Below are 55338 nucleotides of genomic sequence, written 5' to 3'. Positions count from 1 at the left end.
GTGAGCATAAAGTTACCGTTACCGCCGCAGGCAGCGGCGAATATGACTTCGTCAGCCGCTTTTTCTCCCCGGGAGAAGCGGTGTGGGAAGATCCGGTAACCGGTTCTGCGCATACCATGTTGATCCCCTACTGGCGTGCGAAGCTGGGCAAAACCCAGATGCTGGCGCGGCAGGTTTCCGCGCGCGGCGGTGATATTCGCTGCGAGCTAAAGGGCGAGCGGGTATTAATGAGCGGCCAGGCGGTAACCTATTTAAATGGCGTAATCACGCTACGTGAAATAACGTCAGGCGAGTACGCAAAATAAAAAGGGATCGGCAATAAACCTGCCGATCCCTTATCCATCCCCGCGTGTTGGGCAAACGTCTCCTGCGTACTCCACGAAAAACCAGAGCCACTATCGGGTCAGACCAGAACAGATTGAAGAGAAAACTACATCGGGAATATCACAATCGCGCCGACGCACAGTGCCAGAATCCGTATTAAGTACATCGGCACCGAGAATATCCAGAATTCCGGTAATTTATATTTCCCCATTCCCAGAATCATTGCCGGCATACCGTCAATCGGCATATAGCCACCGTTCCAGCCAGAAATGACCACCGCAATCGCGGCTGCGGTAGGGTTGAGGCCGAGGCTGGTACAGGCGGCGATCGCGATCGGCGCGAAGATATACACCGAGCCCATGTTCGACCCGGTAAAGGTTGAGCAGGTGCTGGTCAGTAGCGCAAAGATAAAAATAAACACGAAGGGCGATACGTTTGCGCCGAGCACGCCTGCCACCGCATCGCCGACCATTGCCGTGAAGCCCGTGCCTGCCAGCGCATCGGCGACGCCGATCACCCCGGCCATCATCAGGATAACCGGCGCGCCCATATGATCGCGAACCTCTTTGAAGTCGACAACGTTAATCATCATCACGAAGGCAGCGGCGAGACCCGGTACGACATAGGCGATGTTGCCTAACTGGTTCATCAGCATCATACCCACGACGCTGAACGCAAAGGCGCCAACGGTGCAATACTCTTTCCATGCGGGCAGCACCACGGCTTCCTCTTCGCGTACCGCCATCGCTTCCTCGGAGGCATCGGCGATCGGGTGATCGGGTAAAAAGCGATACGCAACCAGGCACCAGGCCAAAAAGGCCAGCGACATCACCAGATTGACCAGAGCAAATTTCACCATTGAAATCTCCTCGTTGAAACCGGCGGTTTGCAGTACCGTGGCGGTGACGCCAAACAGCAGCGCGACGTTAACCGGGAACAGAGGATGATTGGTGGCGAATCCCAGCGGCATCATCAGCTTTGAGGTCGGCAGCTTCTTGCTGTAGGGGATGGTCGAAACCAGTGACAGAATCAGCACGTAGTAGCCGGTTGAACCGGTACCCGCCAGGCTGGCGCCAATCATGACAATCACCAGTAGCAGCGCGTAGCTTTTATAGCTGCCTTTATTTACCAGATTAACCATCGCCGATTTTACGTTACCGATCAGCCGCGTTTTCTGCAGCGCCGCCATCACCACCATAAAGCCGGCGATCATAATGACGCTTGAGTTAACAAACCCGGCAAAGGCCTGCTGAACGTTGGAGAGCCCTGTCACAACCAATAGCAGACAGGCGAGCAGCGGCGGTGCGCCAAACGCCATTTTGTCTGACATAATAAGAACTATCATTAGCACCAGAATGCCCAGCGCCAGAATCATTTCCATTGTCATTGTTATTTCTCCTTCTTATTTACCCTTCCAGCATGTCGCTCGGCACTTTAAATACGGCTTTGCGTACCGTTGACGGCACGTCTACCGCGCACAGCGCCTGATGGGGTTCGCCGGGCAGAAATATCGCAAAATCACCGGGATACAGGGTGATGGATACCGGCAACGGGCTATCGCGGGCGATAAACAGATCCGGCTTGCGCTCTTCATCGCTATCCTGCGCGACGCAGAGCATTCCGGCGTTAATCACCTCGCAGCCCGCCAGCATCACCTGAATATCGGCCCACTGATGGTGATATTCGGTGTGCCGCTGGGCGGTCGGCTGGGTATGCGCTTCGCCGATATTGCAATACCAGCGACAGTTTTCCGGCTGCCAGCGGCCGTCCGGCCTGCCGCTCAGCGCCGCTAGCGAGGCTTGCGGAAGGGAGAGGATCTGCCGCAGCGCCGGGGGAAGCCCTGCCAGCGGCAGGGCGTTAAGGTTGCCGACGATCATCGTGCGGACTCCTTCACCCACTCGGGCGAAACGTGCACGTATTTAATCGCCTGGCGGAACCAGGTGTAGGCAATGTGCAGCGTGCCGTCCGCCCCTTGTTTGATACTCGGGTAGGAGAACTCGCGATTGCGCTTATCCAGCGAGTTATTGGTCATGCAGTAGCCGTCGCCTTCATCGAGGTTGCGCTGCCATGGCCAGGTTTTACCGCCGTCGGCGGAGATGGCTACGGTCATCGGCGCGCGCGGCGCTCCCCAGAAGGCCGAACGCCCGCTGGTCACTTCCGGCTCTTTACGGCTGTTATCGCCATCGTCGATTTCGTCGTAAAGCGATGCCCGGCGTTCCCGCGCGCCGGCGGCGCTCATGTGGTTAAAGACCAGCGCCAGTTCGCCGCTGGCGAGGGTAGTCACCTGAATAGATGAGTTGTTATTGGGCAGTTCAGTCGGTTCAGGCACTGACCAGCTTTCGCCGTTATCGACGGACTGACTGTAGTAGATATTGTCGGCCCAACGGCTGCGGAACAGCGCAACCAGCGTGCCGCCCGGCAGCGCGGTGATGTTCATATGTACGCAGCCCAGGCTTTGCGGGACTTCGACGTCGCGCCAGGTTTTGCCGCAATCGGAGGAGATTTTGACGGCGCTGATATCGTCGTTGCCAACCCATTTTTCACCCGGTTGAGTGCGGCAGTAGAAGACCGGCAGCAGCCAGTTGCCGTTGTCGAGGACGGTGATCGGCTGGCGAATAAAGGTGCCGGGCTTATCGAGCAGGGTGGCAATCTCGCCCCAGGTTTGACCCAGATCCGTTGACTGGCGATAGCGCACGATGGCGGTATCCTGGTTGCCGGAGATCTGCGCGGTCCACAGCAGCCATAGCACGTTATCCGGCGCCAGAAACAGCACCGGGTTTTGCTCGGAACGGCTGGCGTCATCAGACAATTTGACCGCATCGCTCCACTGGCGGCTCCCGGGCAGCAGACGCGATCCCCAAACGGAGATGTCGGCAACGCCTTCCTGGGTACCGCCGAACCAGACGCACATCAGGGAGCCGTCCGGCAGCGGCAGCAGGTTTGCCGCATGGTTTTGCGGGCAGGATGACGGTAACATCGCGGTTTCGACCCGCGCGTCCTGTTCATGCTGATTAATGATTCCGTCACGAATTGCGGTTACAGACATATTCATACTCCGTTATTTTCAGTAGGGTTCTATTTGTTTAGCTGTAATGAGTCGTAAGCTTCTGCGGGCTGCGAAGCCTTAATGATTTTTTTATTACGAATAATATTGAGCGTTTCCACCGCCAGCGAAAAGAAAATGGCAAAATAGAGATAACCTTTTGCAATGTGTATCTCCAGACTATCCGCGACCAGTAATATCCCCACCAGCAACAAAAAGGTTAAAGCGAGCATTTTCATCGTTGGTGTGTTATTGACAAAATCGCCAATGGTCTTTGCCGCGAACATCATAATGCCAACAGCAATAATGACTGCCGTAATCATAATGAAAATATGTTGCGACAAACCGACTGCGGTAATAACTGAATCCAGGCTAAAGACAATATCCAGCAGCATAATCTGGACAACCGCGCCCGCCAGCGAAAGCTGACGCAGTCCGCCGCCGTGCGACTCTTCTTCCAGCTGCAGTTCACCGCGTATCTCCTGCAGTGACTTGTAAATAAGGAAACAACCACCGACAAATAAAATGATAGTGCGCACCGATACGACAAAATGCGCAATAGTAAACAGCGGCACCGTTATATGCGCCAGCCAGGCAATAGATACCAGCAATAGCACGCGCATAACCATTGCGCCGCTTAATCCCAACTTACGCGCAACATTTTGTTGATGCGGTGGCAGTTTGGCCACTACCAGCGAGAGAAAGATAATATTATCGACCCCGAGAATAATCTCCAGAAAGGTGAGCGTTACCAGCGTCAACCATATTTCAGGGTCAAGCATCCATATAAACATTGAAACATCCCTTACGCTACGTAAGACGTTATATATAAAATATTAAATATTGCCGGCACTGATTTTTGCTTACACCAGTGCCGGAAATTTAATTAACTATTTCCGCTATCGTCAGGAAATATATTTGGCAATAATTTGATTAATTTCCGCGCACTGCGCCGAGGTGAAGCTCACCGCGTAGCGACTGTCGCCAACATCGTGGCCCATCAGCTGCAGCGCTTTTTTTACCGCCGCCGGCGAGAACGCAACTTTATAAAGATCGGTGCGCAGACCGGTGACGCTCTCCTGAGCCTGGCGGGAGCCCTCAACATTGCCCGCTTTAAAATTTGCCCAGATGGCGTTGATCTCTTTTGGCGCGACGTTTGCCAGCCCGGAAATACAGGCGGAGCAGCCATCAACAAAACCCTGGTGTATCAGCGAATCAGGGCCGTTCAGCACGTCAAAATCGGCGATATCCCGGACCGCATCGAGGAAACCCTTCAGGCTTTCGTAGCTGCCGGCGCTGTCTTTGACGCCGATAATGTTCGGATGCTGCGCCAGCGCGCGCGCGGTTTGCGGTTCAATGGTGTTGCCGGTGCGCGCCGGGATGTTGTAGAGAAATACCGGTACGCTCAGGGCGTCAGCAATGGCGGTATAGTGGGCGATCAGCTCATCCTGCTTTAGCGGCACAAACCAGGGGGTAATCACGGAGACCGCGTCAACGCCCAGTTGTTCGATCTGTTGACCCAGGCGGATCGTTTCGCGAGTTGACACTTCGCCAATATGCGCCACCACCGGCGCCCGACCGGCAACTTCATCCACGCAGGCTTTAGCGACGGCGATTTTTTCCGCTTCATTCAGCACAAAGAATTCGCCGTTGGTACCGCCGCAAAAAATAGCGTTGCCCGCGGCGAGCTGGCGCTGTACCTGCTGCCTTAGCGCCGGGATATTCACGGCTCCCTCTGCGGTAAAAGGCGTGACGATGGCGGTCAGAACGCCGGTAATTGAATTGCTCATTTCATCTCTTCCCTGGTGTTATTGTGCGGGGAACAGGGTGCGGTAAACCGCTTCAACCTGATCCTGGTTAACGCTGCATGGCGCATTATTCAGTAAACGCTTGACGTTCAGCGCCGCTTCGCTCAGTTCGCTGATGCTCTCTGGCGGTACGCCCAGCGCGGCAAGGTTATCGGGCAGTTGCAGGCGTTTCACCAGCGCGGCGAGCCAGGCGACCAGCGCATGGGATTTCTCTTCTTCGCTAAGCGTCAGGTCGGCTTCAGGGAGCAGATCCCAGACCTGGGCAAATTTCGCCACCGCGTGTGGGCGCACCACCTTCATACAAGGCGCCAGCAAAATGGCGTTAGCCACGCCGTGCGGCAGGTGATATTTGCCGCCTAACGGATAGGAAAGGGCATGAACCAGATGAGTGCCCGCATGGTTAATAGCCACACCGCCATAATAAGAGGCCCACAGCATCTCCAGCTTCGCCGCCAGATTGTGCGGCTCGCTCACCGATAGCTCGATGTTGCGCACCAGCTTGCGCAGGCCAATCAGCGCCGCGTTATCGCTAACCGGATTGGCAACGGTCGAAGTAAAGCACTCAATAAGATGACACAGCGCGTCAATGCCGGTAGAGGAGGCGATATGCGCGGGCATGCTGGTGGTTAATTCCGGCAGCAGGGCAACATAATCCGGCAGCAGAACCGGGGAGATAATTCCCACCTTCGTATTCTGTTCCGGGATCGCCAGGATCGCGTTCGGCGTGGCTTCGGAACCGGTGCCGGCAGTGGCGGGAATTAATAACGAGGTCACCTTTTGCTGCGGCTTTTCGCCGGCCAGCAGTGCCTCAAGCCCCGGCGAGTCGGGATGCAGCAGAACCGAGAGCAGCTTGGCCATATCCAGAACGCTACCGCCGCCAATCCCGACAATTAGCTCCGGCTGGTTAGCGCTGACGAGGCGCAGAATTTGCGTCATATCATGCTGGCTTGGCTCTGCGGGTACGGAATCAACGATCTGAACCTGACGCCCTTCGTCTTCCAGAAGCGTACGGATCTGCCGTGCGGCATCGAGTTTGCCAACGTTGGCATCGGTGACCAGCAAAATGCGCTGTTTGCCGGTCAGCAGCGGTAGCAGGGCGGTAAACGCGCCCGCGCCGCTAATCAGGGTGCTGTTAATGGTTGCCACTTCTTTCTCCTGTCTTATGGATGATTAAACTTAATCATCTATTGTTCGGGTCACTCACATTGTGGGATGAAGTTATAATTTATAGCGAGATTTAATAACTTGAGCTTGCTCACATTTAATCAATTGTGATTGAATATAATCATTATCAATTTCGAACAGCTTGAAAAGGGAACATGATGGGCAGCGGCGATAACAAGGTGCTGGTTCTGGCGGATGACTTTACCGGCGCAAATGACGCGGGAGTCAGCCTGGCGGAGACGGGGATGCGGGCGGAAGTGGCGTTTAGCGCCAGCTACCAGGGAGAGGCGCAGGCGCTAATCCTCAATAGCGACAGCCGCGCGCAGCCCGCCGCAGAGGCGGCACGGCGCATCACGCATCTTTTACAGGCGGTGTTGCCGCGTTTTCAGCCGCGCTGGACGGTGAAAAAAATCGACTCCACGCTGCGCGGCAATCTCGGCGCCGAGCTGGAAGCAACGATGCACGCGCTGAACTGCGCCGTAGCGGTTCTGGCGCCGGCTTTTCCGGCGGCTGGCCGGGTGACGCGCCGGGGGCTGTGCTATGTGCACGGCTCGCCGGTGAATGAAACCGAGTTCGCGACCGACCCGAAAACGCCGGTCAGCAGCGCGGATATCGCCGCCGTGGTCGCCCAACAAAGCGATTTGCTGTGCCGTAGGACAACGGTCCCCGGGCTGGCGGCAGAGCTGGAACAAGCGGTTGAGACGCCGCGGGTGCTGATCGTCGATGCCGAAGAAAACCAGCAGCTGGACGCCATTATCGCCACGGTCGCTCTGTGCGAGCAGCGGGTGCTGCTGGTGGGGTCTGCGGGGCTATGCGACGCCCTGGCGCGTCGGCTGGCGACTATGCCGCACGGCCCGCTGCTGGCGGTGGTCGGTTCAATGAGCGAAATCGCGCAACAGCAGGTTGCCCGTCTTAATGAGCATCCGCGCGTCCGGCGGGTCGACATTGATGTGGCTATGGCCTTTGACGGCGATGCCGCCCTTGATGCCCGGCGTATCGTGGCGGTATTGAGCGAAAATAATCATTGCGTTATCACCACCCGACCCGATAGCGAGGCGCGAAAGGCGGTTGAAGCCTTGTGTCGTCGGCATGGGGTCGATCGCACCGCCCTTGGCGAGCGCATCTGCGCATACCTGGCGCGGGTCAGCGCGCTGGCCATCGCGCAGAGCCAGCCGGGAGCGCTCTATTTATCCGGCGGCGACGTGGCGATCGCCGTAGCGCAGGCGCTGGACGCCAGCGGATTTCATATTACAGGCCGGGTGGCGCAATGCGTGCCGTTCGGCAATTTTCTGGGTAGTAGCTGGCAGCGGCCGGTAATGACCAAGGCAGGCGGATTCGGAACGGAAACCACCCTGCTGGAGGTTGTGAATTTTATTGAGGAGAAAATGAGTGACTAACATCATTGCGGTAACGATGGGAGACCCGGCAGGCATTGGCCCGGAAATTATTATCAAATCGCTGGTTGAGGGGAAACTCAACGGCGCGCCGGTCGTGGTGGTGGGCTGCGCGCAGACGCTGCGGCGGATCCTGGCGATGGGGATAACCCCGCCCGCCGAGCTGCGTATCATTGATCGTCCGGAACAGGCGCAGTTCAGCGCGGGCACGATTAACGTTATCGACGAGCCGCTGGCCGATCCGCAAGGACTGCGCGCGGGGGAAGTGCAGGCGCAGGCGGGGGATTTAGCTTACCGCTGCATCAAGCGAGCGACCGCGCTGGCGATGGCGGGGGAAGTGTTTGCGATCGCTACCGCGCCGCTCAATAAAGAAGCGCTGCATCTGGCCGGGCACAACTTCCCGGGACATACCGAAATGCTCGCCCATCTGACGCAAACCAAAGATTTTGCGATGGTGTTATATACCGATAAGCTCAAAGTGATCCATATCTCTACCCACGTGGCGCTGCGAAAATTCCTTGATAATCTGAACCAGCCGCGAGTTGAAACGGTGATCGGCATCGCCGATAGCTTCCTGCGCCGGGTGGGTTTCACTAATCCGCGCATTGCCGTTGCCGGAGTGAACCCTCACGCCGGGGAAAACGGTCTGTTTGGCGATGAAGAGATTCGTATCGTAGGTCCGGCCGTTGAAGCGATGAAGGCCAGAGGGCTCAACGTGACCGGGCCATGCCCGCCGGACACGGTATTTATGCAGTGTCACGAAGGTCTGTTTGATATGGTGGTCGCGATGTATCACGATCAGGGGCATATTCCGCTAAAATTACTTGGATTTTATGATGGGGTAAATATTACCGCCGGACTGCCGTTTATCCGCACTTCCGCAGACCACGGCACGGCGTTTGATATTGCCTGGACAGGTAAAGCTAAGTCTGACAGCATGGCAACCTCTATTGAGCTCGCCATGCAAATCGCACAGGAATAACATGAAGGGATATAACCGGTTAGAGCAGATTATGGATTTTCTGAAGAGCCATAATCTGGTGACAGTGGACCAGCTGGTGGCGGCGACTCACGCCTCGCCGGCGACGATTCGCCGCGACCTGATTAAGCTCGATCAGGAAGGGGTCATCAGCCGTACCCACGGCGGCGTCACGCTCAACCGGTTTATTCCTTCACAGCCCACCACCCAGGAGAAGTCCCAGCGCAGTCTGCAGGAAAAATACGCCATCGCCAGCGCGGCGGCGGCGTTAGTCAAGGCCGGGGACGCCATCGTCCTCGATGCCGGAACCACGATGATCGAACTTGCCCGGCAGATAACCCACTTGCCGCTGCGGGTGATCACCAGCGATCTGCATATCGCCCTGTTTCTCTCGGAATTTAAGCAAATTGAAGTTACCATCATCGGCGGACGCATCGACGACAGCAGCCAGTCCTGCATCGGCGATCACGGACGCCGCCTGCTGCAAAATATCTGGCCCGATCTGGCCTTCGTCAGCTGCAACGGCTGGGATCTGGAGAAGGGCGTAACCTCGCCAACGGAAGAAAAAGCGGCGCTGAAGCGGGATTTAATCGCGAACGCCCGGCGGCGCATTCTGCTGGCGGACAGCTCAAAATACGGCGCCTGGTCGCTGTTTAACATCACCCATCTTGACTCGCTCACCGATATCATCACCGATAATCATCTGCCGGAAGAGACGCGTGAACTGCTGGGGCATATCCATCCCCGGCTGATCATTGCCGACTAGCCGGGAAAGCGGGTTACGGTAGGCGGGCGATATTGGCTTTAATCACTTCCACAGAGCGGCGGAACTTCTCTGCTTCATCATCGGCCAGCTGCAGCTCAATGATCTGCTGTACGCCGCTTTGGGTAAGCACCGCGGGTACGCCTGCCGCCGCGCCGGTGATGCCGTACTCGCCATCCAGAATGCACGATACCGCCAGCGCACGATGGCTGCCGGTGAAAATATGGCGGCAGATTTCGGCGATAGTCCCGGCGACGCCGTATTCGGTGCAGCCTTTACCGGCGTAAATTTCAAATCCCAGCCTGCGCACCTTTTCCGCAATCCGCTCCCGGTCGAGAATTTGACCAGTATGCTTTTGGTACACATCGCCGATGGCGGCGCCGTAAACCGCTGAGTGCGACCAGACCGGAAACTGGGTGTCGCCATGCTCGCCGAGAATAAAGGCGTCGATGCTCTGCGCGCCGATATCCAGCTCCTGAGCCAGCACTCTGCGCAGGCGCGTGGTATCCAGCCAGACGCCGGTACCCAGCACCTGGCTGCGCGGCAGACCTGAAAGCCGCCATACCTGCCAGGTGATGATGTCGCAGGGGTTGGTGGCAATCAAAAAAATACCGTTGAAACCGCCGCTCATCATTTGCGGAATGAGGCTTTTTACAATTGTCGCCGTGTTGGTCAGTTCGTCCAGTCGAGTCTGGCCCGGTTTGAGCGCGCCGCCGGAAACGGTGAGCACCGCAATATCAACATCGGCGCAGTCGCTGGCTTCCCGCGAGGAAATCGTCATCATCCCCGGCATGTAGGCCGCCGCATCGCTCAGGTCCTGGGCGTGCGCTTCGGCGCGGGCTTTATTCAGGTCCACGAGGATTAACTCCTCGCAAATATTCTGATTCAACAGGGCATAGGCCGCAGAGGCGCCGACGTTGCCTGCCCCGATAATCATGACCTTGCGCGCTTTGGTATTCATGGTTTGTTCCTGATAAATGTCGTCATGACGCAAAATTACTGCCACTTTAGGGGGAAGCGCAAGCGAGGTGTGAAGCGATAAGTTAATGCTATGGCCGCCTGCGAGACGCTCCGCGCTAAAGTATGGTCAAAAAGGAGCTTCTCTATGTACACAATCACCCCAACCCCGCAAAACCACCCGGATCTGATGGCCTTAATTGCCGAACTGGACGCGTATCAGCAGACGCTCTATCCGGCGGAGAGCAACCATTTGATCGACCTGAGCGCGCTACCGGCGGAGTCGGTTATTGCGCTTCTTATTCGCGATACGCAGCGCCAGGCCGTCGGCTGCGGGGCGATCGTGCTCGGCGAAGAGGGGGTTGGCGAGATGAAAAGGGTGTTTATTCACCCGGCCCATCGCGGGCAGCAACTGGGAGAACGACTGCTGGCCGCGCTGGAGGAAGAGGCGATAAATCGCGAATGCCATACCGTGCGCCTGGAAACGGGCATCCATCAGCACGCCGCCGTTGCGTTATATACGCGCAATGGTTACCAGACCCGCAGCGCCTTTGCGCCGTATCAGCCGGATCCGTTAAGCATCTTTATGGAGAAGATGCTGCTTGCCGATCTTCGTTCAGCAGCGCTATAAACGCGTCGAGCTGACGGGTTTTCGCCCCCCGCCGCCAGACCAGCCAGGTGGTCAGCCAGCGCCACTCTTCCGCCAGCGGCCAGGCGGAAACCTGCTGATGGCCCGGCATGCTCTCCAGCATACTGCGTGGGATCAGCGCCAGACCGGCGCCGGCAATGACGCAAGCCAGCATCCCGTGGTAGGACTCCATTTCATGGATGCGTCCCGGCGTGGCGCGATCGGCATGAAACCAGCTTTCAAAATGGCGGCGGTAGGAGCAGTTGGCGCGAAACGCATAGACGCTGGCGCCATTCACTTCACTGGCGCGCGCAATGGGCGGGTGGCCAAAGGGCGCGACGATCATCATCTCTTCGGGAAATACCGGTAACCCCTCAAGCCCCGGATGCACCAGCGGGCCGTCAACAAACGCCGCGCTCAGGTTTCCCTCCAGGACGCCGTCGATCATGGTGCCGGAAGGGCCGGTGGAGAGGGCCAGATGAATTTTGGGGTAACGTTGATTAAAGTGCGCCAGGGTTGGTGAAATGCGCACGGCGGCGGTACTTTCCAGCGAGCCGAGGGAAAACAGCCCCTGAGGTTCATCTCCGGCGACCACCATTCTCGCCTCATCTACCAGGGCGAGGATCTGCTGGCTATAGCGTAAAAAGCTATGCCCGGCAGGCGACAGGCGCAGACGCTGGTTTTCGCGAATAAACAGCTCTACGCCGAGATCCGCCTCCAGCTGGCGAATGCGCGTGGTCAGGTTCGACGGCACGCGATGCACCTTCTGCGCGGCCTGGGTAATACTGCCGGTGCTGGCGACGGCGTTAAACATTTCAAGCTGGGTCAGGTCCATGGCATTCTTCTTTTGTGAACAGGTTGCTTAATATTATTCATTTTTAATGAAGGGTAGGGTAAGCCAGAATAAGGTCACTTCGCAATCAACACAGAGAGATTAACGATGAATGTATCTGCCACTCATGCGGTTTCCGTGAACCCGACCACAGGTGAAACCATATCGTCTCTGCCCTGGGCGAGCGAACAAGAAGTTGATTCGGCCGTTGCCCTTGCGGAACAAGCTTATCGTCAGTGGCGCAACGTTAGCGTTGCGGAACGCGCGGTAGCGCTGCGTCATGTCGGTAACGCGATGCGCGCGCGCGGCGAAGCGCTGGCGCAAATGATTAGCCTGGAGATGGGAAAACCGATCGCTCAGGCGCGCGGGGAAGTCGCGAAATCGGCAAATCTCTGCGACTGGTATGCCGAGCACGGACCAGCGATGCTCAAAACCGAAGCGACGCTGGTTGAAGATAATAAAGCGGTCATTGAGTACCGGCCGATGGGCGCTATCCTCGCCATCATGCCCTGGAATTTCCCGGTGTGGCAGGTGCTTCGCGGCGCGGTACCGATTCTGCTGGCGGGCAACAGCTATCTGCTTAAGCATGCGCCAAACGTACTGGGAAGCGCGGCGATGATCGGTGAAATCTTTGCCGCAGCCGGCGTTCCGGCCGGGGTGTTTGGCTGGGTGAATGCCACCAACGATAGCGTTTCGCAGATGATCAACGATTCGCGTATCGCCGCCGTGACCGTTACCGGCAGCGTGCGGGCCGGGAAGGCGATTGGCGCGCAGGCCGGCGCGGCGTTGAAAAAATGCGTCCTGGAGCTGGGCGGTTCGGATCCGTTTATCGTGCTCAACGATGCCGACCTCGACGAGGCGGTGAAAGCGGCGGTGATCGGCCGCTACCAGAACACCGGGCAGGTCTGCGCCGCGGCGAAGCGTTTTATCGTCGAGGCGGGCATTGCCGAGGCCTTTACGCAGAAATTTGTCGCCGCCGTCGCCGCGCTCAAAATGGGCGATCCGCGCGATGAACAGAACTACATCGGGCCGATGGCGCGTTTCGATCTGCGCGATGAGCTGCATGAGCAGGTGCGCGCGACCTTAAAAGAAGGAGCGACCCTGCTGCTGGGCGCGGAAAAAATCGCCGGCGCGGGCAACTACTATGCGCCGACGGTGCTGGGCAACGTCACCGCTGAGATGACCGGCTTCCGCCAGGAGCTGTTTGGCCCGGTGGCGACAATTACCGAAGCTCGCGATGCCGACCACGCGCTGGCGCTGGCGAACGATAGCGAGTTTGGCCTTTCTGCAACGGTATATACCACCAGCGAAGCACAGGCCCAACGCTTTGCCGATGAGCTGGAGTGCGGCGGCGTGTTTATTAACGGCTACTGCGCCAGCGATGCCCGCGTGGCGTTCGGCGGCGTGAAGAAAAGCGGATTTGGCCGCGAGCTCTCCCATTTTGGTCTGCATGAATTCTGCAACGTGCAGACCGTCTGGAGAGATCGCCGCTAGACTGCGGAAAAATCCCCGGGTTGCGGCTAACGCCTGACCCGGGCTACCGATTCGTGCGATTTGCCGGTTTGGTCGCCCTGACAGGCCCCGCTGACGAGCGACCCTTCACCCTGGCGATGCAGGAGTAACAAAGAGGCTGTTTCTTCGCGACAGGTGCGCCTATAATTACCGCCCGAATTTTGATGTTGGCAAGGAGCCGCGCGTGGCGACGGTAATTAATAACGCAATGCTCGATGCCATTCTGGCTGAAGTCAGGCCGCTGATTGGCCGCGGTAAAGTGGCGGACTATATTCCTGCCCTGGCCAGGGTCAGCGGCGATAAGCTCGGCGTGGCAATCTGTACGGTGGACGGTCAGCACTGCAGCGCCGGTGACGCCCACGAGCGTTTCTCGATTCAATCTATCTCCAAAGTCCTCAGTCTGGTGGTGGCGATGAACCACTATCAGGAAGAGGAGATCTGGCAGCGGGTGGGTAAAGATCCCTCCGGCCAGCCTTTTAATTCGCTGTTGCAGCTGGAAATTGAGCAAGGCAAACCGCGTAACCCGTTTATTAACGCCGGGGCGCTGGTGGTCTGCGATATGCTGCAAAGCCGTCTTAGCGCGCCCCGTCAGCGGATGCTGGAAATCGTGCGGCGCCTGAGCGGGGTGAGCGATATTGCCTACGATCCGGTGGTCGCCCGCTCGGAGTTCGATCATTCGGCGCGTAATGCCGCCATTGCCTGGTTAATGAAATCCTTCGGCAACTTTCACAACGATGTTGCCACGGTACTGCAAAACTATTTTCACTACTGTTCGCTGGAGATGAGCTGCGTAGAGCTGGCGCGTACCTTTCTGTTCCTTGCCGACCGGGGTATCGCCCCGCATCTTGCGACGCCGATTATCGCGCCGATTCAGTCGCGGCAGGTCAACGCTTTGATGATGACCAGCGGCATGTACCAGAACGCCGGTGAGTTTGCCTGGCGCGTCGGTTTACCGGCGAAATCCGGCGTCGGCGGCGGGATTGTGGCCATCGTTCCGCAGGAGATGGCGATTGCGGTCTGGAGCCCCGAGCTCGATGACGCCGGGAACTCGCTGGCCGGGATCGCTTTACTGGAAAAACTGACGCAAAAACTGGGGAGGTCGGTATTCTGATGGTGCCCATAGAAAATCTGTTCGCCCGCCTGCAGCGTTCCACTTTTCGCTCCCGCTTTCGCCTCGGCGTAAAGGAACGGCAGTATTGCTATGATAAGGGGGCGGAAGTTATCGACCAGCACGCGGCGGATTTTATCGCCAGGCGCCTGGCTCCGGCGCAAATTCCTAACGATGGCAAACAGACTCCGATGCGCGGACACCCGGTATTCATCGCCCAGCACGCCACCGCGACCTGCTGCCGCGGCTGCCTGGAAAAGTGGCACGCTATCCCTCGGGGGCGGGGCCTCAGCGAGGCAGAACAGCGCTACGTGGTGCAGGTGATCCACCACTGGCTGGTGATCCAGATGAACTCGCCGGACCGCGGCAGAGCGTAATTCATCGGGCGTCGGTATATGCCTGATAATTATTCTCATGATATGATGAACCGCTAACTAATTATTAACATAATAATTGCCTGAAACAATTAGACGGATAATCATGAATGTCTCCACTGTCGATTCGGTCATTCACGCTGTTTCGTGAGGAACAACCCGTGCGTGATGCGCTGGTGTTGTTCACTTTAACGCTACTCCTGCATTTCTTTGGCGCGATGCTGCGTCTGGTACAAGAACTGTCGTTTTTCTGGCCGCTGAATGCGGTAATGGCGGGGATTTTTGCGCGTTATATCTGGCTAAATCGCAGTTATTTTTACGCCATCTGTTTTGCCGCCATGCTGGTATATGACGGTTTAACCTCGCGCTGGGGGATGGGCTTCGCCTCCTTCCTGATCAACTTCTCCAATCTCGTTTTTATTGTCACTCTGGCGCAGCTCATTTTATGGGACAAGCGCCGGACGGATTCGATGCCGGGACCGATTAATGCGCTTAGCCTGTTTTGCTACTGCCTGCTGGCGGCGCTGCTCTGCGCCGCCGTGGGCGCGCTGGGGTCGGTAGATGTCGAGCGCGCAACGTTTATCCCGCAGCTGGCGGACTGGTTTAGCGAACAGTTCTCAACCGCCGTGCTGATCCTGCCGTTTATCTTGACCCTCACGCTCCCGTCGGCGTTCGGGCGTTTTCGCCTGCGCCAGCTGCTGCCGGCGATTGCGCTGGTGCTGTCGATTGTGCTCGGCGTAGCGGTTGGCGGCGCCGGGAGCATCACCTTCCCGTTACCGGCGCTGATCTGGTGCGCTATTCGCTACCCGCTGCCGCTGACCTGTCTGCTGACCTTTATTACCGGCATTAGCGAAATTCTGCTGGTGGCGAACTCGCTTATCCACCTTTCGCCCGATAGCCGGATGCAGCCGTGGCAGCTGTTTTCGACGCGTCTGGGGATCGCTGCGATGCTGATAAGCCCCGTTATCGTCGCTTCCAGCGTTGAGGCGATTAATAATCTGGTCAAACAGCTGGCCCTGCGTGCCGACTTTGACTTCCAGACTCGGGTCTATTCCCGCTCTGGGTTAAGCGAAGCGCTGAAGCGCCAGCCGATCGCGGAAAATACGCTGCTAACGGTGATGGTGCTGGATATCGACGGCTTCAAGCAGGTCAACGATCGCTGGGGACATGAATGCGGCGACTGTATGCTGGCCCAGTTTGCGCAGCAGGTGCGGCAGCTGGTGGGAGAAGAGGGCATAGTCGCGCGTATCGGCGGGGAAGAGTTTGCCGTCGCAGCGCTGACCTCATCCGGTCAGGAAGCGCGGCTGCTGGCAGAAAAAATTCGCCAGGGCATTGAAGCGCAAACTTTCACCTGGGGACAGAGCAAAATCCAGCTGACTATCAGCATGGGGCTCGAGAGCCAGCCGCTTGGCGCCGCCAGAATTACGGATCTGTTCAACCAGCTGCTGATGGCTGCCGACGATTATATGATTCAGGCGAAAAATGCCGGGCGCAATCGTATTTTTACGCAAAAGATGGCCTGAATCCTACGATAAGAAAATACGATGATAGATTTACTTGTGTTAAATATAAGTTAAAAAATATAGTGATGTGGTCAATTTCAAGGAGTTACCGATGACCACATCCTTTTCTCTGCGCACGCTGTCGCGTGACGATATTCTCGAACATCTTCCTGAATTAACCGATATCCTCGTCAGCTGCGTCAACGGCGGGGCCTCGGTGAGCTTTATGCTGCCTTTCGCCCCTGAAACCGCGACGGCGTTCTGGCTGCGAATGGCGCAGAGCGTGGCAGCCGGGGAGCGGGTCGTCATCGCCGCGGCGGATGAGCAGCAGCGGCTCGTTGGCACGGTGCAGCTCATTATCGACCAGCCGGAAAACCAACCGCACCGCGCCGACGTCGCTAAACTTCTGGTTCACCAAAATGCGCGTCGCCTGGGCCTGGCGAATGCGCTGATGGCCACGCTGGAAGCGATCGCGCGCGAGCAGGGCAAGAGCGTTCTGGTGCTGGATACGGCGACCGGCAGCGGAGCCGAGAATTTTTACGTGCAATGCGGTTGGGAAAAGGCCGGGGAAATTCCCCGCTATGCGCTGATGCCGGACGGCGAACTGACGGCGACATCGCTGTTCTATAAACTTTTGTAATCTCATCATATACTGCAACCTGCCTCATTCACACGCCCCGGCAGCTGAGTTGATAAGCCGCCGGGGCTTGTCTCCCTCGCCGCGTTACCCGGCCATGTCTTCGCTCCGACTATTGCCCGACTAAACGCTGTGCAAACGGTTCACCGTTTTGTCGTGCAGAGAGAAATATTTCGGCGACAAATTTGATATTGCATACAGCTTTGATCAAAACGGGGTTTCACCTGGCTAAAAACCTGATAACTTATTGGACCAATTACTCAGGTTGTATGACTACTCTATGAGGGAACCCATTGTGAAAACACTAAACCGTCGCGATTTCCCGGGCGCGCAGTACCCTGAACGTATCATTCAGTTTGGCGAAGGCAACTTCCTGCGCGCGTTTATCGACTGGCAGATCGATCTGCTGAACGAGCATACCGACCTGAATTCCGGCGTGGTGATCGTGCGTCCGATTGAGAGCGCATTCCCGCCGTCTCTCAGCACCCAGGACGGCCTCTATACCACGATTGTTCGCGGCCTGAATGAGAAGGGCGAATCGGTGAGCGATGCGCGTCTGATTCGATCGGTAAATCGTGAAATCAGCGCCTATGCCGATTATGAGGAGCTGCTGCGTCTGGCGCATAATCCGGATATGCGCTTTGTGTTTTCCAATACCACTGAGGCCGGGATCAGCTACCACGCCGGCGACCGCTTTGACGATGCGCCAGCGGTAAGCTATCCGGCAAAACTGACTCGCCTGCTGTTTGAACGCTACAGCCACTTCTCCGGCGCGGCGGATAAAGGTTGGGTGATCATTCCCTGCGAGCTGATTGATTACAATGGCGAGGCGCTGCGTGAACTGGTGCTGCGCTATGCCCAGGAGTGGGCGCTGCCGGAAGCATTTATCACCTGGCTGGATGAGGCGAACGCCTTCTGTTCTACGCTCGTAGACCGTATAGTGACCGGCTATCCGCGTGATGAAGCCGCGCAGATTGAAGAACAGCTGGGGTATAAAGACGGTTTCCTCGATACCGCTGAACATTTCTACCTGTTTGTTATTCAGGGGCCGAAGTCCCTGGCCGCAGAGCTGCGTCTGGATAAGCTGCCGCTTAACGTCCTGATCGTGGACGATATTAAGCCGTATAAAGAGCGTAAAGTGGCGATTCTTAACGGCGCGCATACCGCGCTGGTGCCGGTCGCCTTCCAGGCGGGTCTCGATACCGTGGGCGAGGCGATGAACGATAAGGAAATCTGCGCTTTCGTTGAGAAAGCGATTTACCAGGAGATCATTCCTGTTCTCGACCTGCCGCGCGATGAGCTGGAGTCCTTCGCCAGTGCGGTCACCGGCCGTTTCCGCAACCCGTATATTAAGCATCAGCTGTTGTCTATCGCGCTTAATGGCATGACCAAATATCGCACCCGCATTCTGCCGCAGCTGTTGGCGGCGCAGAAGAAAGAGGGCAAGCTCCCGTCGCGCCTGACCTTCGCACTGGCAGCGCTGATCGCGTTTTATCGCGGCGAACGTAACGGTGAGAGCTATCCGGTTCAGGATGATGCTGAATGGATGGAGCGCTACAAGGCGCTATGGGCTCAACATCGGGATGCGCAAATCACCACCGGCGAGCTGGTAAAAGCCGTACTGTCCGTTGAATCCCACTGGGAGCAGGACCTGAGCAAAGTTTCAGGCCTGGTCGAGCAGGTGACGCAGGATCTGGATGCGATTCTGCGCGACGGCATGCGCGCCGCCGTTCAGCCGCTGTGCTGATATAGCGCAGGGCGCCGCCCGACGAGCAGATAAGGACGGATTATTGGCCAGATAAGCTGCCAGCCGCCGTCCGCTCGTCATCCGGGCGCAACGCCTGAGCAGAATTAGCATTAATTTCAACCCGGCCACCGCCGGGTTATTTTTGAACCTTAATTAGTTACAACATACTTTTAGTTTTTTCTTTCACGCAGGTCTGGCAGATCGTGCAAAATGGGTCCGGCAACAAAGGTGGGGCAATTAAGAGAAAAAGATGAATTGTGTGCCGGGCGCTTGAACTAATTATTGCACCGGAAAATAATGCCTTATCCAAACGAGGAGTCGGCCCATGGTCATTGAGATTCGCGAACCCGATCGGCAGGATAAAGCACAGTGGTTATCGCTTTGGCAGGGTTATACCCGTTTCTACGGTAGCCCGCAGCCAGCGGAGGTCACAGAACACACCTGGCAGCGGATGCTCGATGCCGCTTCGCCGATGCTGGGTCGTTTCGCGGTGGTGGATGGCAATGTGGTGGGCTTTGCGATTTGTATCCTCCACGAAGGAACATGGGTTAAGACGCCCATTTGCTATCTGGAAGATCTGTTTGTCGCCCCGCAGATGCGCGGGCAAGGCATCGCCAGAACCTTAATACAGGCGCTGCAAACGGAAGGAAAAGAAAAAGGGTGGTCGCGCTTGTACTGGCACACTCGCACCGACAATCCGGCCCGGCGTCTGTATGATGAATTCACGCCAGCCGATGACTATGTTCGTTACCGCGTGACGCTCTGACAATCTGAGATTAAGAAGTTGTTAAGCTTTTCCCTGTAAAACAGGGGAAACGGCTCAGGAGAAACAAATATGGAAAAACGCATAGAAACGGTGGTGAATTTAATCATGTTTCTTTCGCTGTTGGCCACCGCGTGGGATCTCTCCCTGGTTCATCACCTTGCCTGGTAAATCAGACCCTACGGCGCTCGCTCCTGACGCCGTAGTATTCTCGTTCTGACTCCCTCTATTCCTTTACTTTCAGCCGCCGGGCTAACGGCGCGCGACGATAAACAGGCGCGGAAATAATAACAATACCTTTCCGTTACACTGTAACGGATAGTGCCGCTTCAACTCTTCCAGATAGCGCTTGAGAAACGCTGCGCGCTGCGGCTCATCAAGTGGCTGTAAAAATGGTCTCAGGCCCGTTGACTGCAGCCATTCGATAATGGCCTGATGCGATGCCAGCGGGTGATAGTAGGTGGTGCGCCAGATATCCACCTCGCAGCCGCAGGCAGTGAGCATATCATAATACTCCTGTACCTCTGGCAGCGGATGCCGTCCGCTGGCCGGGTGCCCAAGCTCTTCTGCAACCTGACGCATCAGGGTATGGGACGGCTCCTGCCAGTTAACGGGCATCTGCACCGCCAGTACGCCGTTTTCTGCAAGATTGCTCACCAGAAAAGGGAACAGCCGCTGATGATCCGGGAGCCATTGCAGCGAAGCATTGGCGTATATCAGATCCGCCGGACGCTCCGGGCGATAAGCGGCAATATCCGCATCAACGAACCCACAGTCCGGCAACCTTTGTGAGGCCTCTTCCAGCATTGCCGGGGAATTATCAATGCCGATAATCGTCGCGTCCGGCCAGGCATCTTGCAGCAGAGCGGTGCTGTTGCCTGGCCCGCAGCCTAAATCAACGGCCAGCGTCACGGGATAATGGGCAATGCGCGCAAGAAGCTCGGCGGCGGGCCGCGTTCGCTCAGCGCCAAATTGCAAATAGAGTGAGGGATTCCAGTCTGCCATAGTACGCTCCGGTTGCGAGAAACTCGCCCAACAGCATAGACGGCAATGCGTATCTGGCAAAGCAGCAAGATCGGATGAGCTATATTGTGACGTTGTCACTTATACATGTGCCGGGCGGGTCACGGTACTTATGTAGACAACAGGCTAGAGTATGCGCGCAATTCTCTGGTCAATGGGTATGAAATGGCTTTAATCATTAAGATGTTACTTGAGAACCGGCTTGGTAAGGACAAGGATAAACTGTTGCAGGTGAAACCTGGGCTAAGCCTTGTTGTTGAGGATGAAACCTGCCGGGTTCTGTTTGATACCGGCCCTGACGGCAGCTTTTTGCATAATGCGCAGCGCATGGGGGTCTCTTTATCTAACCTGACCGCCACGATACTTTCTCACGGTCATTATGACCACTGCGGCGGCGTGCCGTGGCTGCCGGACAATAGCCGTATTATTTGCCATCCGCAGGTCGGGCAAACGCGCTATTCGGCGTTATCGATCGGCGGGCATCGCGTAAAGCTCAAAAAGCTGTCGCGAGAGATCGACTATTCCCGTCACCGCATGGAATACAGCCGCCAGCCGCTGGCTATCAGCGAGCGGCTGATGTGGTCAGGTGAGATCGCGGTTGCCAGGCCGCGAGCTTATGGCGTGCTGGCGGGGCCATCCCCAGCGGAGGATTATATTGCCGATGAGGGCGTACTGATTTACCGCTCGACGCGAGGCTTAATCATTATTTGCGGCTGCGGACATCGCGGCTTGATCAATACCCTTCGCCACTGTCAGAAGGTTACCGGCGTCCAACAGATATACGCCATCATCGGCGGACTTCATCTGCGCCGCGCGCCGCCGTGGAGAATACGCCAGATAAGGCAATTTTTGCACCAGCAGAAGGTGGAGAAAGTGATGGCCTGCCATTGTACCGGTTCGTGGGGACGCTGGTGGTTATCGGCGGATAGTACCCTGGCGACCGGCGATACGTTAGTACTGGATCAGGGATGACGTGTATGACTGCTGATTACATATAAATAACACTTTGGCTATTTATTAAATACATCGACGCCGCGCTATACACCTTCCCCCTGGGGGAAGGTCAAACGTTAATTTTGCGATGACGTGTAAATATTTATCGAGAAACTTCATTCTATTTAACTCGCGGTTTTAATTATGTAATAGCGTTTAATTCTTTGGGCGGGTGTGCTTTAATTCAGCGGTCGTCCTATTGCGAATATTACTATGATTCAGTCACTACAGGCATTATTCAAACAAGCCACCCGACGCCGGCTTCGCATCCGCGCCGGGCTTGTTATTGCCTGTTGGCTGCTACTCAATCTACAGCTTGCCGTCGCGGCGCACCACGGCGGCCAGCAGCAGCCGGTCGCGCCGCAGGTGCAAATTCATCACATCGTTGATGGCATGATGACCATGTCCGGCATGGATAACGTCGGGCAGAAAGTCATCTGTGAGAAACACTGCGACCCCGACACTGCGCAACCTAATACCTCCACCTCTCTACAGCTGAATGCATTGCCCGCCGAAACCACCCTGCTGGTGGTTTCGCCGCAGCAGGAGATTTGCGCTGAACGTATGGACTGGCACACGCCGCCGGTCACCGGTCCGCCGGCTGAAATACGTTTCTGCCGTTTCAGAGAATAACGCTCCGTTAAAAAACATCCATCAGAACTGCCCGTTCTGCGGGCGACTTTATGTTTTTTTCGGAGTAATAATTATGCGTTCGACCTCTATTTTTCTGCTTTTTACCAGCGTTCTGACCTTTTCTTTCACCGCATTTTCCGCCAGCGCGGAAGATGGCGCGATGCATCAGCATAATATGTCCGCGATGGCGGAAATGCCGGGGATGAATAAGCCCGAGAATACCGCCGCGCTTTATTCGGCAAGCGGGGTGATTAAAGCCTGGCGCGACGATGCGGTGGTGATTGCCCATTCTCCGGTTCCCGGGCTGAACTGGCCGGCGATGACGATGAGCTTTGCGCTCGATGGACATCAAGATAAAAAGCTGCCGGTGGGACAGCAGGTCGATTTCACCTTCCGCCAGACCGACTCCGGCTACGCGCTCGTTTCGATTACCGCGCAATAATTCCGGAGTCATTATGCACATCTTAACTAAGGCGGCCTGCGGGCTGCCGCTCTTGCTGTCGCTGACGGCCACCAGCGGCTGGGCTACGACGCTCTCAGAGGCCCTGTCGGCGGCGGAAAGCTACTCTGCCGAGCTCTCCGCCAACGATCATCAGGTTAACGCTTTGAAGAATATGGCGGATTCCGCCATGGAGCTTCCCGATCCGAAGCTTAAGTTTGGTCTTGAAAACGTCCCGTTGGGGGGAAGTAACGCCAGCCGCCTGACCCGCGAGGGCATGACCATGCAGCGGATTGGCGTAATGCAGGACTACGTCAGCAGCACCAAGCGCGAGCGCAAAGCCGACTCGATAACCGCCGACGCGCGACGAACCGCCGCCAACGCCGATGTTATCCGCGCCAGGCTACAGCGGGAAACCGCTCAGGCATGGCTGGCGCTGGCGGTAGCGCAGAAGTCGCTGCGCTCGGTACAGGCGCTGATTAGCGAAACCTCCCGGCAAATTGGCGTGCATAAGGCGGCCGTCAGCAGCGACAGCGCTACCCCCGGCAGCGTGCTCGACGTCGAACTGGCGCTCAATGCTATGAAAAATGAGCAAGATAACGCCCGGCGCGATGTGCAGATCGCTCAGGCGCGTCTGATGCAGCTAACCGGTAAGGATATCCGCGTTATTTCCGGCCCGCTGCCGCGCATTGAGCGCCTGCCTGCCGATGAAGCGACCTTAATTGAGGGGATAAAACTTCATCCAGAAGTGATTCAGGCCGCGCGTGAGGCTGATCTGGCTAAAGCAAAATCCGGGCAGTCGGAAGTGGCGGCGATCCCCGACGTAGGCGTTGAGGTCTATTACGCCAGACGCGGAGATGACTATGACGACATGGTCGGCGTTATGTTTACCGTCGATTTGCCGGTTTTTCAGGGTAAACGTCAGGATAAAGACCACGCTGCGGATGTCTCCCGAACCTATGAAGCCAACGATCGGTTGACCTTATTGATGCGCGAGCATCAGGCGCAGCAGTATCAGCTGATCGCGCAGTATAACGCCGCGAAAGCCATTTACGATCGCCAGCAAAGCGAGGTGCTGCCGCTGCTGCGCAAGAAGGTGAGTCTTGTCAATGCCCAGTATCGGGGCGGCAGCTCCGCGCTGCCTGAACTGCTCGCCGCCCGTCGCGACCTGCTGAACGGGGAAATCGCCAGCAACAACGCCGAGAAAGCGCTCGCTGACGCGTGGGCCGCCGTTCGCTACCTTATTCCACAGGATGTTAAATAATGAAGCTGAAAACTGCTTTTACCCTTGTGGCGCTGTCCGTCGCTCTTGCCGCCGCGGGCGGATACTGGCTGGGATCGCGGAACGCCTCGACTGTCACTCCGGGCGGAACCGAAACGGCTGCGGGACGCAAAGTGCTCTACTGGTACGACCCGATGGCCCCCGGTACCCGTTTTGATAAACCGGGCAAATCGCCGTTTATGGATATGGACCTGGTTCCGCGTTATGCCGATGAAGAGGCTGACGATGATGCGGGAGGGGTGAAGATTAGCACCCGCCAGCAGCAAAATCTTGGCGTACGCACGGCGAGCGTTTCCCGTCAGCCACTGGCGCCGGAGCTTAACGCTTTTGCTACCGTCGCCGTGGACGAACGCGGCGTCGAGACGGTACCGGCGCTGGCCAACGGCTTGATTGAGAAACTCTACGTTAACGCCTCTCAGCAGTTTGTGAAAAAGAACGAGGCGCTGGCCGAACTGTGGATCCCGCAGTGGGCGGCGGCGCAGCAGGAGTATCTGGCGGTGAGGCGGCTGGGCGACAGCGGGCTGACCGCCGCCGCTCGCGATCGTCTGCAGCTGCAGTTTATGCCGGAAGCGATTATCCGCAGCGTTGAGCGCAGCGGGAAACCGCAAACCCGGATGACGGTACGCGCGCCGCACGATGGTTATGTCAGCAAGCTGGATGTGCGCACCGGCGCGCAGGTCACCCCAGCCCAGCCGCTGTTCGAGCTGGCCCGCCTCGACCCGGTATGGGTCGTGATTGATTATCCGCAAAGCCAGGCCAGCCTGCTGCGCGTGGGTAGCCGGGTGACGGCGACCACCGGCAGTTGGCCCGGGAGCGTTTTTCAGGGCTCCGTGCGCGAGCTACTTCCCGATCTGGAAGCGACCACCCGCACGTTAAAGGCCCGGGTAGTTTTGAACAATCCGCAGCATCAGCTCAAACCCGGTATGTACCTGAACGTTCAGCTGGCCGAGGCGCATCAGGCGCGCGCCGTTCTGACCATCCCTGAAGAGGCATTGATTGCCACGGGTAGCAGCAATCGGGTGTTAATTGCCGATGGCGAGGGGCATTTCCGTCCGGTCGAAGCGATCGTCGGGCGCACGCAAAATGGTCTGGTCGAGATAAAATCCGGCCTCAAAGAGGGCCAGAAGGTGGTCACCTCCGGACAGTTCCTGATTGACTCCGAAGCGAGCCTGCGCAGCGCGCTGCCGCAAATGGCCGGAGAGGATCCGCAGGAAAAAAGCTATACCACGCAGGGGGTCATCAAAGCTGTAACCGATGGGGCGGTGACCATCGCTCACCAGCCGGTGCCGGCGCTGAAGTGGCCGGCGATGATCATGGATTTTGCCATTACGCCGCAGCAGCAGGGACAGATGCGCCCCGGCGAGTCGGTAATGTTTAGCTTCGTCCTGACCGACGATGGAGCGCGAGTCACCTCGATGATGCCGATGAACGGCGCTAAGGAGCAGCCATGATTGCCGCCGTTATCCGCTGGTCGTTACGCAACCGTCTGCTGGTACTGCTGGCGTCGCTGATTATGGCCGCCTGGGGCGTCTGGTCGATACAGCAGGCGCCGCTGGATGCGCTACCGGATCTCTCCGATACCCAGGTGATTATTCGCGTAAGCTATCCGGGAAAAGCGCCGCAAATTGTCGAAGATCAGGTGACCTATCCGCTGACCACCACCATGCTGTCGGTGCCGGGGGCGAAAACCGTGCGCGGTTTTTCCATGTTCGGCGATGCTTACGTTTACGTACTGTTTGATGATGGCACCGATCCGTACTGGGCGCGCTCCCGCGTGCTGGAGTACCTGAGCCAGATCCAGAGCAGCCTGCCGCCGGAAGCGAAAGCTTCGCTGGGGCCGGATGCTACCGGCGTTGGCTGGGTGTTTGAATATGTGCTTACCGATAAAAGCGGTCAGCATAGCCTCGGGGATTTGCGGGCGATTCAGGACTGGATCCTGAAATATGAACTGAAAACCGTGCCGGACGTATCGGAGGTCGCCAGCGTCGGCGGAATGGTCAAAGAGTATCAGGTGATCCTTAATCCTGACCGCCTGCGGGCCCTGAACGTTACCCACGAACAGGTTATCAGCGCGATTCAGAGCGCCAACCAGGAGGGCGGCGGCTCGGTACTGGAACTGGGTGAAGCTGAATATATGGTGCGCACCACCGGCTATCTGAAGTCCATCGACGACTTTAAGCAGGTCGTTATCGCTGCGCGTGACGGCGTGCCGGTGCTGCTGTCCGACGTTGCCAGCGTGCGCCGGGGGCCGGCGATCCGGCGCGGCGTCGCCGAGCTCAACGGTGAAGGCGAAGTGGCCGGGGGAATCATCATTATGCGTTCGGGCAAAAATGCCCTGACCACCATTAATGCGGTGAAGGCGAAACTGGCTGAGGTGCAAAAAAGCCTGCCCGCAGGAGTAGAAATCGTGCCGGTTTATGACCGTTCGCAGCTGATTAAAAATTCAGTCGAAACCCTGACCCACAAGCTTATCGAAGAGTTTATCGTTGTGGCGGTGGTCTGCTCGCTGTTTCTGTTCCATTTCCGCAGCGCGCTGGTGGCGATGATCACGCTGCCGCTGGGGATCCTCGGCGCATTTATCGTGATGCACTATCAGGGCGTCAGCGCCAATATGATGTCGCTTGGCGGAATTGCGATCGCCATCGGAGCCATGGTCGATGCGGCAATCGTAATGATTGAAAATATGCATAAGGTTCTGGAGCAGTGGCGGCAAGAGCATCCTGAGCGCCAGCCGTCTTCCGCCGACTACTGGCAAATTGCCCTACATGCGGCATCGGAGGTGGGGCCCGCGCTGTTTTGCAGCCTGCTGATCATTACCCTGTCGTTTATTCCGGTATTCACCCTCGAGGCGCAGGAGGGCAAGATGTTCTCGCCGTTGGCTTTCACCAAAACCTGGTCGATGGCGGTGGCCGCCGGGCTTGGGATCACCCTGGTTCCGGTGCTGATGGGCTACTTTATTCGCGGTAAAATCCCTGATGAGGCCGCTAATCCGCTCAACCGCTGGTTGATACGCGCCTATGAGCCGCTGCTGGATAAGGTCTTGCAGTGGCCGAAGGCAACGCTGGCGGCGGCGGGCCTGCTGCTGGTCGCCACGCTATGGCCGCTGGCGCAGCTCGGCAGCGAATTCCTGCCGCAAATCGACGAGGGCGACCTGCTGTACATGCCATCCACGCTGCCGGGGATCTCCAGCCGCGAAGCCGCCCGCCTGCTGCAGCAGACCGACCGTCTGATCAAGACGATTCCTGAAGTACAAAGCGTGTTCGGCAAGGCCGGTCGGGCGGAGAGCGCCACCGATCCGGCGCCGCTGACCATGCTGGAAACCACCATTCAGTTCAAGCCGAAAAGCGAATGGCGGCCCGGTATGACCATGGATAAGCTGATCGGCGAACTGGACAGTGCGGTAAAAGTGCCGGGCATCGCCAACGTCTGGGTACCGCCGATTCGCAATCGCCTGGATATGCTGGCGACCGGCATTAAAAGCCCGGTCGGCATCAAAGTGAACGGCAACAATCTGGCGGAGATCGAAAAAACCGCTGAGGAGATTGAGCGCATCGTGCGTCATGTCCCGGGGGTGACCTCGGCGCTGGCGGAGCGCCTTGACGGCGGTCGCTATATCGATATCGCTATCGATCGTCTGAAAGCCGCCCGCTACGGCGTGTCGGTGAAGGAGCTGCAGTCGGTCGTCGCCAGCGTGGTGGGCGGCGATAACATTGGCGAGACTATCGAGGGGCGTGAACGCTATCCGATAAACGTGCGCTATCCGCGCGAAATGCGCGACTCGCTGCAGAAGCTGCGCGATCTGCCGGTGGTAACCAGCAGCGGGGCACAGGTGACGCTCGCCGAGCTGGCGGATATTGCTATCACCGATGGCCCGCCGATGCTAAAAAGCGAAAACGCCCGTCTGTCGGACTGGATCTACGTCGATATTCGCGGGCGCGATCTGAAATCCGCGGTTGATGAAATGCAGCGCGAGGTCAGCAAACAGGTCAGGCTGCCGGATGGCATCTCGCTGACGTGGTCCGGGCAGTACGAGTATTTGGAACGCGCTACCGCGAAGCTCAAAATCGTGCTGCCGTTTACTCTGATGATTATCTTTATCCTGCTTTACGTCACCTTCGGTCGCGTTAAAGATGCGCTGTTGATTATGGGCACGTTGCCGTTTTCGCTGATCGGCGGCGTCTGGTTGCTCTGGCTGCTGGGCTATAACTTGTCGGTGGCCGCCGCCGTTGGCTTTATTGCGCTTGCCGGCGTGGCCGCGGAGTTCGGGGTAATTATGGTGCTCTATTTAAACCAGGCGCTCGCGAAGCGGCGCGGTGAGCTTAATGACCGGACGCTCAACGAAGCGATACACGAAGGAGCCGTGCTGCGCGTGCGCCCGAAAGTAATGACCGTCGCGACGATTATGGCCGGGCTGCTGCCGATTATGTGGGGTGGCGGTACAGGTTCAGAAGTGATGCAGCGTATTGCCGCGCCGATGATCGGCGGGATGATCACCGCGCCGCTGCTGTCGATGCTGGTGATCCCGGCGGTCTATCTTCTGACGCACCGCAACAAACCCTAAAGTGCAACGCCCGAGCCAGGCGGCTCGGGCGTGAATCAGTCGGCGTTTTTGAGATCGGACGCGCGTTTGGCGGTGGCGTAGACAAAGTCCAGCATCGGCTCGAGGTCGGTATCGTAGCCGGCCTGAATGATTTTGCCCCGCAGCCATTCGATCTCACTGGTAATATCCGGGTGGAAGATATTGTTGTCCTGCGCTTTGCGTAGCCACTTGAGCAGGAAATTATTTTTCCCGCGGATACCGCCCGATTTCTTCGATTTTGCGTGTATTTTCAGCGCCACCAGAATGCAGTAATAGAAATGAACGCGCTGATTAAAACTTTGGTGCATGTCTTTTATTCCCGCCAGAATCAGGTTGCGGCCGGGCATGGACCTTAAACATGCGGTCTCTGATATTCACCCGTGCCACCATCGCGCCGCTTGCCAGGCGCCGGGGCGATGGTGGCACGGAAGCCGAATTGCAGTCAAATATTGATTATTTTTTTACCCATATTTGCGTCAGGGGTCGCGCGAAGAGTATTCCTCAGGTTCGCGGCAGAGCAGCGTGTTGTTGCAGGTAAATGCGCAAAACCAGGATAAATGCCAGCGCGACCACCGCTGCGGCCAACAAATAAATAGTCTCCAGCTCGTAGTAGCCTGCCACCCAGCCGGCTAGCGGTCCGGTTAATCCCAGCGCCAGATCGAGAAAAGCCGAATAGGTGCCCAGCGCGGTGCCCTGATTCTGCTCTTCAACCTGTTTTACCGCTTCCACCCCAAGCGCCGGGAAGATCAGCGAAAAGCCCGAGCCGGTGAGAAAGGCGCCAATACCCGCTATCCATGCCGAGGAGGCATACCAGATGATCAGCAGGCCGAGACATTCGATCGCAAAACAGATTAACGACACCGGCACGCCGCCGTAGCGGGTAATGGTGTTACCTAAAATCAGGCGAATGCAGATAAAACCGATGCTGAATAGCGACAGGGTAAACGCCGCGCCTTGCCAGCCATGAGCCGAAAAGTAGAGGGTAATAAAGGTCGCGATAACCCCAAAACCGACGGTACCCAGCGCCAGCCCCATCCCATAGGGCCAGATTTTGCGTACCACCACGTGAAACGGTGCCCGGATTCCCGCCGTCACGCTGACGTCCTGGCGCGTACGGGCATAGAGCAGGCCAACCGCCGCAGCCAGCACCACGACGGCGGCAAATCCGCTGATGCCAAAATAGCCGTTGAGCATGACGCCCAGCGGGGCGCCAACCGCCATCGCCACGTAGGTTGCCACGCCGTTCCAGGAGATCACGCGCGACGTGTGGATCGCGCCCACGGTTTTGATCCCCCACAGGGTCGCGCCGGTGGCAGTGAAGCTTTCCCCGACGCCGAGGAAAATTCGCCCCACCAACAGCGCGGCAACCGCCAGCGGCGGCGCAGATTGCAGCAAGACCGCGAGCAGGGTGAAGAGCCCGCTGAGCAGACAGCAAATAATCCCCAGGCTGACGACTTTTTTCGGCCCCCAGATATCGGTATAGCGGCCCGCATGCGGGCGGCTGAGCAAGGTTGAAATGTACTGGAGGCTGATAACCACGCCGGCGATAAAGGTGCTATAGCCAAGCTGATAATGGATATAGCCGGGCAGCACGGCGAGCGGCAAACCGATGGAGAGATAGCAGATACAGGTAAAGACAACGATAGAAATAATACGCAGATTAAGCTGGGTGGTGCTGACGGATGTGGCCATAACGCTAAGTACTGGAAACCAAAGGGAGACTAAGCATAGCGCAGCGTCGTCGGGCGCGACGAGCAGACCATGCGCTTTTTCAATGATTCAGGCAAACTCACTAAAAATAGTAATGAGAGAAGAGCAATCTGGGCAAGTCGTGCGCAGCAGAGTATAAAATTTGTTAACGCATCATGGATATTGACAGGAGAGGGTATGGAATACGATTTAGACGGTATGGATGTTCTTTTTGTCGCGGGCTTTGGACCGATCACCCAATCAACGCCAGCCAGCAGGGAATTTTATGTGGCGGCGCTGGGCCTGCCGCTCAAACCGATGCCCGGCAACGAAGAGTATTTGCTGACCGAACAGCATGCCCTCGATGGGGTAAAACATTTTGCGCTGTGGCCGCTGGCTCAGGCGGCGCGCTCCTGTTTTGACTCGGATCTCTGGCCGGACTATCTGCCGGTGCCGCAGGCGTGGGTGGAGTTTGAAGTGCGCGATATCAATACCGCCACCGATGCGCTGAAGGCCAGAGGCTATCGTCTGCTGGTGGATAATCGCGTGGAGCCCTGGGGACAGACCGTCACGCGGTTGCTGAGCCCGGAAGGGCTGTTGGCAGGGATTACCGTAACCCCGTGGCTGCGCGAGGGCAAAGCATGAAAGCCAAATGGAATGTATTAGCCGCCCATCAACTTCGCCGACCAGCAGGGTGATGGAATGTTGATTTATGACGTATTCGGACGCCACATTGGCGTCCAGCGTCGGCACGGGCGATGGTTACTCTTCCGCGTCGATCTCAACGAACGGAAATATTCGCCGCTGCATGGGGTCATCATCCCGGATGACCTCACGGAAGCAGAAATTCCCGGCTGGCTGGGCGATATTTTTCATGAAGCCGCAAGCCCGCGCCATCCTGACGTCCGGCTGATGGAGTAGCGGCTACCGCCAGCTTCTGTTTTGCAGCACCACCCGGTAACCGTCGCGGTCGACAAAGGTTTTGCCGTGCACATTCCAGTACGGATTAAACGCGCTGACCGGTGTAAAGCCGGCGGTCAGCATTCTCTCGCACCGTTCCTGCCATTCGGCGGTGTGTGGATAATAGAGCACCAGCAAATCTTCCTCGCTCGGGGAGGGCTTCACCGGATGATGGTGGCAGAGGGTGAACTCAAGATGCCAGCCGAGATCGCCGCGTCCGATCATGACACCGCTGAAGCCAGCGTGATCGGCAAACTGCGCGATCTGCTCCAGCCCAAGGCCCGTGCAGTACATGCTGCTGCTCAAAGAAAGGTCGGTGACCGGCCGGGCGATGCGCATAGCGTTAAAAGTCATAAGAACCTGTATTAATAAAAGGTGGTCGGGTGACTGTATCCGTTTTTACGCCGATCGTTTGTCGTGGAGAGCTTTTTCTCGGACTCTCCAGCTGTGTTCAACCACCATACTTCGTTAAATAGCGAAGTATTCAGCGGTGAATATCTTAAAATTTAAAGAGCGTGGTTATTAATATATCTTTTCCAGGAAAGAATGTTCATGAGCGAAAATTATTTAAATGAATTTTATATTAACGAAGAGAAGCTTGTCAAAAAGATGGGCGTCACCATCGAAACTCTCAGGGGCTGGCAGGATGAAAAGATATTTCCGAAGCCATCCTATGTTACCGAGACAGAGACGACTATAAGCTCGTTTTTTGGTCAACATCGGTACAGGAAAATAACAAAATGGTACCCTGACCAATTGGATGAATGGGGCTTTTTTATTAAAAATCATCATTTTTCGAAAGACTTGATTGAAATGGATTTTAAGAATAGATACATGAATACCATTATTGGGTTACGGTCAATTGGTGTTTACGATTCTATCTATGAAGATATTTGTTCAAAAGAAATGATATTGAACGAAGTCTGGGGGCACTTTCTCGATGGGATATATGGTATTTGTACTAAAAATTGTACCCCAGAACAAATTGCCACCAAGGATGTAGCGACTTATTTTATCAGTGTGCTAACCGACCAGCAAAAGAAAATCATGATTGCGGAAAACGATAAAGCAAAACTGGCCATTGCCCTGGATCTCCTTGATAGCGTTACGTCATTTTTTGCGCCTCACGAAAGACATCAATGCAGCAGAAATCAATGTATTAATGCGGTGAGAAAAAAGTATCTTTGCGCGGGATAAAAGATATTTTTGGGGTTGTCTGAGAGGCGTGTTTTATCTAGAATCTTCGCTTTCGGAGAGAGAAAATGTCCGTTGCAGATTCCCTGTTTGCTTACTCTTTTGCTGCCCTGTTGTTCACCCTTACCCCAGGCCTGGATACCGCGCTAATTTTACGAACCGCGACCGTTGAAGGCGGAAAAAAAGCCTTTCAGGCGGCGTTGGGTATTGATACGGGATGTTTTATCTGGGGAGCTGCGGTCGCCTTCGGTCTCGGGGCGCTGCTGGCGGCATCGGAACTGGCGTATGACCTGCTCAAATGGTGCGGGGCCGTCTATTTATGCTGGCTGGGCATTCAGTTAATTCTCAAGCCGCGTCGTCATTTGGTTCATCAGGACAGGGCGGCGGCCCCGGCAAGTAACTGGTTTGTAAAAGGGATGATGGGGAATGTGCTCAATCCGAAAATGGGGATCTTTTACGTCTCTTTCCTGCCGCAGTTTATTCCGGCAGGGCACTCGCCCATCGCCTGGACGTTCCTGCTGGTCGCCATTCATGTGGCGATCGGCACAATCTGGTCATTAACGCTGATTGTGACCAGCCGCTCTGCCGCTCGGCTATTAAAAACGCCGCTGTTCATTCGGTGGATGGATCGCGCGACCGGCGGCCTCTTTGTGCTGTTTGCTGCCAGGCTGGCTTTTAGCCACCGCTAAATCCTGCCGGGCAGGGATGCCCAGCTTCTCGCTCCCACATTTCGTTGCTCACCGAAGCATCCACCGACCTTTGCCGTAAATTTCTTCTCCTGGAGGCCGCGCGCTGTCGCGTGGCGTTGCTTGCGCGTCGGGTTAACCGCAATCATAATGAAAAGAGAATAATGTTAAAAATTATTCTCTTTTTGAGAATAAGAATGGAGGGGAGTGGGTGAACGTTATTCAACTCAGGCCGGAGTGGAAGGCCTTTCTGCTGGCGCTGGCCGGATCGGTGGTACTGATCGTCGGTATGGGCTATGGCCGGTTTGCCTATACCGGGATCCTGCCGCTGATGCTTAATGAACAGGTACTGACGCTACGCGAAGGTAATCTCGCCGCTTCGGCAAACTATGCCGGTTATCTGGCGGGGGCGCTGCTGCTGGCGAAAGCCAGACCCACGGACGCCAGATGGCTAAGCCTGCTTTCCGCGCTATTGACGCTACTGTGCCTGGCTTTACTGGCGGTTTTAGTTTCTCCGCTGGCGATTATCGCGGTTCGCGGTATTGCCGGATTATTAAGCGCGGTGACGCTGATTGCCGCCTCACTCTGGCTGCTCCAGCATATGAAGCACCCAAACGGTGCGCCGGTGCTTTTTTCGGGCGTCGGAATGGGCATATTTTTGTCGGCGGAATTTATCTCCCTGGGGAAGGCGCTGGCGCTCTCCAGCCAGCAGATCTGGCTGATGTGCGCGCTAAGCGCCGGCGTGCTTTTTATCCTCGCGCTGCGTCTATTGCTGAGCCCCGCAGACTACCTTATCGCTTATCAACCCGCAGCAACCGCACAGCATGAGCAGGCCGAGGGGCCGGTGCGCGAGGCATGGAAACTGCTGCTGATTTATGGCCTGGCCGGCTTCGGCTACATTATTACCGCCACCTATCTCCCGCTGTTTCTCAGCGGTTCGCTGAACGCTATCGATCCGGTGCAGATCTGGGCCATCTTCGGTCTTGCCGCCGTCCCCTCCTGTTTTCTCTGGCATCGGCTGGTCATCAGGCTTGGCTACCGCCGCGCGTTTACCCTTAATTTGCTGATCCAGGCCGTTGGCGTGATCCTTCCGGCGTGGAGCCATACGTTGCCGTTTTGCATATTGAGCGCGCTGCTGGTGGGGTGCACCTTTTTGGGCACCGTGACCATCGCGCTGTCCCAGGGGCGGCGGCTGAATCATCTGGTTTCGTTCAATATGATTGCCGCTATGACCGCAACCTACGGCATCGGGCAAATTGTCGGCCCGCTGGTTGCCGGGGCGCTGTATGACCGCAGCGGGTCGTTTAATCCTTCGCTCAGCGCGGCGGCTATAGCGCTGCTGGCTGCCGCTGCGCTGGTGGCAGCGGGGGCGGGGCGAGCGTCAAAGGTCGGAAGCTGATTCAAGGAGCTGGCGCATCTTCTCAAAGGCCGGGGAGGCGTAGCCTTTGCGCCAGATAAGCTGGGTGATCGCCTGGCCAACCGGTTGCAGCTGGCTGGCTTCGGGCAGCGTCAGGGTCTCAAGCACGCTCTGCGGCACGATGCCGGTATAGCCGCCGGAGGCAACGCAGGCGAGCATCGCGTGGTAGGAGCCGACATCCTGGATCTCGATCTCCGCCTCCTCTGATTGCGCCAGAAACGCTTCCCCCATCGCCCGGTAGGTACAACCCTCCGCAAAGGCGGCAAAACGAAAAGGTTGCGGGTGAGCCTGAAGCACCAGCACCAGCTGTTCTTGAAAGATCGGGACAAATTCCAGGTCGTCAGGCGGAGGCGCTCCCTGCGGCAGACTCACCAGCGCGCAATCGAGCTCGGCGTCCAGGACTTGTTGAGCAAGTTGCCGGGTTGGCTGGGTCTTAAGGGTCAGTTTGACCTCCGGGCACTGAGCATGAAAGCGGGGAAGCAGCTGCGGCAGGCGGCTTGCGGCGGTGGCGTCCATCGCCCCCATGCGCAGATTACCGCCCGGCGTCGCCGGGTGCAGCGCCTGTCTGGCCTCCTCGGCCAGGCTGAGGATTCTCAGCGCGTAGCCCAAAAAATGCTCGCCGGCGGGGGACAGAAGCATCCTTTTATTGCCGCGAGCAAACAGCTCAACGCCCAGCTCCTCTTCCAGCTGGTGAATGCGGGTGGTGATATTGGACTGCGCCCGCCCCAACAGTTTTGCCGCGCGAGTCACGCTGCGCTCTTCCGCCACCGTTTTAAAAATCTCTAATGTGGTGTGGTTCATATTTTTATTCTTAAATTGAAAATAATGTTGATCTTATCATCTCTAAAAGAGATTTTAATGGCCCGAATGCACAAATTTAACAGGGCAAACCATGAAAAACCGGCTGACGCAGCAGCTTGCTATTGATTATCCCATTATTCAGGCGCCGATGGCTGGCGTGTCGACGCCGGAACTGGCGGCAGCGGTCAGCGGCGCCGGCGCGCTCGGCTCGCTGGGGCTGGGGTCGTCAACCATAGAGCAGGCTGAGGCGCTGATTAACCAGACCCGTCGCTTAACCAGCCGTCCGTTTAACGTCAACCTGTTTTGCCACGCACCAGCGGTAAGGGATCGGCAGCGTGAAGCCGGGTGGCTGGCTCGGCTGCGCCCGGAATTTGCCCGCTTCGCCAGCCATCCGCCGGAGACGCTGGCGGAAATCTACCTCAGTTTTAATCAGCAGCCGCGAATGGCCGAGCTGCTGCTCGATCTTGCCCCGGCGGCGGTGAGCTTCCATTTTGGCGTGCCGGATCGTGAAACGCTTCGCCGACTGCGGGATAAGGGTATCGTTACCCTGGCGAGTGCGACCAGCGTGGCAGAGGCGCTGCTGGCCGAGGCGCGGGGAGTCGATATGGTGGTTGCCCAGGGCTATGAGGCTGGCGGCCATCGCGGCATCTTTGACCCCCTGGGGCCAGACGGACATATGAGCACCTTTACCCTGATTCAGGCGATGAGACGGCATACTGATCTACCGATTATTGCGGCAGGCGGCATCATGGACGGCGCAGGAATCAACTGCGTAATGAACCTGGGCGCAGACGGCGCGCAGCTGGGAACGGCGTTTCTGCTCTGCCCGGAATCGTCCACGGATGCCGGCTATCGTGAGGCCATCAAAGGCGCGCCTGACGGGCAAACGGTTTTAACCTCGGCGATCTCCGGACGTCCGGCAAGATGTCTGGTTAACGGCTGGCGTGAAATAAACGATCCGCATCTCGTTCCGGCTTATCCCGTAGCTTATGATGCCGGTAAAGCGCTGGCATCGGCGGCAAAAGCGCAGGGAAATCGTCAATTCGGCGCCCACTGGGCCGGACAGGGCGTTAGCCTGATTCGCGAGCTGCCGGCAGCGGAGCTGATACGAAAGCTGGTGAGCGAAAGCGGGTTTTAATCGCGGATGGCGCGCGGCCATCCGCTCATCGTTAACGGCGGTGGGCGAGGCCGCGAACCAGACGGTCGCCGGCCATCTGCACCCCCTGTACCAGCGCGACCAGAATGAGCACCGTGCCGACCATCACCTCGTTATTAAAGCGCTGATAGCCGTAACGGATAGCCAGATCGCCCAGTCCGCCGCCGCCAATCACGCCCGCCATCGAAGAGAAGCCGATCAGCATGACGATGGTCAGCGTGATGCCTGCCAGCAGGGTCGGCAGCGCTTCCGGCAGCAGCGATTTAAAGATGACGTGCCAGATATTGCCGCCCATCGATAAAATCGCTTCGATACGCCCGTAGTCCACTTCATCCAGCGCATTTTCAGTCAGCCGCGCAAAGAACGGAAAGGCGCCAATGGTGACCGGAACCACCGCGGCGGTACTGCCGAGGGTGGTGCCGATAATCAACCGGGTGAACGGAATCAGCGCGATCAGCAGCACGATAAACGGCAGCGAACGACCAAAGTTGATAATCGCGCCGAGGATGGCGTTGAGCTTCGGCATCGGCGCCAGACCCTGACGCCGTGAAATAAACAGCAGCACGCCGATTGGCAGCCCGAGCAGCACGGTAAACAGCGCCGCCAGGCCGACCATATAAACGGTATCCAGCGTGCCCTGAAGCAACAGCGGCCAGAGATCTTGCCAACTCATGCTACTCCGCATAAGGGCCTCCCGTGTAAACCGTGGCGAGCGAGGAAGTCCCGCTCCGCCTGCGGGTCGTGCAGCAGCGACTGCCTTAGCCGCGACCATGGCGCCACCAGCAAATCGGCAATTCTGCCGCTTTCAATAATCTCACCGTGCTCCAGCAGTGCCGCGTGGTCGCAGAGGGTTTTCACCACTTCCAGCTCGTGGGTGATCAGCACGATGGTGAGGTTCAGCTTCTGATTGATGTCCGCCAGCAGGTTGAGCACCGAGGCCGTGGTCTCGGGGTCAAGGGCGCTGGTGGCCTCATCGCACAGCAGCACATCCGGCCGTGCGGCCAGCGCGCGGGCGATCCCCACGCGCTGCTTTTGCCCGCCGGAAAGCTGAGACGGGAAGGCGGCGGCTTTATCCGCCAGCCCGACCAGCTCCAGCAGTTCCGCCACGCGAGCCTGGCGGGCCGCTTTCGGCACTTTGGCTATCTCCAGCGGCACCGCGACGTTGTCAGCGACGCTGCGGGCGTGAAGTAAATTAAAGTGCTGGAAGATCATGCCGGTGCGCAGCCGGTATTCGCGCAGCGCGCTTTTATCCATCCGGGTAATATCATTCCCGTTCACAATAATGCGGCCCGCCGTGGGCCGCTCCAGCAAATTCAGGCAGCGTATCAGCGTACTTTTGCCCGCACCGCTGCGGCCAAGGATGCCGTAAACGGCACCGCCCGGCACATGCAGAGAGACATCGTTTAGCGCCGGTCGGCCTGTTCCGGCATAGGTTTTACTCAGCCCGACAATCTCAATCATGACTGAGGGGCAACCGGGATCACCGAGCCGTTATACTGCTTACGAATAAATTCAGCGACCTGCGGCGAGGTGAGGTCTTTGGCCAGCGCCTTGATGCGCGGATCGTTCGCCAGCGCCGGCGTTGTCACCAGAATATTAGCGTACGGGTTGTTGTTGGCGCTCTCCAGGCCCAGCGCGTCTTTGGCCGGTACCAGCCCGGCTTCCAGCGCGTAGTTGCCGTTTATCACCGCCAGGTCAACGTCATCCAGCGACCGCGGGATCTGCGGTGATTCAATCTCAAGGATTTTCAGGTGCTTCGGGTTTTCCACGATATCTTTCGGCGTTGCCAGGGTGGTCGCCGGGTCGGTGAATTTTGCCGCCAGCTTAATCAAACCCTGATTTTGCAGCAGGAATAGCGCGCGGCTCAGGTTAGTGGTGTTATTCGGTACCGCCACGGTGGCGTTCTCGGGCAGCGATTTAAAATCTTTATGCTTGCGCGAATAGATCCCCAGCGGCTCAATATGGACGGTCGCCGCGACGGCGAAGGTTTTGCCCAGCGCTTTTTCCTGATCTTTCAGATAGGGGACGTGCTGGAAGTAGTTGGCGTCGACGTCGCCGTTAGCCAACAGCTCGTTGGCGTTTACGCCGCTGGTGAGTTCGACGATTTTCAGGTCGAGGCTGGGATCGATCTTTTTAATATAGTTAAGAATTTCGGCGTGCGGCACCGGGTCGGCGGCGACGCGCAGCGCGGCGGCCTGAGCGGAAGTCCAGGCCAGAGAGAGAGACAGTGCAACCCCTGCCAGTTTAAATGCGGCATATTTCATCATCTTATTCCTTGTGTTTGTTGTTATGTTTAAACGATCAATTGCTCGGCGCGTTCGCGAAAAACATCCTGGTAGTAGCGCTCGGCGACATCAGGATGCGAGCGCAGACGCCCTTTCAGGTAATTCCAGCCCACCTCGCGCAGCAGCGGGTTTTGCGGGTCGCTATCCGGTCCGAGGGCTTCGCGGGCCAGCTCATCGGGCAGGGTGTAGACGGGGACCACGGCATCCAGCTGGGCACCGAGGAAGAAAGCGATCGACAGCCGCTGCTGGTCGGCGGGCGGCGAAACGACCCGGTGCACCGTTGCCCGCAGATAGCCGTTGGTAGCCAGCTCCAGCAGCTCGCCGATATTCACCACAAAGCTGCCCGCCAGCGGGGTCGCGTCAATCCAGCGGTCAGGAGAGACTTCGACCTGCAATCCTTTCTGCTCATCCTGCAGCAGGAAGCTGAGAAAGCCGGAGTCCTTATGCGCGCCAACGCCCTGGGCGCTCTGGGTCTCCTGCTGGCCGGGATAGCGGATCAGCTTGATATGTTCATTGGGCTTATCACCATACAGGCCATCGAAGGCATCCTGCGGCAGGCGCAGCGCTTCGGCGAAGGCGCGCAGCAGGGCGATCCCAACCTGGGTCATTTCCCGTTGCCAGGTCAGTAATGTGGGTTTGAGCGAGGGCAACGCCTCTGGCCAGAGATTCGGCCCCTGCAGACGCTGCCAGCGCGGAGTGCGTTCGCTAAGCTGCAGGGCCGGGCGCTCGGCGCCGATATCGAACTGCTCGCGCCAGTCGGGTTGACCGCGGGTTAATTCAGAAGCGGCGCGGTTGTAGCCGCGAAAATGCGGAGAGTGAATCATTGCTACCCTCTGCTTTTGAGCGTCGGGCAGGGCAAAAAAGGCGCGGGATTGCTGCTGCACGGCCTGCTGCAGCGACTCATCAACGCCGTGGTTGATCAGATAAAAGAAGCCGATATCGCGGGCGGCGTGGCGCAGGTCGGCGAGAAACGCCGCTTTTTCAGCGGGGTCCGCGTAGCGGGCAAGATCCAGTATCGGTAAGGTTGTCGCGTTCATTGTCTTCTCCGAAGGCGGTATTCAGGTGTTTTCGTCGATTCAGGTTCAGGGTTCGGGGACAACAACAGCGCATGATCGATTCCTCAGTCGGGTGGTTGAGGCCAGCTTGCCTTAAGCGAAAATATTCAACCAATAACGTTCTTTTCTAATTTATGACCGTGGAGGGTTCTGTGCTTTTGCGAATTCTGGATAAGGGGCGATAAGGCAGGTTGCGTATAGCGTCGGGAGACAGTATGGTGAGCAAAATTTTTAAATCAGGTAACAAGACGCAATGCAGCATCCAAACGATCCTCTGCACGGCATCACGCTGGAGGCGCTGTTAAACGCGCTGGTCGCGCAATATGGCTGGGCCGAACTGGCGAAACGCATCAACATTAACTGCTTTAAAAGCGATCCGAGCATTAAATCGAGTCTGAAGTTTTTACGCCGTACGCCGTGGGCGCGCAAAGAAGTGGAAGCGCTGTATATCGATTCGCTGTCCGATACCGATACGGCAAAAGCGGAAGCGCCGGCGGATAATCCGTGGGCACACTGGCAGAAAAAGTAAGGCGCGCAGCGGATAATTCCGCGCGCGCCCTGTGCTGTGTTTTACTGAAGATTGCCTGCGGTCAGGCTCTCTTTATCAAAGGCATGGCTGACATCAATATGATTCTGCTGCACAGATGTATCGATATTTGAACCTGCCTCCGGGCGCGCAAAGCTATTCTCTGCGGCCATCGCGCCGGACGAAAGGGTAGCGGCTAACAGCAGTGCGGTGACTACGCCGATATTTTTCATATTTTGTTCCTTATTTCATCGTGTTGTCGCTGTCGCCTGTGTCTTCCGGCGGCCCGGCAATGTTTCAAATTTTATTTCGTCAGCTCAGCGGTCATATGCACGCGGTTATTGAACTGAGCGCTGGTGATTTTGTAAGACGCGCCTTGCTCTGCGGCCTGAGCGGCAATTTTGGCTTCTGCGCGGTCCAGTGTGGAAGCGCTGGCGCTAATGCTCTGCGCAAAAGTACCGAAAGAGATCATAGAGAGTGCGGCAACTGCAACGAAAGTTTTGATGGATTTCATGGTCGTATTCCTTAAGCGTTTTGTCAGTGTTGGAGCGTTGTTGCCCCGATGTGATAAATGATAGGACGGCGACGAGATGATTAAAATCGAAACAATTTGTTCTCATTGTTCAAAAAATCTGAATAAAAATTATCGGTTAACGCTATCCTGTTTTGCTAATAAAGTTTGATTACAATCCAGCCTCATTGTCATAACAAATATATAAAAAGTTATTTTTTGACTTTCGATAGATGATTTTCTTGTTTGCTATCATTCGAACGGCGGCAATATAGTTTTTGTACAGCAATAATTGCCGGTGTGCGGCAAATAATCATTATTCACGAATATCTCATTATGATAACGCTCAATAAGATCAGTAAAAGCTTCTCCGGTGAAAGAGTGCTAAAAGAGGTATCTCTCAGCATTCATTCCGGCGAGATTATTTGCATTATTGGCCCCAGCGGCTCAGGGAAAACCACGCTATTACGTACACTTAATTTCTTAGAGCCTGCCGATAGCGGGCAAATAAGAATAGATGATGTGGCGCTGGATTGCGCAAAAGCGGGAAAAAAGGAGATTGAAAAACTACGCTCAAAAACCGCTATGGTTTTTCAATCGTGGAATCTTTTTCATAATCTCACCGCACTGCAAAATATTACCGAAGGCCTGATATACGCTAAAAAGCGCCCGCGGCAGGAGGCGCTGGCTATTGCTGAACGACTCTTAAAGCAGGTGGGGTTACTGCATAAAAAAGACCACTATCCGCACAGTCTCTCCGGCGGCCAAAAGCAGCGTATCGGTATTGCGCGGGCGCTGGCGATTAACCCCGCCGTTCTGCTGCTGGATGAGCCGACCTCCGCGCTGGATCCGGAAAAAGTCGGTGAAGTGCTGGAGCTTATTCAGACCATTGCCGCCGCGGGCCAGACGATGATCATCGTGACCCACGAAATGGCGTTCGCCCGTCAGGTCGCTTCCAGGGTGGTATTTATGGAAAACGGTGAAATCGTTGAACAGGGCCCGGCGGAACAGATATTTGGCGCAGCGCAGCAGGGCCGAACCCGGGCGTTTCTTGCGCAACTGCACTATCATGCCTGAGGCTGATGATGAACAATAACCCGCTGTTTAGCTGGCAGGATATCGCCGGAATAGTGCCGAAACTGCTGGAAAATTTACCCGTGACTCTCGGCATAACGCTGGCGTCGCTGCTGCTTGGTTTGACGATCGCGCTGCTGATTGTGCTGCTGCAGTTTAGCCGCTTTAAGCCGCTCAGCGCGGCGGCAAAGGGGTATACCGACATTCTGCGCGGCGCGCCTCTGGCGCTGCTGATCCTGCTGTTTTTCTTCGGCGGCAAATTAATTTTGACCGCGCTGGCGCTGCCGCCGCTGTGGATTAGCGATACCACCTTTGCGGTGCTGTCTATCTCGGTCAGCATCAGTCCCTACTTTGCAGAAATGATGCGTTCAGCGTGGCGCGCGGTGGATAGCGGCCAGAAAGAGGCCATTATCAGCCTGAATATTCCCTGGCATCAGGGAATACGACGGATTATTTTCCCCCAGGGATTTATTATTGCTATTCCCGTCTTTGGCAATCTTTTAATTAATCTCGTGAAAATGACCTCGCTGGTCAATATTATTGGCATTGTGGATATTTTTGGTCGTGCACAAAAGATTTCGCAAAATAGCTACGGGGCTAAACAAGTCGCGGCATTTATTAGCGTTATTATCGTCTACTGGGTGCTAAATAGTATTATTCTCTATTTTACCACTCGTATTGAAAAGAAATATCAGTTCCTGCTGGAGTGATAAATTAACATGTTTAGCCTGGCGTTCATTCGGGACAATTTTACGTTTATTTTAAGCGCGCTGCCGGTCACCCTGACGATAACGTTTTTATCCTTACTGTTTTCCACTTTGCTGGGCGCAGCGCTGGCGTGGACGATTATTCGTCAGGTACCCGGCGTTCAATGGCTGGCGAAGGTTTTCCTCTCCTTTGGCCGTTCGGTCCCGGTCCTGGTGATGCTGTATTTCTTTTTTTACGTCTGGCCGTGGATTGCCGCCGGGCTGTTCGGCGGCCCGCAGGACACGATGTACCGCTATAAACTTTCGCCGCTGGCGGCGGCGGTCACCGCGTTATCGCTGATCTTCAGCGCGTATTTCGCCGAAACCTTTCGCGCGGGATGGAACGCGGTTGATAAGGGGCAGCGCGAGGCTGCATGGTCAATCGGGCTGAGCGGGTTCACGCAGTTCCGACGCATTATTTTTCCACAGGCGGCGGTATCCGCGCTGCCGAACTTTACCAGCGTGCTGATCGATCTGATTAAAGACACTTCGCTGGTTTACACCATCACCGTTGTTGATCTGATGGCGAAAGCCAATATCGCCGCCGCGCGCGGGTTTCATTTTGTCGAAGCCTACTGCGTCGTGCTGGTGATTTATATCGTGCTGTGCCTGGCGATTGCCAGAGCATTGCGCAGGGCAGAAAGATTTCTGAGCGTCCGCTGGCAAGGCAACTCAGAAAAGAGTGTTCCACGGTTATCATTTTGGGGAAGGTATTTTGAAAAATAAAATTTTACTGGTGAGTGCGCTGGTGTTGGCAATGGGAATGGACGCCGCGCAGGCGGTTGAAAAAAGCCCAAACGCGAAAACGGTTGAGGTTGTCGTCAATGCTAACGGTTTTCCCTTTAGCTTTGTTGACGATAACAACAATATTACCGGCTACGATGGCGACCTGTTAAAGGTGCTGGACCAGCGGTTAACGGACTATACGTTTCATTTTAATGCGGTCTCTCGCGATGCGATGATCGTCGGCCTATCGACCGGCGCCTATACCCTCGCGGCGGATCACTTTTATCTCACCAAAGAGCGGGCGGAAAAATACGACCACTCCGGCGAGCCGACCGGGATCAGCGATTTACGCCTGATTGTACGTAACGATGAGAACGATATTCATAACCTTGGCGATCTCGCCAGCGGTAAGAAAAAACTGGTGCCGATTCATACCTCCGACGCCCGTTATACGGTGATTGAAAACTACAATAAAAAACATCCAGGCCAACAAATTAACCTGCAGCCCAACGGCGAGCAGTCTGCCGCCGATATCTTTAAAGCGGTAGCCTCCGGGGAATACGATGCGGCGATTTATCCTATTGGCGCGCTGCTGGCGTTAAATAAGGCGCTAAATCTTAATCTGAAAGCTTCGGATTCCGTCGGCCTGTTTCCTAACGTCTATTTGTATAAAAAAAATACCGATCCGCAGCTAATCAAAGCGATTGACGCGCAACTGGTTGCCCTGAAAAAGGACGGCACGCTCGCTGACCTCTCGCGGAAATGGTACGCCGAAGATGTATATGCCCTGCCGGGCGCCAGCGACGTGAAAGTGAATATCGACTGGGAATAAGCGCATGACGCAAATAAGCTCGGAACCGGCGCATAACGCCGCCACCTTAAACGATGAGGTGACCCTGGCGCTGCGCGCCATTACTGAAAAACGCGCGGCAACGATCGGTTACCTGTTGGACGAAAGCCGACAGCGCGATATCGCGGATGATTCTGTCCGTGAAGCAATACGCCACTATGGCCGCGATATCGGGTATAAGCTGCGCGCGCAAATGCGCGATCGAAAAGATTTGCAGGAGTTCGCCGGGCTGTTTACCCGCGGTCTGGAATCTCAGGTTTATGAGATGGAGCCCGTTAGCGCCAGCCGGGCCGAATTTATCGTCCTGTTTCACTACTGTCCCTATGTCAACTGCTGGCGGCAGCAGGGGCGAGGCGCCAGCGAAATTGAGACGCTGTGCGATATCTGCATGGAAGGCGATCGTGCGCTAACCGACGCGTTTCCGGGGCTGCATTTAGAGGTGCAGACCGCGCTGGCTCGCGGCGATGCTGCCTGTCGGCTGCGTTTTTATCAGGCAGAGGAGCGGGAGGGCGAATGGCAACCTTAACGTGGGGCCACACGGTCCAGTTTGTTAATCAGCCGGAAGCGGCGGTTCAGGTATTAAGCGGGCAAAAGCTCAACGCGGTGGCCGGTGGACGCCACCCGGGTTGGGGACCTGAAATGTGCTGAGCTATTTCGGTCTGACCTGGATCGAATTTCTGGCGATTGCCGATGATACAGAGCTGCTTTCCGACGCGGAGACGTTTTTACTCTCCCGGGATGCGTCACGATTGCTGCCGGATAATGAAGCGCTGTATCGGGTGGCGCTGCGCTCCATCCGCAGGGGGAGATTGAACTGCAGCGCGCGGTTTTCACCATACAGCATCCTCAGGCGGTGCGCGACCGCTGGCAGCAGCTGTTTGGTTTTACCCCGCAAGGCGGCAGGGGCTGGCGGTGGGCGGTCGAGAGTTTCTTTTCCGCCAGGGCGCGGCGAATCAACTGACTGAACTGGGGTTTCGCGTTGCCGACCCGGCGCTCAAAGGCCGACGCTTTCGCGTTGGCAACGGTGAATATCTTTTTGAATAAGGAGTAATACTCATGGCCAGGATCCATTTTATTGGCGCCGGACAGATGGCGGAGGCGATTATTCGCGCGTCATTAAGCCACGGTGCGCTGCGGGCGGACGCGATCTCGCTCGAGGATATCGACAGCACGCGAGTCGAGGCTCTGCGCGCCCGTTATCGGCTGTCGCGCGACGGTGGTGTAAACGAGGCCTCTTTGCTGGTGCTGGGGATTCGTCCGCAGGACGATCTGGCGGGGGTGGCGAACCGCGTGCGCGCGCAGCTAAACGGCTCGACAACGGTGGTATCTCTGGTCGCGGGGGTGACCCTGGAAAAGCTGGCCTCCCTGTTTGGTGCGGCAACGCCGATTGCCAGGGCGATCCCCAATACCCTGACCGATACCGGATTTGGCTATAGCGGTGTGACCTTAAACGCCCACGCCAGCGCGGCTGAGATCGAGCCGTTTCTGCGCGGCTTTGGCAAAGTGCTGTATCTGCCTGAGCGGTTGATCGATATCTTTACCGGCTTCGGCGTCGCGGGACCTAACTATATTTACTACTTTATTGAGTCCCTTACCGATGCCGGCGTACTGGCGGGACTGCCTCGACCCCAGGCAACGGAGGTGGTGCTGGAAAACCTGCTCGGCGCGGTCGAGATGCTGCGCCAAAGCCAGAAGCATCCGCGCCAGCTTCTGGATATCAACAATTCCCCGGCTGGAGTCGGGATCCACGGTCTGTATGAGCTGAACAACAGCGATTTTGCCGCGGGGCTTCAGCGCAGCGTACAGGCGGCGGTCAGGCGCACCCGTGAACTGGGACAGTGCTAAAATCCTTCTTCCCGCGACAGATCGCGCAGCGCGCCCGGCGCCTTTCCGATAATGCGTTTAAAGGCGCGGCTGAAGGCGGCATGAGAACTGTACCCCAGCCTGAAGGCCACTTTTTCCAGCGCCTGACCCTCATGGGAAATGTACTGCACCGCGAGGCGCATACGCAGCTCGGTAAGATAGCGGGCGGGCGTGGTGCCGGTGGCGGAGAGGAAGCGTTCAGCAAATACCGAACGCGAAATTCCCGCCTCGCGGGCCAGATCCTCGACTTTCCAGTTAATGCCCGGCTGCTGATGCATAACGTAAATGGCTTTAGCCAGTTTAGGATCGCGCAGCACCTGTACCCAGCCGGTGGCGTTGCCGCAGCCGCACTCCACCCAGCCACGGACAATCAGCGCGGCGACCACATCGGCCAGCCGCGCCAGAATACCGGCGTAGCCCGCCTGTCGAGTGAGGCTTTCGCGTTCCATGGCTGCCAGCATCGGCGGGATCTCCGGACGGCTGGTCAGCAGGCTGCTGACCAGCATCACTTCGGGCATCGCTTTGACTAACGGCTGCATGCCGCCCAGCTCAAAGTCCATACAGGCGCTGAAGATAATGGCGCTGTCGCTTTTCGCGTCGTCGCAGGCGTTTTTGACGCAGCTTACCGAGTCGCAAACCGGTTCGCTGGGCAGTCTGGACACGTTAACCACCGTTGCCTGGTCATCGGAGAGCAGCACGTGACCATCGCCGTTAGGAATAAACAGCGCATCGCCGCTCTGCAGCATCAGGCGCTGGCCGCTGACCATGCGCAGCAGTACCGGTCCCCGGCTGATAAAGTGGAACTGCGCTTTACCAGGTACGAAGCCGAATTCGACGCCAAAAGGGCGCGAGGTTTCGATGCGGCGGTAGTTGACGCCGGAAAGGCGCATGCCGCGCAGAAGTTCGCTGGTGAGATCGAGGGCGTGCTGAGTCATAACATCATTCCCGGACGAATTATCAATAATCACAGAGTATGTATCATAGATCGTCCGAACAGAACCGCCTAACCTTAACGAAATGTTAATTGTTCTGGAGAGATGTTTATGAGTTCCTGCATTGCAGCTGAAGAGAGCCTGGCCAACGCCAGGCCCGCGTGGCGCGCCGTTTATGCGCTGGCGCTGGGAGTATTTGGCCTGATTGTCGCCGAGTTTCTTCCTGCCAGTTTGTTGACGCCGATGGCGGCAAGCCTGGGCGTTAGCGAAGGCATGGCGGGGCAGGCTGTGACCGCGACGGCGCTGGTGGCGTTAGTTACCGGGCTGCTGATCACCACCGCGACGCGAAATATTGACCGCCGCTGGGTGCTGATGTTCTTCTCCGTTTTGCAAATTATCTCCAGCATGATGGTGGCCTTCGCCGGTTCGCTGGAGTTTTTGCTGCTGGGACGTCTGCTGCTGGGGATCGCCATCGGCGGCTTCTGGTCGATGTCGACTGCGACCACCATGCGTCTGGTTCCGGCGGCGATGGTGCCGAAAGCGCTGGCGATTATCTTTTCCGCCGTTTCCATCGCGACGGTGGTTGCCGCGCCGCTGGGCAGCTATTTCGGCGCGCTGATCGGCTGGCGCAACGTATTTCTTATCTGTGCGCTGCCGAGCGTGGTTGCGCTGCTCTGGCAACTGTGGGTTCTGCCTTCCATGCGGCCGGAGAGCGCGGGCAGCTTTGCCACCCTGGTTAAAGTGCTGCGCCGTCCGGGCATGGTTGGCGGAATGCTGGCGACAATCCTGATTTTTAGCGGCCACTTCGCCTTCTTTACCTATCTGCGTCCGTTCCTCGAAACCGTGGCGCAGGCCAGCGTCGAAGGGGTTTCCCTGATCCTGCTCGGTTTTGGCGTGGCGAACTTTATCGGCACGTCGATTGCCGGACATCTGTTGGCCAGAAGCCTGCGCATGACGCTGGCGCTGGTACCGCTGGCGATGAGCGTGCTGGCGCTGATGATGGTGACGTTCGGCCACTTCGCGCTGCTGGACGGTCTGCTGGTGGCAATGTGGGGCTTCGCCTTTGGCCTGGTGCCGGTGGGCTGGTCGACCTGGCTTGCCACCACGGTGCCGGATGAGGCGGAAAGCGCGGGGGGTCTGCTGGTGGCTTCTATCCAGCTGGCGATTAGCGCCGGTGCCGCCGGCGGCGGGGCGGTGTTCGATCTTAACGGCGCCAGCGGGGTTTTTGTTGGCAGCGGTTTGTTGTTGGTCAGCGCGATGGTGATTGTGCTGTTTGCGGTGAGAGTAAAACCGGTGGCGAGCGAGCAGTAGGGCCTTTCCCGGGCCAGAAAGCCTGCGGATTTTGCAGCCCGGACAGATGTGCAGCATCGCCTCCGGGAAATTCTGCCACTCTGCGCTCTTTTCCCGGGGGCGGCGCAAAGCGCCTGCCCGGGCTACCGGCCCGCAGGCTGCTGGTAACCCGCAACCCGGGGAATGTGCGGAGACGTGGTATTGCTGCGGCTTCTTCCCGGCTCGCGCTGCGCTTAGCCGGGCTACAGGATCGCTGACTGCTGAGAACACGTAGCCCGGACAGATGCGCAGCATCGCCTCCGGGGAGGGGTTAACTCTCTCCGATATCGTCGAGCAGATGCTGCACCAGCAGCGGAACAGGCCGACCGGAAGCGACGCATTTACCACCTTCTCGCCACAGCGCTGTACCGCTGACGTCCAGATGGGCCCACGGGATCTCCGGCGGACAGAAATGCTGCAAAAGCCAGGCAGCCGAAGCGCTGATCGCTGCGTTATTGCCCGGCGTGTTGCACAGGTCGGCGATTGCGCTTGCGGTCTGTTTCTTCAGCCTGCTATCCAGCGGCAGTGACCAGACCTCATCTCCGCTCTTTAACCCCGCCTCGGTCAACGCCGCTCGTAGCGTGTCGCTTTGGGTCATCAAACCGCTCAAATCATAGCCCAGCGCCTTAACCACCGCGCCGGTGAGGGACGCAATATCAATAATATAGCGCGCCTGCGGATACCGCTGGCTGGCCCAGGCAATGGCGTCGGAAAGCACCAGACGGCCCTCGGCATCGGTATTATTGATCTCTACCGTCAGGCCATTGCAGGCCCGGGCGACGCTGCCCGGCTGCATGGCGCCGGGACCAATCGCGTTTTCCGCCAGCGCCAGTACCCCCATTACCCGCACCGGTAGCGCCAGCTCGGCGATGCTCAGCATCAGGCCGAGAACGTTGGCTGCACCGCACATATCGTACTTCATGGTGTACATTCCGGCGCCTTCCTTGAGCCACAGCCCGCCGGTATCAAAGGTGATGCCTTTACCGACGTAGCAGCGAACCGGGCCCTCGCTGACGCCCTCATAATGAATCGCCAGCAGGCGCGGCGGGCGTTCAGAACCTTTACCCACCGCATGCAGCAGGCCGAGCCCCTGATCGACAATCGCTTTTTCATCGAGAACTTCGCAGCGCAGAGCAGGAATATCGGCGCACAGACGACGGGCTTCTTCCACCACGTACTGCGGCGTACACTGCTCCGAAGGCAGATCCGCCAGCCGCCGCGCGGCGAGCATACCGTGCGCCGTGGCCCGTTGACGATGGGCGAGGGCATCCAGCGTCGACCGCTGTTCAGGTAAGGCGTAGAGGACCAGCTGACGCAGGCGTGGCCTGACGGCTGTATTCTGATGCAGACCTAAATCAGCAAGCTGCCAGTCGAGATTAAACAGTTCGCGCAGCGCTTTGGTTAACGCGCCGGCGGTCTTTCCCAGCGAACAATCAAGGATAAGCGATTCGCTCACCGGCTTTTTACATAGCGGCCGCAGCGTCTCGCTCAGCCCGTCGTTAAGCGCATCCTGCCAGTGAGCCTGCGGGATAAGAGTGATGCGCGCGAAGGGCGAACAGCCGAAGCGGGTGTCAGCCACCTCGCCGCGGGCGGCCTGCGCCGCCATTTCTGTGAGCAGAGTGCTGTCGTTGAGCGGGGCCTGTTTTAATAGCGTGCTGCCCGGCCAGGTCACCAGGTGCGCGCCGTTACAGTCGCTATCCAGTTGATTGATTAAGCGATAATCCAGCATGGTTACTCCTCGATGGGGGCGCGAATGCGTGCGGCATAGGCCTGCATCCATTCGTCGTCCACCGGACGGTAATGGGTTTTCTCCTGCACGCGTTCGGCGCAGAATACGGTGAGCGGCTGCGTCGCGGTGGCGACAACAAAGGAGAAGGTTTTTATATTGGTGGCCGCGCCGAATTCGCCGCGGCGGTTCATGCACACCACCGAGAGATCGCCCGCACGGCCAAAGCGCGACATCAGTTTGTCTTCCAGCTCGCAGACTACCGAGTCCGCCGCCTCCTGCGGCGTCATGCCCTGAGCCATTCGCCGGACAATCTCGTAGCTGGTACAGCCTTTCATCAGATCTTCACCGACGCCGGTCGCCGTAGCGGCGCCGATTTCGCTGTCGCAGTAGAAACCGGAGCCGATAATCGGAGAATCACCGAGCCGCCCGCGCTTTTTCATAAACAGGCCGCTGGTCGAGGTGGCGACGCTCATGGAGCCCTGTTTGTCGAGGCCGATAATGCCTACGGTATCGTGGCCGTCGTAAGGGCTGAGGCCTTTATCCAGCGTTTCGCGACAGCGTTTCCGGTAGTGCTGCATGGCCCGCTCGGTCAGCATGGATTTGGCGGCGAATCCCTGACTGATGGCCCACTCTCTGGCGCCCTGGCCAACCAGCAGACTGTTATAGCGCTGGCGGCTGAGGGCGTGGGCCACTTTGACCGGGTTGGCAATATCCACCAGGTTGCCGACCGCACCGAAGGCGAGGGTATCGCCATGCATAAAGGCGGCATCCAGCTCAACCTCGCCGTTTTCCGTCGGTAGCCCGCCGTAGCCTACCGATTTGTAGAGCGGAAAATCTTCTACCGCCGCCACCGCATCGACCACGGCGCTGGCGGTATCAGCGCCGGCTGCCAGCGCCGTCGCGGCTTCCGTTACCCCTTCCAGCGCCATTCGCCAGGTGGCAATCATTCCCCACATTGGTTTACTCCTGTTTAGCAAGCGTGTTGTCCGTTTCGGTACGGGAGGTTGTCTCCGCCGCGCGATACTGCTTATCGACGATACGCATGAAAGGCAGGTACAGCATGGCGCCAATCAGCAAATTGAGGATCTGCATTACGCTGCCGCTAAGATGTCCGGTCACGATAAACCCGCTGATCACCGGCGGCAGCGTCCAGGGAATAAACACCCCGGTGGTGACGGCCACCGCGCCGATTTTCATCGCCGCGTACTGCACCGTGACCAGCACCAGCGGCACGAGGTTAAAGGGGATCAGCATGATCGGGTTCATGATCACCGGCAGGCCGAAGAGGATGGGTTCGTTGATATTAAAGATGGAAGCGCCGGCCCCGAGGCGGGCGACCTCGCGCATATTTTTACTGCGGGCGAAAATCAGCATGGCGATCACCAGCGACAGCGTTGCGCCCGCGCCGCCCATCCAGATCATATCGAAGAACTGCTCGGTGATAATGTGCGGCGGGGTCACGCCGGCCTGAATCGCGGCGATGTTATCGGTCTGATTTTCCATCCACAAAGGACGAATAATGCCGTTGATCATTGAACCGGAGTTGATGCCGACGGACCACAGAATAGTGATGCTGAATACGGTCATCAGCGCGCCGAAATAGGAGGTACCGTAATGGCGAACCGGCGAGGCGACGACCTCATAAATGAACTGGTGAATAGTGGCGTAGTGCGTGTGTTCAAACCCGATGCGAATCGCCAGGATCAGAATCATCACCAGCAGGGCCGGGATCAGGGCGGCGAAAGACTCCTGCACGGCGGGTGGAACCCCGTCAGGCATCTTAATCACCAGCTTCTTGCGCTTTAACCAGCAGAAGAGTTCGGTCCACACCAGCGAACCGATCATGGCGACGAACAAACCTTTGGTACCGATCCATTCAACGGGGATCACCGTGATACCGCCGTTTTCAGCGACTTTAATAAAGGGGGTGAGGATCAAAAATCCCACCAGCGAGAGGATGCCGCAGGAGATACGGTCATCCCCGTAGTGCTCCGCCAGGCGGTAGGCCACCAGGAAGCTGATAAACAGCGACATCGTGGAAAATACCGCATTGAACGGGATTTCAATTATCGCACTCCAGCTGGCGCCGAAGGTGCTGGCCATAAACTGCTGATAGTTCTGATTAGGAAACGACGAGATCACCAGCAGAATTGAACCGACAATAATAAAAGGCATGAATGAAACATAGGCGCCACGAATAGCGCCGAGATGACGCTGCTGGGCAGTTTTCGCCGCCAGAGGCATCAGTTTTGCTTCAAGAAATCCCAGAACATTGTTCATTGTGAACTCCGTACAAGATCGACAGGGGCTGTGTGTGTTATCTATGGCGGATTATGCGAGAAAGCGGTGGGCTGAAAGGTGAAGCGGTTCACAATGTCTTCTCTGTAACTATATATATCTCATATGATTAGTTATATTTTCCGTCGAGGATTGTATGGAAATAAAGCTGCATGCCAACGCCACCACCACCCCAAGAACGCGAAAATATCTCCAGGAGTCGACGAAAAGCGACCGCGAACTGGCGCAGGAACTGGGTATATCAATCACTACGGTTCGTCGCTGGCGCAACCGCAGCCAGATTTCAGATAATCACACCACGCCACATCTGATACACAAAGTGTTGAGACAAGAGCAGGAGGCGCTGATTAACGCCCTGCGCGATATACTGCGTGCGCCGCTGGACGAGCTGCTGTTTATGGTGAATGAAGGGCTGGGTATCACCCTTTCACGGGCCACGCTAAACCGCTATCTTCGCCCGGCCCATGAAGGGCGAAAAAACGCCGCGCCGCAGGGAAAGAAAGCGTTAAAAGCGGGAATGAGGCCGGATACTCTGACGCTGCATTACCGGCAGCTCGCGCTGTCGATGGACGATGGCGGCGAGCATCATCTGCTGTGGGCGCAGGAGCCGATCAGCGGCTGGTGCTTTGGTCGTATCTATTCCGGCATTTCGCCCGCGCTGGTGGATAGCTGGCTGAACCAGGCGCTGGAAGCCTGTCCGGCGCAGATACAATGTCTTGAGACTTATGCTCATAAGGGCTTCGAACCGATACGCGCGGATTTGTCATGCACAACGGTGATCGCGGAGGAGTGCGGGGCGGTACAGCTTAGCGAACGATTGGCTAATATTATCCCGGCGCTGGATGAGCCTGACGCAACGCTGCAGCGACTGTGCACGCTGTGGAACCAGGGACGGGCGCAAAAGAAACTGGGTGACAATACGCCGCAGGGCTTTCTTGCCTCGCTCAATCAGATCTAAATTCAGCGACAGGATCAGGGGCGGTCTCCGCATTGACTGAGAACCGTCACCTTCTCCGACAGCAACAAAGCCCTTTACTTGTCGGCCCGCGTCAGCCCCTGTGCCGGTCAGCCGTTTCGCAGGCCATCAACCGCGCTGGCGCTTAGAACCATAACCGATTTTACGCTTACGGCAATCATGTCGATGATGGCCTGACGTGGGCCTTCGCGCCACGCGGGGCTACTGTAAAAGCGCTCCTGGGAAGCGTTTAAATGCGCCAGGTCGTCATAAGCCCGAATCAGGTAATAAGCGTCGTTGTCTTCCACCGAATTGCCAAAGGAGACGATATCCATCCCGGCGGCGCGATGGCGGGGGGCGCTTTGCTCCTGCATTACGCGGTGAAAATCATTCCCGGTACCGGGTTTAAGGGTATAAAGCAAAAACTCTACCGTTTTCATCCTGAACTTTCCTTTCAAAACCGCCGAGTGGGCTGGCAATAGAACACAGCGTCGGCCTGAATACAACTCCGCCAGAACCTAACGCCTCTCCCGGGCAGTATTATCGATCGCGGGTTGCCAACGCCCGGCAATAATTGATATGTTATATCATAACAAATAAAGCATTATAAAATATGTGACTATTAACCTTTCTTTTTAAATGATAATGATTATCATCTATGCGGGTAAGAATAATTGATTGCGAGCGCATTTTGCCAGGCCGCTCGGCAGAGAGCAGGAGAATAGGCTAATGGAGAGGCGTTTGACAAACGGGAGTAGGGCCAGTGAAGCGGTGCTTAGCGTCAATATTGCATCGCTACCGCGTCCTGGCGGCGGCGCGCTTCTTACGGATATTCATTTCCACGCCAGAAAAGGAGAGTGCCTGGCGGTGATTGGGCCTAACGGCAGCGGCAAAACCTCCTTATTACGGGCGATAGATCAGCAGCTGACGACGCGGGAGGGCGAGATTCGCTTGAATGGCCGCTCGGTTTCAGCGTTAACCCGCCAGCAGCGTGCCCGGCAGATCGCGGTCCTTGCGCAGAATGATTCCCCGGATATGCGGCTGGCGCTTGAGGATTATGTCGCCCTCGGGCGGATCCCCCACGCCAGGGAGATGTCGCGTCGTGACCATGACATCATCGTGACCCGGGCGATTAATGATACGGGACTACAGAGGCTGCGAACGCGCTCGCTATCGGCATTATCCGGCGGTGAGAGGCAGCGCGCCGCGCTGGCGCGGGTACTGGCCCAGTCGCCAGAACTGGTGTTGCTCGACGAGCCTACCAACCATCTCGATCCCCCGGGTCGGGTTGAGCTTCTTTCTTTAGTTAAAAACCAGGGGATCACGGTCGTCGCGGTATTGCACGACCTTTCGCTGGTGGAGTCCTTTGCCGACCGGGTTTTGCTTTTATCGCAGGGGCGCGCCGCAGCCTGGGATGTGCCCGAGCGCGTCCTTATTTCGGAACAGCTCTATCCCGTCTTCGGCTTAACCAGCTTTACCGTGCCGCATCCCGAGACCGGGAAGGCGCTGCGGATTTTTGAAGTTCCAGGCTATGCGTAATCAATTTTGAGGATGACGAAGAATGAATAAATGGCTTGCCGGCATGATGGCGGTTTTTTCTATTACAGCGGCGAACGCAGGAGATTTTCCTGTCACCATTGAGAGTTGCGGAACGCCCGTAACCTTTACCCAGGCGCCGAAAAGGGCGGTCATACACGATCTAAATATGTCTGAAATGGCTTTTGCTCTCGGTTTACAGGACCGTATCGTGGGTTTAACCGGGATTAGCGGATGGTACAAAATGACGCCGCAATTTAAACAGCAGATGGGGGCGATTCCTGAGCTGGCGCCGAAGTATCCCTCGCTGGAAACGCTGCTGGCGGCTAATCCGGACTTCTTTTTCGCGGGCTGGAATTACGGCATGAAAGTGGGCGGAGAAGTCACCCCTTCCGTGCTGGCTAAATACGGTATCAAGACCTTTGTTCTGAGTGAGAGCTGCGTGTTTACCGCTAAGGACAAACGAAAAGCCAGCATGGACCTGCTGTATAACGATGAGCTGACGCTGGGCAAAATTTTCGGCAAACAGCGGGAAG

The 55338-nt window shown here is 57.0% G+C and carries 59 protein-coding genes and 1 pseudogene (2 of these 60 only partly in view); 36 read left to right on the top strand and 24 right to left on the bottom strand.

All coding sequences use genetic code 11. The features are described from left to right. Positions 1 to 305, top strand: partial view of a PhzF family phenazine biosynthesis protein gene (locus ABLV12_RS25885; RefSeq protein ID WP_064372168.1) — the end only. It extends 511 nt beyond the left edge of the window; only the last 305 of its 816 coding nucleotides appear in the window; the start codon falls outside the window, past its left edge; its stop codon occupies positions 303 to 305. Positions 306 to 430: 125 nt separating this feature from the next. Here the strand turns inward: ABLV12_RS25885 and ABLV12_RS25880 are convergent, their stop codons facing one another. The 6 genes from ABLV12_RS25880 to ABLV12_RS25855 form a co-directional block, all read right to left on the bottom strand. Continuing rightward, positions 431 to 1711: an SLC13 family permease gene (locus ABLV12_RS25880; RefSeq protein ID WP_004113290.1), complete on the bottom strand. Its 1281-nt coding sequence runs from the start codon at positions 1709 to 1711 to the stop codon at positions 431 to 433. Between the two features lie 19 nt (positions 1712 to 1730). Then, positions 1731 to 2201: a YhcH/YjgK/YiaL family protein gene (locus tag ABLV12_RS25875; RefSeq protein ID WP_064395841.1), complete on the bottom strand. Its 471-nt coding sequence runs from the start codon at positions 2199 to 2201 to the stop codon at positions 1731 to 1733. Then, complete coding sequence (locus ABLV12_RS25870) at positions 2198 to 3370, bottom strand: exo-alpha-sialidase (protein ID WP_032728314.1); 1173 nt, start codon at positions 3368 to 3370, stop codon at positions 2198 to 2200. The genes ABLV12_RS25875 and ABLV12_RS25870 overlap by 4 nt, the downstream gene beginning before the upstream one ends. A gap of 29 nt (positions 3371 to 3399) precedes the next feature. Continuing rightward, on the bottom strand, positions 3400 to 4161 hold the full coding sequence (locus tag ABLV12_RS25865) for a TerC family protein (protein WP_348867462.1): 762 nt from the start codon (positions 4159 to 4161) through the stop codon (positions 3400 to 3402). 111 nt (positions 4162 to 4272) lie between these two features. Next, positions 4273 to 5157: a dihydrodipicolinate synthase family protein gene (locus tag ABLV12_RS25860; RefSeq protein ID WP_032728313.1), complete on the bottom strand. Its 885-nt coding sequence runs from the start codon at positions 5155 to 5157 to the stop codon at positions 4273 to 4275. Between the two features lie 18 nt (positions 5158 to 5175). Next, positions 5176 to 6321 (bottom strand): iron-containing alcohol dehydrogenase, encoded by a 1146-nt coding sequence (locus tag ABLV12_RS25855; RefSeq protein ID WP_348867461.1) that lies wholly within the window; start codon positions 6319 to 6321, stop codon positions 5176 to 5178. Positions 6322 to 6497: 176 nt separating this feature from the next. Between ABLV12_RS25855 and ABLV12_RS25850 the strand changes: the two genes are divergently transcribed. The 3 genes from ABLV12_RS25850 to ABLV12_RS25840 are packed head-to-tail and all read left to right on the top strand — an operon-like array spanning position 6498 to position 9478. After that, the gene (locus tag ABLV12_RS25850; protein WP_348867464.1) at positions 6498 to 7736 is read left to right on the top strand and encodes a four-carbon acid sugar kinase family protein; all 1239 of its coding nucleotides are present in this window, start codon (positions 6498 to 6500) and stop codon (positions 7734 to 7736) included. Next, a complete protein-coding gene (locus ABLV12_RS25845) occupies positions 7729 to 8715 on the top strand; it encodes a D-threonate 4-phosphate dehydrogenase (RefSeq protein ID WP_004102329.1) in 987 nt (328 codons plus the stop codon). Before ABLV12_RS25850 ends, ABLV12_RS25845 begins: the two co-directional genes overlap by 8 nt. 1 nt (position 8716) lies before the next feature. Next, the gene (locus ABLV12_RS25840) at positions 8717 to 9478 is read left to right on the top strand and encodes a DeoR/GlpR family DNA-binding transcription regulator (RefSeq protein ID WP_004102327.1); all 762 of its coding nucleotides are present in this window, start codon (positions 8717 to 8719) and stop codon (positions 9476 to 9478) included. 13 nt (positions 9479 to 9491) lie between these two features. Here the strand turns inward: ABLV12_RS25840 and ABLV12_RS25835 are convergent, their stop codons facing one another. Further along, positions 9492 to 10436, bottom strand: a complete 945-nt coding sequence (locus ABLV12_RS25835) for an L-lactate dehydrogenase (protein ID WP_004102319.1) — start codon at positions 10434 to 10436, stop codon at positions 9492 to 9494. A gap of 144 nt (positions 10437 to 10580) precedes the next feature. Here ABLV12_RS25835 and ABLV12_RS25830 point away from each other — a divergent pair, with 144 nt between their 5' ends. After that, entirely contained in the window at positions 10581 to 11063 is a 483-nt protein-coding gene (locus ABLV12_RS25830) for a GNAT family N-acetyltransferase (RefSeq protein ID WP_004102318.1), read from the top strand. Here ABLV12_RS25830 and ABLV12_RS25825 read toward each other — a convergent pair. Continuing rightward, a complete protein-coding gene (locus ABLV12_RS25825; RefSeq protein ID WP_004102317.1) occupies positions 11017 to 11895 on the bottom strand; it encodes a LysR family transcriptional regulator in 879 nt (292 codons plus the stop codon). The two genes, ABLV12_RS25830 and ABLV12_RS25825, sit on opposite strands and share 47 nt — an antisense overlap. 105 nt (positions 11896 to 12000) lie before the next feature. On the opposite strand from ABLV12_RS25825, the gene sad reads away from it, so the two are divergent. The 7 genes from sad to ABLV12_RS25790 all read left to right on the top strand — a co-directional run bounded on the left by sad (position 12001) and on the right by ABLV12_RS25790 (position 19538). Beyond that, on the top strand, positions 12001 to 13386 hold the full coding sequence (gene sad, locus ABLV12_RS25820; RefSeq protein WP_064395854.1) for a succinate-semialdehyde dehydrogenase: 1386 nt from the start codon (positions 12001 to 12003) through the stop codon (positions 13384 to 13386). Between the two features lie 202 nt (positions 13387 to 13588). After that, entirely contained in the window at positions 13589 to 14515 is a 927-nt protein-coding gene (gene glsB / locus ABLV12_RS25815; protein ID WP_348867460.1) for a glutaminase B, read from the top strand. Next, positions 14515 to 14889 carry a DUF4186 domain-containing protein gene (locus ABLV12_RS25810; protein WP_004102313.1) on the top strand — a complete coding sequence of 125 codons (375 nt, stop codon included), beginning with the start codon at positions 14515 to 14517 and terminating at the stop codon, positions 14887 to 14889. Before glsB ends, ABLV12_RS25810 begins: the two co-directional genes overlap by 1 nt. Positions 14890 to 14996: 107 nt before the next feature. After that, entirely contained in the window at positions 14997 to 16409 is a 1413-nt protein-coding gene (locus tag ABLV12_RS25805) for a GGDEF domain-containing protein (RefSeq protein ID WP_064395856.1), read from the top strand. Positions 16410 to 16500: 91 nt separating this feature from the next. Continuing rightward, complete coding sequence (locus ABLV12_RS25800; protein WP_348867459.1) at positions 16501 to 17028, top strand: GNAT family N-acetyltransferase; 528 nt, start codon at positions 16501 to 16503, stop codon at positions 17026 to 17028. A gap of 292 nt (positions 17029 to 17320) precedes the next feature. Then, positions 17321 to 18772, top strand: coding sequence for a tagaturonate reductase (locus tag ABLV12_RS25795; RefSeq protein WP_348867458.1), 1452 nt, complete (start codon positions 17321 to 17323; stop codon positions 18770 to 18772). Between the two features lie 325 nt (positions 18773 to 19097). Continuing rightward, positions 19098 to 19538, top strand: coding sequence for a GNAT family N-acetyltransferase (locus ABLV12_RS25790; protein ID WP_064395858.1), 441 nt, complete (start codon positions 19098 to 19100; stop codon positions 19536 to 19538). Positions 19539 to 19787: 249 nt separating this feature from the next. On the opposite strand, the gene tam is transcribed toward ABLV12_RS25790, so the two are convergent. Next, on the bottom strand, positions 19788 to 20540 hold the full coding sequence (tam, locus tag ABLV12_RS25785; protein ID WP_210669182.1) for a trans-aconitate 2-methyltransferase: 753 nt from the start codon (positions 20538 to 20540) through the stop codon (positions 19788 to 19790). A 183-nt stretch (positions 20541 to 20723) separates the two neighbouring features. On the opposite strand from tam, the gene ABLV12_RS25780 reads away from it, so the two are divergent. The 6 genes from ABLV12_RS25780 to ABLV12_RS25755 all read left to right on the top strand — a co-directional run bounded on the left by ABLV12_RS25780 (position 20724) and on the right by ABLV12_RS25755 (position 28466). Continuing rightward, complete coding sequence (locus ABLV12_RS25780; RefSeq protein WP_348867457.1) at positions 20724 to 21530, top strand: MBL fold metallo-hydrolase; 807 nt, start codon at positions 20724 to 20726, stop codon at positions 21528 to 21530. 234 nt (positions 21531 to 21764) lie between these two features. Continuing rightward, the gene (locus ABLV12_RS25775) at positions 21765 to 22184 is read left to right on the top strand and encodes a hypothetical protein (protein ID WP_048257961.1); all 420 of its coding nucleotides are present in this window, start codon (positions 21765 to 21767) and stop codon (positions 22182 to 22184) included. A gap of 73 nt (positions 22185 to 22257) precedes the next feature. After that, the gene (locus tag ABLV12_RS25770) at positions 22258 to 22626 is read left to right on the top strand and encodes a copper-binding protein (protein ID WP_004113246.1); all 369 of its coding nucleotides are present in this window, start codon (positions 22258 to 22260) and stop codon (positions 22624 to 22626) included. A 13-nt stretch (positions 22627 to 22639) separates the two neighbouring features. Next, positions 22640 to 23887, top strand: coding sequence for a TolC family protein (locus ABLV12_RS25765; RefSeq protein ID WP_201505984.1), 1248 nt, complete (start codon positions 22640 to 22642; stop codon positions 23885 to 23887). Beyond that, positions 23887 to 25356, top strand: coding sequence for an efflux RND transporter periplasmic adaptor subunit (locus tag ABLV12_RS25760; protein ID WP_064395866.1), 1470 nt, complete (start codon positions 23887 to 23889; stop codon positions 25354 to 25356). The genes ABLV12_RS25765 and ABLV12_RS25760 overlap by 1 nt, the downstream gene beginning before the upstream one ends. Next, the gene (locus ABLV12_RS25755; protein ID WP_160886574.1) at positions 25353 to 28466 is read left to right on the top strand and encodes an efflux RND transporter permease subunit; all 3114 of its coding nucleotides are present in this window, start codon (positions 25353 to 25355) and stop codon (positions 28464 to 28466) included. The genes ABLV12_RS25760 and ABLV12_RS25755 overlap by 4 nt, the downstream gene beginning before the upstream one ends. Before the next feature lie 35 nt (positions 28467 to 28501). On the opposite strand, the gene ABLV12_RS25750 is transcribed toward ABLV12_RS25755, so the two are convergent. Next, positions 28502 to 28792 (bottom strand): hypothetical protein, encoded by a 291-nt coding sequence (locus tag ABLV12_RS25750; protein ID WP_026055937.1) that lies wholly within the window; start codon positions 28790 to 28792, stop codon positions 28502 to 28504. 193 nt (positions 28793 to 28985) lie between these two features. Then, positions 28986 to 30176, bottom strand: coding sequence for an MFS transporter (locus ABLV12_RS25745; protein ID WP_064395871.1), 1191 nt, complete (start codon positions 30174 to 30176; stop codon positions 28986 to 28988). A gap of 195 nt (positions 30177 to 30371) precedes the next feature. Here ABLV12_RS25745 and ABLV12_RS25740 point away from each other — a divergent pair, with 195 nt between their 5' ends. Further along, positions 30372 to 30818 (top strand): glyoxalase/bleomycin resistance/dioxygenase family protein, encoded by a 447-nt coding sequence (locus ABLV12_RS25740; RefSeq protein ID WP_023321017.1) that lies wholly within the window; start codon positions 30372 to 30374, stop codon positions 30816 to 30818. A gap of 57 nt (positions 30819 to 30875) precedes the next feature. Then, positions 30876 to 31094: a hypothetical protein gene (locus ABLV12_RS25735; protein ID WP_016807415.1), complete on the top strand. Its 219-nt coding sequence runs from the start codon at positions 30876 to 30878 to the stop codon at positions 31092 to 31094. Positions 31095 to 31097: 3 nt separating this feature from the next. On the opposite strand, the gene ABLV12_RS25730 is transcribed toward ABLV12_RS25735, so the two are convergent. Further along, positions 31098 to 31487, bottom strand: coding sequence for a VOC family protein (locus tag ABLV12_RS25730; RefSeq protein WP_004102281.1), 390 nt, complete (start codon positions 31485 to 31487; stop codon positions 31098 to 31100). A gap of 198 nt (positions 31488 to 31685) precedes the next feature. Between ABLV12_RS25730 and ABLV12_RS25725 the strand changes: the two genes are divergently transcribed. The 3 genes from ABLV12_RS25725 (at position 31686) to ABLV12_RS25715 (ending at position 34412) form a co-directional block, all read left to right on the top strand. Beyond that, positions 31686 to 32330, top strand: coding sequence for a DUF6058 family natural product biosynthesis protein (locus ABLV12_RS25725; RefSeq protein ID WP_064395877.1), 645 nt, complete (start codon positions 31686 to 31688; stop codon positions 32328 to 32330). Between the two features lie 65 nt (positions 32331 to 32395). Then, entirely contained in the window at positions 32396 to 33016 is a 621-nt protein-coding gene (locus ABLV12_RS25720; protein WP_201505981.1) for a LysE family translocator, read from the top strand. A gap of 208 nt (positions 33017 to 33224) precedes the next feature. Further along, positions 33225 to 34412, top strand: a complete 1188-nt coding sequence (locus ABLV12_RS25715) for a YbfB/YjiJ family MFS transporter (protein WP_348867456.1) — start codon at positions 33225 to 33227, stop codon at positions 34410 to 34412. Here the strand turns inward: ABLV12_RS25715 and ABLV12_RS25710 are convergent. Next, a complete protein-coding gene (locus tag ABLV12_RS25710; RefSeq protein WP_160886564.1) occupies positions 34395 to 35231 on the bottom strand; it encodes a LysR substrate-binding domain-containing protein in 837 nt (278 codons plus the stop codon). The two genes, ABLV12_RS25715 and ABLV12_RS25710, sit on opposite strands and share 18 nt — an antisense overlap. A 91-nt stretch (positions 35232 to 35322) precedes the next feature. Here ABLV12_RS25710 and ABLV12_RS25705 point away from each other — a divergent pair, with 91 nt between their 5' ends. After that, positions 35323 to 36369, top strand: coding sequence for a nitronate monooxygenase (locus tag ABLV12_RS25705; protein ID WP_142475076.1), 1047 nt, complete (start codon positions 35323 to 35325; stop codon positions 36367 to 36369). Positions 36370 to 36400: 31 nt separating this feature from the next. On the opposite strand, the gene ABLV12_RS25700 is transcribed toward ABLV12_RS25705, so the two are convergent. From ABLV12_RS25700 to ABLV12_RS25685, 4 genes are read right to left on the bottom strand one after another with little or no spacing between them, the layout of a single operon-like run. Then, positions 36401 to 37060, bottom strand: a complete 660-nt coding sequence (locus ABLV12_RS25700; RefSeq protein ID WP_160886560.1) for a methionine ABC transporter permease — start codon at positions 37058 to 37060, stop codon at positions 36401 to 36403. Next, entirely contained in the window at positions 37057 to 37848 is a 792-nt protein-coding gene (locus ABLV12_RS25695) for an ATP-binding cassette domain-containing protein (RefSeq protein ID WP_004113226.1), read from the bottom strand. The genes ABLV12_RS25700 and ABLV12_RS25695 overlap by 4 nt, the downstream gene beginning before the upstream one ends. Further along, a complete protein-coding gene (locus ABLV12_RS25690) occupies positions 37845 to 38651 on the bottom strand; it encodes a MetQ/NlpA family ABC transporter substrate-binding protein (protein WP_201506039.1) in 807 nt (268 codons plus the stop codon). Before ABLV12_RS25690 ends, ABLV12_RS25695 begins: the two co-directional genes overlap by 4 nt. Positions 38652 to 38680: 29 nt before the next feature. Then, complete coding sequence (locus tag ABLV12_RS25685; protein WP_105890205.1) at positions 38681 to 39709, bottom strand: isopenicillin N synthase family oxygenase; 1029 nt, start codon at positions 39707 to 39709, stop codon at positions 38681 to 38683. 271 nt (positions 39710 to 39980) lie between these two features. On the opposite strand from ABLV12_RS25685, the gene ABLV12_RS25680 reads away from it, so the two are divergent. Next, on the top strand, positions 39981 to 40256 hold the full coding sequence (locus ABLV12_RS25680) for a VF530 family protein (protein WP_004102267.1): 276 nt from the start codon (positions 39981 to 39983) through the stop codon (positions 40254 to 40256). Positions 40257 to 40297: 41 nt separating this feature from the next. Here the strand turns inward: ABLV12_RS25680 and ABLV12_RS25675 are convergent, their stop codons facing one another. Both ABLV12_RS25675 and ABLV12_RS25670 read right to left on the bottom strand, forming a co-directional pair. Next, on the bottom strand, positions 40298 to 40486 hold the full coding sequence (locus tag ABLV12_RS25675) for a hypothetical protein (protein ID WP_004113223.1): 189 nt from the start codon (positions 40484 to 40486) through the stop codon (positions 40298 to 40300). Positions 40487 to 40557: 71 nt separating this feature from the next. Beyond that, positions 40558 to 40767: a YdgH/BhsA/McbA-like domain containing protein gene (locus tag ABLV12_RS25670; RefSeq protein ID WP_004102265.1), complete on the bottom strand. Its 210-nt coding sequence runs from the start codon at positions 40765 to 40767 to the stop codon at positions 40558 to 40560. A 333-nt stretch (positions 40768 to 41100) separates the two neighbouring features. On the opposite strand from ABLV12_RS25670, the gene ABLV12_RS25665 reads away from it, so the two are divergent. The 7 genes and pseudogenes from ABLV12_RS25665 (at position 41101) to ABLV12_RS25635 (ending at position 46005) form a co-directional block, all read left to right on the top strand. Continuing rightward, complete coding sequence (locus ABLV12_RS25665) at positions 41101 to 41841, top strand: amino acid ABC transporter ATP-binding protein (protein ID WP_004102264.1); 741 nt, start codon at positions 41101 to 41103, stop codon at positions 41839 to 41841. An 8-nt stretch (positions 41842 to 41849) separates the two neighbouring features. Next, positions 41850 to 42548 (top strand): ABC transporter permease subunit, encoded by a 699-nt coding sequence (locus ABLV12_RS25660; RefSeq protein WP_004113220.1) that lies wholly within the window; start codon positions 41850 to 41852, stop codon positions 42546 to 42548. A 9-nt stretch (positions 42549 to 42557) separates the two neighbouring features. Then, entirely contained in the window at positions 42558 to 43310 is a 753-nt protein-coding gene (locus ABLV12_RS25655; protein WP_348867455.1) for an amino acid ABC transporter permease, read from the top strand. Then, positions 43300 to 44142, top strand: a complete 843-nt coding sequence (locus tag ABLV12_RS25650; RefSeq protein ID WP_160886554.1) for a transporter substrate-binding domain-containing protein — start codon at positions 43300 to 43302, stop codon at positions 44140 to 44142. Before ABLV12_RS25655 ends, ABLV12_RS25650 begins: the two co-directional genes overlap by 11 nt. Before the next feature lie 4 nt (positions 44143 to 44146). Continuing rightward, positions 44147 to 44686: an L-2-amino-thiazoline-4-carboxylic acid hydrolase gene (locus tag ABLV12_RS25645; protein WP_115239581.1), complete on the top strand. Its 540-nt coding sequence runs from the start codon at positions 44147 to 44149 to the stop codon at positions 44684 to 44686. Further along, positions 44674 to 45204 (top strand): annotated as a pseudogene (locus tag ABLV12_RS25640) (VOC family protein). The gene ABLV12_RS25645 and the pseudogene ABLV12_RS25640 overlap by 13 nt, the downstream one beginning before the upstream one ends. Positions 45205 to 45216: 12 nt before the next feature. After that, positions 45217 to 46005, top strand: a complete 789-nt coding sequence (locus ABLV12_RS25635; RefSeq protein WP_105890207.1) for a pyrroline-5-carboxylate reductase — start codon at positions 45217 to 45219, stop codon at positions 46003 to 46005. On the opposite strand, the gene ABLV12_RS25630 is transcribed toward ABLV12_RS25635, so the two are convergent. After that, complete coding sequence (locus ABLV12_RS25630; RefSeq protein ID WP_004851102.1) at positions 46002 to 46958, bottom strand: AraC family transcriptional regulator; 957 nt, start codon at positions 46956 to 46958, stop codon at positions 46002 to 46004. The two genes, ABLV12_RS25635 and ABLV12_RS25630, sit on opposite strands and share 4 nt — an antisense overlap. 108 nt (positions 46959 to 47066) lie before the next feature. Between ABLV12_RS25630 and ABLV12_RS25625 the strand changes: the two genes are divergently transcribed. Beyond that, complete coding sequence (locus tag ABLV12_RS25625) at positions 47067 to 48266, top strand: MFS transporter (RefSeq protein ID WP_160886550.1); 1200 nt, start codon at positions 47067 to 47069, stop codon at positions 48264 to 48266. A gap of 289 nt (positions 48267 to 48555) precedes the next feature. Here ABLV12_RS25625 and ABLV12_RS25620 read toward each other — a convergent pair whose 3' ends face one another. Genes ABLV12_RS25620 through celB form a run of 3 tightly spaced genes read right to left on the bottom strand, consistent with a single transcriptional unit; the run spans position 48556 to position 52293 of the window. After that, complete coding sequence (locus ABLV12_RS25620; RefSeq protein ID WP_160886548.1) at positions 48556 to 50013, bottom strand: leucyl aminopeptidase family protein; 1458 nt, start codon at positions 50011 to 50013, stop codon at positions 48556 to 48558. Between the two features lie 2 nt (positions 50014 to 50015). Continuing rightward, positions 50016 to 50969 carry a N(4)-(beta-N-acetylglucosaminyl)-L-asparaginase gene (locus ABLV12_RS25615; RefSeq protein WP_023321003.1) on the bottom strand — a complete coding sequence of 318 codons (954 nt, stop codon included), beginning with the start codon at positions 50967 to 50969 and terminating at the stop codon, positions 50016 to 50018. A gap of 4 nt (positions 50970 to 50973) precedes the next feature. Further along, entirely contained in the window at positions 50974 to 52293 is a 1320-nt protein-coding gene (celB, locus tag ABLV12_RS25610) for a PTS cellobiose transporter subunit IIC (RefSeq protein WP_160886544.1), read from the bottom strand. Positions 52294 to 52447: 154 nt separating this feature from the next. Here celB and ABLV12_RS25605 point away from each other — a divergent pair, with 154 nt between their 5' ends. Continuing rightward, positions 52448 to 53269 carry a homeodomain-like domain protein gene (locus tag ABLV12_RS25605; RefSeq protein ID WP_016807432.1) on the top strand — a complete coding sequence of 274 codons (822 nt, stop codon included), beginning with the start codon at positions 52448 to 52450 and terminating at the stop codon, positions 53267 to 53269. A gap of 107 nt (positions 53270 to 53376) precedes the next feature. Here the strand turns inward: ABLV12_RS25605 and ABLV12_RS25600 are convergent, their stop codons facing one another. Further along, a complete protein-coding gene (locus ABLV12_RS25600) occupies positions 53377 to 53706 on the bottom strand; it encodes an NIPSNAP family protein (protein ID WP_023321000.1) in 330 nt (109 codons plus the stop codon). Between the two features lie 289 nt (positions 53707 to 53995). On the opposite strand from ABLV12_RS25600, the gene ABLV12_RS25595 reads away from it, so the two are divergent. Together ABLV12_RS25595 and ABLV12_RS25590 are read left to right on the top strand one after the other, a co-directional pair. Further along, on the top strand, positions 53996 to 54805 hold the full coding sequence (locus ABLV12_RS25595) for an ABC transporter ATP-binding protein (RefSeq protein ID WP_064395900.1): 810 nt from the start codon (positions 53996 to 53998) through the stop codon (positions 54803 to 54805). A 22-nt stretch (positions 54806 to 54827) separates the two neighbouring features. Beyond that, positions 54828 to 55338, top strand: the 5' portion of a protein-coding gene (locus ABLV12_RS25590; protein ID WP_017145830.1) for an ABC transporter substrate-binding protein. It continues 446 nt past the right edge of the window; only the first 511 of its 957 coding nucleotides appear in the window; it begins with the start codon at positions 54828 to 54830; its stop codon lies beyond the right edge, outside the window.

Origin of the sequence: Klebsiella sp. CN_Kp100 (assembly GCF_040065315.1) — a bacterium.
In the GTDB taxonomy this organism is placed as follows: Bacteria; Pseudomonadota; Gammaproteobacteria; order Enterobacterales; family Enterobacteriaceae; genus Klebsiella; species Klebsiella oxytoca.
The sequence above is the reverse complement of the archived record's forward strand: the minus strand, read 5'-3'. Positions and strand labels throughout refer to the sequence as shown.

Excerpts from the sequence above, each read along its gene's own strand:
- ABLV12_RS25880 (WP_004113290.1), bottom strand. The coding sequence starts at position 1,711 with ATGACAATGGAAATGATTCTGGCGCTGGGCATTCTGGTGCTAATGATA.
- ABLV12_RS25875 (WP_064395841.1), bottom strand. The coding sequence starts at position 2,201 with ATGATCGTCGGCAACCTTAACGCCCTGCCGCTGGCAGGGCTTCCCCCG.
- ABLV12_RS25870 (WP_032728314.1), bottom strand. The coding sequence starts at position 3,370 with ATGTCTGTAACCGCAATTCGTGACGGAATCATTAATCAGCATGAACAG.
- ABLV12_RS25865 (WP_348867462.1), bottom strand. The coding sequence starts at position 4,161 with ATGTTTATATGGATGCTTGACCCTGAAATATGGTTGACGCTGGTAACG.
- ABLV12_RS25860 (WP_032728313.1), bottom strand. The coding sequence starts at position 5,157 with ATGAGCAATTCAATTACCGGCGTTCTGACCGCCATCGTCACGCCTTTT.
- ABLV12_RS25850 (WP_348867464.1), top strand. The coding sequence starts at position 6,498 with ATGGGCAGCGGCGATAACAAGGTGCTGGTTCTGGCGGATGACTTTACC.
- ABLV12_RS25840 (WP_004102327.1), top strand. The coding sequence starts at position 8,717 with ATGAAGGGATATAACCGGTTAGAGCAGATTATGGATTTTCTGAAGAGC.
- ABLV12_RS25835 (WP_004102319.1), bottom strand. The coding sequence starts at position 10,436 with ATGAATACCAAAGCGCGCAAGGTCATGATTATCGGGGCAGGCAACGTC.
- ABLV12_RS25830 (WP_004102318.1), top strand. The coding sequence starts at position 10,581 with ATGTACACAATCACCCCAACCCCGCAAAACCACCCGGATCTGATGGCC.
- ABLV12_RS25825 (WP_004102317.1), bottom strand. The coding sequence starts at position 11,895 with ATGGACCTGACCCAGCTTGAAATGTTTAACGCCGTCGCCAGCACCGGC.
- sad (WP_064395854.1), top strand. The coding sequence starts at position 12,001 with ATGAATGTATCTGCCACTCATGCGGTTTCCGTGAACCCGACCACAGGT.
- ABLV12_RS25810 (WP_004102313.1), top strand. The coding sequence starts at position 14,515 with ATGGTGCCCATAGAAAATCTGTTCGCCCGCCTGCAGCGTTCCACTTTT.
- ABLV12_RS25805 (WP_064395856.1), top strand. The coding sequence starts at position 14,997 with ATGTCTCCACTGTCGATTCGGTCATTCACGCTGTTTCGTGAGGAACAA.
- ABLV12_RS25800 (WP_348867459.1), top strand. The coding sequence starts at position 16,501 with ATGACCACATCCTTTTCTCTGCGCACGCTGTCGCGTGACGATATTCTC.
- ABLV12_RS25790 (WP_064395858.1), top strand. The coding sequence starts at position 19,098 with ATGGTCATTGAGATTCGCGAACCCGATCGGCAGGATAAAGCACAGTGG.
- tam (WP_210669182.1), bottom strand. The coding sequence starts at position 20,540 with ATGGCAGACTGGAATCCCTCACTCTATTTGCAATTTGGCGCTGAGCGA.
- ABLV12_RS25780 (WP_348867457.1), top strand. The coding sequence starts at position 20,724 with ATGGCTTTAATCATTAAGATGTTACTTGAGAACCGGCTTGGTAAGGAC.
- ABLV12_RS25775 (WP_048257961.1), top strand. The coding sequence starts at position 21,765 with ATGATTCAGTCACTACAGGCATTATTCAAACAAGCCACCCGACGCCGG.
- ABLV12_RS25770 (WP_004113246.1), top strand. The coding sequence starts at position 22,258 with ATGCGTTCGACCTCTATTTTTCTGCTTTTTACCAGCGTTCTGACCTTT.
- ABLV12_RS25765 (WP_201505984.1), top strand. The coding sequence starts at position 22,640 with ATGCACATCTTAACTAAGGCGGCCTGCGGGCTGCCGCTCTTGCTGTCG.
- ABLV12_RS25760 (WP_064395866.1), top strand. The coding sequence starts at position 23,887 with ATGAAGCTGAAAACTGCTTTTACCCTTGTGGCGCTGTCCGTCGCTCTT.
- ABLV12_RS25755 (WP_160886574.1), top strand. The coding sequence starts at position 25,353 with ATGATTGCCGCCGTTATCCGCTGGTCGTTACGCAACCGTCTGCTGGTA.
- ABLV12_RS25750 (WP_026055937.1), bottom strand. The coding sequence starts at position 28,792 with ATGCACCAAAGTTTTAATCAGCGCGTTCATTTCTATTACTGCATTCTG.
- ABLV12_RS25745 (WP_064395871.1), bottom strand. The coding sequence starts at position 30,176 with ATGGCCACATCCGTCAGCACCACCCAGCTTAATCTGCGTATTATTTCT.
- ABLV12_RS25740 (WP_023321017.1), top strand. The coding sequence starts at position 30,372 with ATGGAATACGATTTAGACGGTATGGATGTTCTTTTTGTCGCGGGCTTT.
- ABLV12_RS25735 (WP_016807415.1), top strand. The coding sequence starts at position 30,876 with ATGTTGATTTATGACGTATTCGGACGCCACATTGGCGTCCAGCGTCGG.
- ABLV12_RS25730 (WP_004102281.1), bottom strand. The coding sequence starts at position 31,487 with ATGACTTTTAACGCTATGCGCATCGCCCGGCCGGTCACCGACCTTTCT.
- ABLV12_RS25725 (WP_064395877.1), top strand. The coding sequence starts at position 31,686 with ATGAGCGAAAATTATTTAAATGAATTTTATATTAACGAAGAGAAGCTT.
- ABLV12_RS25720 (WP_201505981.1), top strand. The coding sequence starts at position 32,396 with ATGTCCGTTGCAGATTCCCTGTTTGCTTACTCTTTTGCTGCCCTGTTG.
- ABLV12_RS25710 (WP_160886564.1), bottom strand. The coding sequence starts at position 35,231 with ATGAACCACACCACATTAGAGATTTTTAAAACGGTGGCGGAAGAGCGC.
- ABLV12_RS25705 (WP_142475076.1), top strand. The coding sequence starts at position 35,323 with ATGAAAAACCGGCTGACGCAGCAGCTTGCTATTGATTATCCCATTATT.
- ABLV12_RS25700 (WP_160886560.1), bottom strand. The coding sequence starts at position 37,060 with ATGAGTTGGCAAGATCTCTGGCCGCTGTTGCTTCAGGGCACGCTGGAT.
- ABLV12_RS25695 (WP_004113226.1), bottom strand. The coding sequence starts at position 37,848 with ATGATTGAGATTGTCGGGCTGAGTAAAACCTATGCCGGAACAGGCCGA.
- ABLV12_RS25690 (WP_201506039.1), bottom strand. The coding sequence starts at position 38,651 with ATGAAATATGCCGCATTTAAACTGGCAGGGGTTGCACTGTCTCTCTCT.
- ABLV12_RS25685 (WP_105890205.1), bottom strand. The coding sequence starts at position 39,709 with ATGAACGCGACAACCTTACCGATACTGGATCTTGCCCGCTACGCGGAC.
- ABLV12_RS25680 (WP_004102267.1), top strand. The coding sequence starts at position 39,981 with ATGCAGCATCCAAACGATCCTCTGCACGGCATCACGCTGGAGGCGCTG.
- ABLV12_RS25675 (WP_004113223.1), bottom strand. The coding sequence starts at position 40,486 with ATGAAAAATATCGGCGTAGTCACCGCACTGCTGTTAGCCGCTACCCTT.
- ABLV12_RS25670 (WP_004102265.1), bottom strand. The coding sequence starts at position 40,767 with ATGAAATCCATCAAAACTTTCGTTGCAGTTGCCGCACTCTCTATGATC.
- ABLV12_RS25665 (WP_004102264.1), top strand. The coding sequence starts at position 41,101 with ATGATAACGCTCAATAAGATCAGTAAAAGCTTCTCCGGTGAAAGAGTG.
- ABLV12_RS25660 (WP_004113220.1), top strand. The coding sequence starts at position 41,850 with ATGAACAATAACCCGCTGTTTAGCTGGCAGGATATCGCCGGAATAGTG.
- ABLV12_RS25655 (WP_348867455.1), top strand. The coding sequence starts at position 42,558 with ATGTTTAGCCTGGCGTTCATTCGGGACAATTTTACGTTTATTTTAAGC.
- ABLV12_RS25645 (WP_115239581.1), top strand. The coding sequence starts at position 44,147 with ATGACGCAAATAAGCTCGGAACCGGCGCATAACGCCGCCACCTTAAAC.
- ABLV12_RS25635 (WP_105890207.1), top strand. The coding sequence starts at position 45,217 with ATGGCCAGGATCCATTTTATTGGCGCCGGACAGATGGCGGAGGCGATT.
- ABLV12_RS25630 (WP_004851102.1), bottom strand. The coding sequence starts at position 46,958 with ATGACTCAGCACGCCCTCGATCTCACCAGCGAACTTCTGCGCGGCATG.
- ABLV12_RS25625 (WP_160886550.1), top strand. The coding sequence starts at position 47,067 with ATGAGTTCCTGCATTGCAGCTGAAGAGAGCCTGGCCAACGCCAGGCCC.
- ABLV12_RS25620 (WP_160886548.1), bottom strand. The coding sequence starts at position 50,013 with ATGCTGGATTATCGCTTAATCAATCAACTGGATAGCGACTGTAACGGC.
- ABLV12_RS25615 (WP_023321003.1), bottom strand. The coding sequence starts at position 50,969 with ATGTGGGGAATGATTGCCACCTGGCGAATGGCGCTGGAAGGGGTAACG.
- celB (WP_160886544.1), bottom strand. The coding sequence starts at position 52,293 with ATGAACAATGTTCTGGGATTTCTTGAAGCAAAACTGATGCCTCTGGCG.
- ABLV12_RS25605 (WP_016807432.1), top strand. The coding sequence starts at position 52,448 with ATGGAAATAAAGCTGCATGCCAACGCCACCACCACCCCAAGAACGCGA.
- ABLV12_RS25600 (WP_023321000.1), bottom strand. The coding sequence starts at position 53,706 with ATGAAAACGGTAGAGTTTTTGCTTTATACCCTTAAACCCGGTACCGGG.
- ABLV12_RS25595 (WP_064395900.1), top strand. The coding sequence starts at position 53,996 with ATGGAGAGGCGTTTGACAAACGGGAGTAGGGCCAGTGAAGCGGTGCTT.